This window comes from Aurantimonas manganoxydans SI85-9A1, from assembly GCF_000153465.1.
Lineage (GTDB): Bacteria > Pseudomonadota > Alphaproteobacteria > Rhizobiales > Rhizobiaceae > Aurantimonas > Aurantimonas manganoxydans.
Window position 1 is genome coordinate 262205 of record NZ_CH672387.1, and the last position, 56966, is coordinate 319170.

The following is a 56966-nucleotide window of genomic DNA, read 5'->3' on the forward strand; positions in this document are numbered from 1 at the left end:
TCGGCGCCATGGCGACGGTTCAGCGGGCCCGCGACGGCGCCCTGGCCGACGCGCTGGTCGATGCGGCGAGAGAGAGCGGCAGCGCCGTCTTGATCGCTGGCTCCGGTCATGTCCGCAAGGATCGCGGCGTGCCGAACATCCTCGCGGAACGCGATCCCGACGCGGCCACGGTCGCGGTGCAGATGGTCGAAGTCAGCGACGGCGAGGCCGAGGCTGCCGATTACGGCCTGACAAGCGATGCGCCGGCGCCCTACGACTACACGATCTTCACGCCGCGCAACGACATTGCCGACCCCTGCGACGGTCTCCGCGCACAGATGGGGCAGGCGGACCAGTAGGTCCGCCCATCGCAGGTTCCGCCTGCGCCGGGGCTTCGAGCCCAACCTTAGCGGAAGAGCCACTCCATCGAACAAGCCTGAGGATGACGGGCCTCAAGGGGGCGGTGCTGTGATGTCGGACGTCCCGCCGATGCATTCTCAGAAGTCGTAGAATTTCCGGATCGCTGCCCAGCCGTCCTCGGCCGTGTCCACATAGGTCACGAGATCGAGGTCTTCCGGCGCGATCGTGCCTTCCTCCGCGAGGGCCTCCAAGTCGATCACGCGGCGCCAGAAGCTCTCCCCGAACAGAAGCACCGGAATGCGCTGCATTCGCCGGGTCTGGATCAGCGTCAGCGCCTCGAACAATTCGTCCATGGTGCCGAAGCCGCCGGGGAAGATCGCCATCGCCTTCGCCCGCAGCAGGAAGTGCATCTTGCGGACGGCGAAATAGTGGAAGTTGAAGCAGAGCTCCGGCGTAGCGAACCGGTTCGGCGCCTGCTCGTGGGGCAGGGTGATGTTGAGCGAGATCGACAACGCGTCGACATCGGCCGCGCCGCGATTGCCGGCTTCCATCACGCCGGGGCCACCGCCGGTGACGATGACGTATTCCTTGCCGCCATGGCTGTCGGCCGAATGCTGCGAGGCGATGGTGGCGAAGCGGCGGGCCTCCTCGTAGAATTTCGAATTGGCCTCCAGGTTGCGGCGTTGGGTCTCGTTGCGCGCCGCCCAGGCCTCGGTGCCCGGCTCGGGAATGCGAGCGCCGCCGAACAGCACGACGGTGGACAGGATGCCCGCCTCGTTCAGCGCCAGTTCGGGCTTCATCAGTTCCAGCTGAAGCCGGATGCCGCGGGTCTCCTCCCGGGTCAGGAAGTCGTCGTCGGCATAGGCCAGCTCATAGGTGGGGGAGCGGGTCTGCGGGGTATCGAGCTGTACTGCCGTCTCTTCCTTGTCCCGCCGCGAGCTCGGAAAGGGATCCCAGCCGTTCTGGTTGCGGGGTGTGTCTGTCATCGTGTCTGCCTCGTCGCCTGCATGGCCGTCGATTGACCGCCTCGGGGCCTTCAACTAGGGTCCGCGCCGACTTGGTCAGGGTGCGCAGCGCCCGCATTTTCCCCATTCTGCAGGAGTTCGCCGATGACCGCGCCGGATCGCGCCGCCCTCGAAACCACCATCGAACGGGCCTTCGAGGACCGCGATTCGATCTCGGCATCGACGACCGGCGAAGTCCGCGATGCCGTCGAGGCGTCGCTCGACATGCTCGACCGTGGCGAGGCGCGCGTCGCCAGCCGCGAGGCCGACGGCAGCTGGACCGTGCACCAGTGGCTGAAGAAGGCGGTGCTGCTCTCCTTCCGCCTCAACGACATGACCGTCATCGAGGGCGGCCCGGGCGGCGCGACCTGGTGGGACAAGGTCCCGTCGAAGTTCGAGGGCTGGAACGCCGACCGCTTCCGCGAGATGGGCTTCCGCGCCGTGCCGAACGCAGTGGTGCGCCGCTCGGCCCATATCGGCAAGGGCGTCGTCCTGATGCCGTCCTTCGTCAATCTCGGCGCCTTCGTCGACGAGGGCACGATGGTCGACACCTGGGCGACGGTCGGCTCCTGCGCGCAGATCGGCAAGAACGTGCATCTGTCGGGCGGCGTCGGCATCGGCGGCGTGCTGGAGCCGATGCAGGCCGGCCCGACGATCATCGAGGACGGCTGCTTCATCGGCGCCCGTTCCGAGGTCGTCGAGGGCTGCATCGTGCGCGAAGGCTCGGTGCTCGGCATGGGCGTCTTCCTCGGCCAGTCGACCAAGATCGTCGACCGGACCACGGGCACGATCTCCTATGGCGAAGTGCCGCCCTATTCGGTGGTCGTCGCAGGCTCGATGCAGGGCAAGCCGATGGGCAATGGCGAGCCGGGGCCGAGCCTCTACTGCGCCGTCATCGTCAAGCGCGTCGACGAGCGCACCCGCTCCAAGACCTCGATCAACGAGCTCCTGCGCAACTGAGCCGGCGTTGCGGCCCCTAGGTCGCGATCCTTGCCCCAAGGCCGATCCGCGATGGCGCGACTGCGAACCTTCTGGCCTCTCTCGCTGATCGCGGCGAGCGGTCTGTTCGGCTGGCTGCAAAGCGTGCCGTCGCTACCGGCCGGCCATGACGGCCTCTGCCGCAGCGAAGTTGCGGCAGGGGTGGAGTATCTGGTTTGCGACGTACCGCTGGATCGCACCGATCTGGCGCTGCGCGCCGTCGACGGACACAACGCGCCGTACCAAACCTTCGAGCGTGCAGCAGAGAGCGTCGACGGCCGCGTCCGCCTGATCATGAATGCCGGCATGTATCACGAGGACCGCCGCCCGGTCGGCCTTGCGGTGCAGGACGGCGTGGAGGTCAGCCCGCTGGTGCGCGGCACCGGCAGCGGCAATTATTCGATGCAGCCCAACGGCGTGTTCTTCGTCGAGAATGGCCGGGCCGCGGTGCTGACCACCGACGCTTACCTCGCCGCACCCCGCCAGCCGACGCTTGCGACCCAGTCGGGTCCGATGCTGCTGATCGACGGCAAGCTGCATCCCCGCTTCATCGACGGTTCCGACAGCCGGCACGTGCGCAACGGCGTCTGCACGAGTGCGGACGGCCGGACCGTGCGCCTCGTCCTGTCGCGCAGCCCGGTCAATTTCTGGGATTTTGCCGTGTTCTTCCGCGACCGGCTCGGCTGCCGCGACGCGCTGTTCTTCGACGGCAAGGTGTCGAGCCTGGCCTATCCGGACGGCGGCATCGCCTATCGCCGCGACCGGCTGGGGCCGATGCTGGTCGTCTCCGACAAGACGAAATAGCGGTCCGCCGACCGGCTCACGCTGAAGCCGACGCTCAGTCCGCTGCGCTGCCGCGCAGTTCCGTCGCCGGTTCGTCCATGCCGGCCATGCGGGCGGCGAGGGAATCGGCATCGGCGGATGCGCTGGCCGGACGCGAGGCAATGCGGCCGCCCTTGCCTTTTTCAGGAGCCGCGGCCGTCGCAGGCGGGGGCGCTGACGCGGCCGTCTCGCCTGCTTCGGTGCGCGCAACCGGCCGCGGGATCGCCGCAGACTTCGGTGCGGCAACATAGGCGGCTGCGACGACGGGGGTGTCGCCGCGTCGCGCCACGGCCGGTTCGCTGGCGGGTGTGGCAGTCGCGGTTTCGTTGGCCCTCGCCGGCTCGGCAGCGGCATGCCGTGCGGCCTTGGCCGGCGTCGCGGCGGGCTTGTCGGGGGCAGGTGTCACGGCAGCGACGAGCGTGCCCATCAGGCCCGGTTCGGGTTCGGGCTCGGCGACGGTTCCCGGCGCGCGGCGGCGCTTCGACACTTCGGCCATGTGCGCCTTGACGGCGGAGCAATAGCGCTGGGCCGAGGCGCTCATGCGGGTGGCTCGGTGGCCGCCCTTGTATTTCATCGAGGCCTGGCAGACGTCGTGGCCGCCCTTTTCCCAGGCGCCCTTCAGATATTTCATGCCGTAGGTGAGGTTGGTGTCGGCATCGAGCAGCGCGCTGGCCGGGCCGGAAAACCCGAGCGACCGGGCCGTGGCCGGCTTGATCTGGCTGAGGCCGTAGACCCCGTTGCCGCGCGCCTTGGGATTGTAGCGGCTTTCCACCCGCACGACCGCATAGGCGAGGGGGGCGGGAACGCCCGCCTCGGCGGCGTGGCGTTCGATCAGCCTGTCGAGCGAGGCGCTGCCGGAGATGGTGCCGGTTTCGGCCGCGGCCCTCGCTTCCCTGGTGGCGACGGCAACGTCCGCTTCCGCCGGCGACTCGGCATCGTCCGCCACATCCGCCGTTTCCTTGCCGGCAACGGCGATCCCCATGGGCGATCCGCCCGGGCCGTCGGCGATGCAGCCGGCAAGGGCCGCCAGCGACGCGATCAGGCCGAACAATGCGGCCCGAGTGACGCACGCAGAGCCGTCGATGGCGATCCTCGGCAATGTCATGCAGTCCCCTCGCGAAAATTCCCCTGTCCTGCCTGTCCGTGCCGAACGCGGCGGAAACGTGGCACGTGCTCTCGACAGGCGAAGTCCGTGCCGGCTGGTGGCGTTGCGGCATCATCTGATCTATCCCGGTCGGTCATGACCGACACTGTTTCCTCGCCCGTTTCCACCGCCCGCAGCGATGATGCGACCGACCCGGTCGCGATCCTCACGCGGTTGATCCGCTGCCCGTCCGTGACGCCCGCCGAAGGCGGTGCGCTCGCCGCGCTGCAGGAGATACTGGCGCCGCTGGGCTTTGCCGTCGAACGCCCGGTGTTTTCCGACATCGACACGCCCGACGTCGAGAATCTGTTCGCCCGCGCCGGAGCGGCCGGGCCGCATCTGGTCTTCGCCGGACACACGGACGTTGTGCCGCCGGGCGACCAGAGCGACTGGCGCGAGGGGCCGTTCTCCGCTGCGATCGTCGATGGCGAGCTCTATGGCCGGGGCGCCGTCGACATGAAGGGCGGCATTGCCGCCTTCGTCGCGGCCTATGCCCGCCAAGTGGAGCGGGCGGGGCATCCGGCCGGCCAGGTCTCGCTGCTGATCACCGGCGACGAGGAAGGTCCGGCGGTCAACGGCACGGTGAAGCTCCTCGACTGGGCGAGCGCGCGCGGCGAACGCTTCGACGCCTGCGTCGTCGGCGAGCCGACCAATCCGGCGGCGATGGGCGACATGATCAAGATCGGCCGGCGCGGTTCGCTGTCGGCCGAGCTGCGCATCACGGGCGTTCAGGGCCACGTCGCCTATCCGCATCTGGCCGACAATCCGCTGCGCACCCTCACGGCGATCGCCGAGGCGCTGATGGACGAACCGCTTGACGCGGGATCGGCGGAATTTCCCGCCTCCAACCTGGAGATCACCTCGATCGACACGGGCAACGGGTCGGTCAATGTCATTCCGGCGCGGGCCCGCCTGTTCTTCAACGTGCGGTTCAGCGATCGCTGGACGCCGGACAGCCTCAAGGTCGAGCTGACCCGGCGCATCGAGGCGGCGGCCGCTTCGGGACGGTTCCGGGAGGGCCGCGACGCCGCCAATGTCGAGATCGTCTGGCGGGCACGGCCCTCGGAATCCTTCCTGACGCGGGACGATGCGTTGACGCAGGCGCTGGCCGGCGCGGTGAAGGCGGTCACCGGTCGCCAGCCGCAATTGTCGACCTCCGGCGGCACGTCGGATGCCCGGTTCATCAAGGACTTTTGCCCGGTTGTGGAATTCGGGCTTGTCGGCAAGACCATGCACATGTCCAATGAACGGGTGCCTGTCGAGGATCTCGAGACGCTGACGAGGATCTATGAAACCTTCATCGCCCGCTGGTTTGCCGCCCACGCCTGATCTGGTGCCGAATCTCGACCACGTCCTGAATTTCTTTTCCGGCGTCGCCCTGTTGATGGCCGGGCGCGCCGAAGGGCTGAAGCGCCTCGACCTGTCGGCGGACGGCTTCTGGCAGTCGTTTTCGGCCATGCTCGTGGCGCTGCCGCCCGTGGCCCTGTCCTGGATCGAGTTCGAGACGTCGGCGCCGCGTACCGGCACGGCGGCTGGCTACGGCGCGGTGCCGGTCTATGGCGCCCATGCGCTGGCCGACTTCCTCGCCTGGACGCTGCCGATCCTGATCCTGATGCTGGTTGCCAAACGCGTCGGCTATTCGCGCAAGATCGTGCCGCTGGTGGTGGCGACGAACTGGGGCGGGGCGCTGCTGGCCTGGGTGTTCGCGCCCTACTGGCTGCTGATGCTCGCCCTCGGGCCCGGCAACGGCCTGTCGGCGCTCGGCCTCCTTGTGACCATCGCCTCCATCGCGCTGACCGTGCGGCTGATCTACATGGCCACCGGCAAGGACATGGCCGGGGCGGCGATCATCACCATCGGCATGATCGTCATCTCGCTGATCAGCTATGGCGCGGTGATGGATTTGACCGGCATCCGGCTGATCTGACGCGCGTTCAGCCCGGATAGGGCGGCAGGGTGCGCTTGGGCGCGGTGCCGTATTCCACCCGGGTCAGATACAGCCCGTCCGGCGGGGCCACCGGGCCGCAGCGCTTGCGGTCGCGGGCTTCCAGCGCGGCGACGAGGTCCGCCGCGCTCCAGTGGCCTTCGCCGACCAGCTTCAGCGATCCGGCGAAGGAGCGGATCTGATTGTGCAGGAAGGACTGCGCCATGGCGTGGATGTGGATTTCCTCGCCCGGGCCGCGGACGACATCCAGCTGCTCCAGCGTGCGGATCGGGTTCTTCGCCTGGCAATGGGCGGAGCGGAAGGTGTCGAAATCGTGGGTGCCGACGAGGCGCTGGGCCGCCGCGTGCATGGCATCGACATCCAGCGGCTTCGACACCCACCAGACCCGCCCGATCAGCAGCGCCGTCGGCGCCCGGCGGTTGAAGATGCGGTAGAGATAGAAGCGCTTGCGGGCCGAGAAGCGGGCGTCGAAATCGTCGGCCACCCGCTCGGCCGACAGGATCGCGACGGGCGCGTCACGCAGGTGCGCGTTGAGCGCGTCGCGCACCGTGTCCGGCTCCCAGTCCCGCCGCAGATCGACATGGGCGACCTGGCCGCTCGCATGGACGCCGGCATCGGTGCGTCCGGCGGCGAAGAGGGTCGCCGCTTCACCGGTGAAGCCTTCGACCGCGGTCTCGATTACCTCCTGCGCCGACAAATCGGTCTTCTGACGCTGCCAGCCGCAATAGGGCGTGCCGTCATATTCGATGGTCAGCTTGAAACGGGGCATCAGGCCGCGCCGGCGCGGCCGCCCGCCGGAACCGGCGTTCCCTTGAGGAGCTCTTCGGCGCTCATGCGGCGTCCGCCGGCCCGCTGCAGTTCGAGGATGCGGACCGCGCCCGTGCCGCAGGCGATCAGCAGCCGGTCGTCGAGAAGCGTGCCGGGTGCGCCGTCGCCGGTCTCGGCCGCCGCGCGCAGCAACTTCACCCGTTCGGGCGCGCCGCCGAAGCTCATCATCGTCCAGGCGCCAGGGAAGGGCGAAAAGGCATTGATCCTGCGGGCAATGCCGGACGCGTCGCCGGTGAAGTCGAGCGCCGCCTCGGCCTTGTCGATCTTGGCGGCATAGATTGGCGCGCGGCCGGTGCGGGCGGCGATCGAATCCTGATCCTCGAAGGCCAGCGTGCCGGCTTCGAGCTTGTCCAGCGCCTCCACCATCAGCGTCGCGCAGATCTCCGCCAGCCGGTCGTGCAGGTCGGCGGTCGTGTCGGTCGCGGCGATCGGGGTCTCGGTGGTCAGCGCAACCGGGCCGGTGTCGAGGCCGGCTTCCATCCGCATGACCATCATGCCGGTTTCGGCATCGCCCGCCTCGATGGCGCGCTGGATCGGCGCCGCACCGCGCCAGCGCGGCAGCAGCGAGCCGTGGCCGTTGAGACAGCCCCGGCGGGGCATGTCGAGCACCGCCTGGGGCAGCAGCAGCCCGTAGGCGACCACCACGGCGACGTCGCAGTCGAGGGCGGCGAAGGCCTCGCGGTCGGCCGCATCCTTGAAGTTCAGCGGCGCGCGCACCGGCAGGCCGAGCCGCTCGGCCTCGAGCTGAACCGGCGAGGGCGTCAGCGTCAGGCCACGGCGACCCGCCTTGCGCGGCGGCTGGGTGTAGACGGCGACGATGTCGTGACCGGCCGCCGCCAGGGCAGCGAGCGTCGGCACGGAAAAGGCCGGCGTTCCCATGAAGACGACGCGCAGCGCCATGGTCCCCTCCGCGTCGCTCAGGCGGTTCTGCGGGCGGCCTTGGTGAACTTCTTGACCACCATGTCGCGCTTCAGCTTGGAAATGTGATCGATGAACAGGACGCCGTTCAGATGGTCCAGCTCGTGCTGAACGCAGGTCGCCAGGATGCCGTCGGCAGTCTCCTCGTGCATCTTCCCGTCGAGGCCGAGATAGCGCACCGTGACCTCGGCCGGCCGTTCGACCTCGGCGTAATAGTCCGGGATCGACAGGCAGCCTTCCTCATAGACGCTGACCGCGTCGGAGATCGTCAGGATTTCCGGATTGAGGAAGATGCGCGGAGCGTTCTCCTCCTCTTCCTTGGAGACGTCGATCACCATCATGCGCAGCGGCTCGCCGATCTGGATGGCGGCAAGGCCGATGCCGGGGGCGTCGTACATCGTCTCCAGCATGTCGTCGGCGAGGCGACGCACCTGGTCGTCGACCGTTTCGACTGGCTTGGAGGTCTGGCGCAGAACCGGGTCTGGCAGGATGATGAGGGGCTTGATCGTCATGGCGTTCAGGTAATGGCTGGCACGAAGCCGGTCAATCTCGGATGAAGGCCCCCGGCCGGCTTTCCGCCGGTCTGGATCATGGCCCGCCGTCGTCAGGCGGGGCGGGATGGTCTATGTTCGCGTTTTGGTCCCGATTCGTTAAGGGTCGCCCGCTAGAGTTCGGTCATGGACAGCGCCGCCTTCGCCGCAGCCTTCTCGGCTCCCGTCATCTTTCTCGGCGATCATCCGCTGACGCTGGCCGAAGCGTTGCTGGCAGGGCTGGCGGCCCTGTTCTTCGTCCTGTGGCGGCGGGCCAGCCGCGCCGCGCGAGACGCGGGCGACCATGCCGACCGCAGCGACAGCGAGGCGTCGGAGCGGCTTGACGCGGTGCTGCGCTCCCAGGCCGAGATCACCGGCCGCATGCAGACTATGGCGGAGATCATCGGCTCGCGGCAGGCGGACCTGACCCGGACACTGGCCGAACGCTTCGACGGACTCTCCACCCGCGTCGGCCAGTCGATCCGCGAGACCGGCACGGCGACCAGCGCCTCGCTCTCGGCGCTGACGGAACGGCTGGCGGTGATCGACAGGGCGCAGGGTGAGATCCGCGGGCTTGCCGGCGAGGTCGTCCGGTTGCAGGACATCCTGTCCAACAAGCAGAGCCGCGGCGCCTTCGGCGAGGGGCGGATGCAGGCGATTGTCGCCGACGCGCTGCCGTCGGCCGCCTATTCCTTCCAGGCGACGCTGTCGAACGGCAAGCGACCGGACTGCCTGATCCGCATGCCGAATGGTGCGCCGTCGCTGGCGATCGACGCGAAATTCCCGCTGGAGGCCTTCACCGCCCTGCGCGAGGCCGAGAGCGACGAGGCGCGGACCTTCGCCGCCAGCCGGATGCGCCGCGACATGGACGTGCATGTGCGCGCCATCGCCGACAAATATCTGATCCCCGGCGAGACCCAGGACACGGCCTTCCTGTTCGTGCCGTCCGAGGCGGTCTTCGCCGAACTGCACGAGCGTTTCGAGGACATCGTCCAGAAGGCCTACCGGGCGCGCGTGGTCATTGTCTCGCCATCGCTGCTGCTCCTGTCGATCCAGGTGGTGCAGGCAATCCTTAAGGATGCCCGGATGCGGGCCGAGGCGGGGCGCATCCAGAAGGAAGTCCGGCTTCTGGGCGAGGATCTCGTCCGGCTCGACGCGCGGGTGTCGGCGCTGCGCACGCATTTCGGACAGGCGGGCCGCGACATCGACCAGATCCTGGTGTCGACCGACAAGCTGATGCGCCGCGGCGAGCGGATCGAGGCGGCCGAACTCGGCGATGACGGAACTGCCGCCGGGCCTGTGGCACGCACGGCGCCCGGCGCCGTCTGACCGCGATCTGACGCGGACAGCAACAGGCCGGATTTCTACTGGCGGAACTTTCGTCAGTCGCAGGAAGAATTGCATTCGCAACCATATTAAGAAAAAGTAAAGGCCTCGTGGATCGATTTCGCGCATCCTACGTTGCTTGTCTGTCACCGGTTGATGATGGGGGATGACATGCGGCGCTCGGCGCGGGTTTTGATGACGGTACTGGCTCTGGGCGCAATGCCCATGGCGACGCCGTCTTTCGGCGCGCAGGGCTCGCAACTGGCCGTCGCCTACAACGATCAGACCGATCTCGATTTCCGCAAGGGCCTGCAGATCCGCCTGTCCTGGACCGGCGACTACGCGGGTGCCTACGATGGTCAGATCGCGGCGTCATCGCTGCGCGCCATCCGCGATTTCCAGGCCCGGCACGGCATGGTCGCGGACGGCGTCATCGACGAGGCGATGCTGCGTCTCTTGATCCAGAAGTCCGACGGCGCCGAAGCGGCGACCGGCATGGCGCTGATCGACGATGCGGTGACCGGCCAGCGCGTGCCGCTGCCGATGCGACTGGTCGAGGATCTGGGCCCGACGGATGTCGGCCATCTGTGGCGCGCCGCCGACAAGACGGTCGAGATCGAGACGGTCCGCATCGCCGGTACCGGCCAGACCCTGCGCGGCCTGTTCGATGTGCTCAGCACGCCGACCCCCGACCGCAGCGTCGCCAATGCCGAGTTCGGTGGCGAATGGTTCACCCTCGACGGCAATGCCGGTGACCACGACTATGTCATGCGCTTCTCGGCAAAGGGCGGCGATCTTCGCGGCTTCTCGGTGTCCTACGCCAAGGACCGGGCCAAGGTGATGCGGCCCTACGTGGCTGTGGCCGGCAACCTGTTCGAGCCCTTCGCCGGCGAGCCGCAGGCGCCGCTGGTCGCCTCACGCGAGCCGAATGCCTTCTCGGCGCTGCTGGCTCGCAGCCACACCAACGGCGCCTTTGAATCGCGCTACGCGATGGCTTCGGTCGACCCGAAGCAGCCGAACCTCTTCGAGATGCCGTCCCCGGCTCCGGCCAAGGCCGCACCGGCCCCGGTCGCCCAGAAGCCGGAATTCGACATGGCAGGCAGCGGCTTCGTCGTCTCGGACGATGGCTGGCTCCTGACCAACGCCCATGTCGTGCGGGCCTGCACCAGCGTGCTCGTCGGCGAGCAGCAGGTCGCCACGAAGACGATTCTCGATACCGACAACGATCTGGCGCTGGTCAAGGTCGACGGTGCGGTCGGCGAACCGCTGGCAATGTCCGTGACGAAGCCGCGTCTGGGCGAGGACGTCCTGGCGCTCGGCTACCCGCTACGTTCGATCCTGGCCGATTCCCTCAACGTGACCCGCGGCAACGTCTCGTCGCTGCTGGGTCTGGCCAATGACGAGCGCTATCTGCAGATTTCGGCGCCGGTGCAGCCGGGCAATTCCGGCGGCCCCCTCGTCGATCTGGCGGGACGTGTCGTCGGCGTGGTCACCGCCAAGCTGAACGCGGTGGCGGTTGCCGATGCGACGGGCGACATCCCCCAGTCGATCAATTTCGCCGTGCGCCCCGATGCGGCTGTGGCGTTCCTCGACCGCAACGCCGTTGCCTACGAGACCGCCGACGCCTCGCTGCCGCTGGAAAGCGTCCCCGACGCTACCGCGGCGGTGAAGGATTCGGTCCTGCCGATCATCTGCGTCGGTCGCTGAATTCGCGGCCTTTCCCGCGCAATCCATGAAGAAATGCCGTCGCCGGTCCTCTGCCGGCGACGGCATTTTGCGTCGGTGCCCGCTGTGCGGCCGTTCCGGAACCCGCGTCCCCGACGCGGCGTTGCTTTCGCAAGATCACTGGCGCATTGCGCCGTGACCCTGGACAGGAGATTGCAATGACGAAGACCGACACCGACTCGGAGATGATGCGCGACCAGCAGGATCGCGACACGCCCCAGCACATGGCCAGGGACGGCGAGAAGCACCCGGCGGAGCGCAGCGATCTCGATGCGCAGAGCAAGGCCGAGCGCGAGCAGGCGAAGGACGGCACGGCTCCCAACGGCACCGAGCAGATGGAAGCGATCTTCGAGGCCAACCAGAAGGGCCCCAAGAGCGAGAAAGCTGAATCCGACCTGATGGCGGATGCGGCGACCGACGGGCAGGCGGGGCTGGCGCGCCCGAACCGGTCGCTTCTCGGCGACTGATACCCATGACACGCGACGAGCAGGCAGGGCGATCGGAACGCATCCGGTCGCCCTTCTTGCATCAAGCCTGGCGGATGGAGCGCAGGAATGTCGTCAGGTCGTCGGTGACGAAGTCGATGTGATCGCCGTCGCGGCCTTCGTGCTCCCAGACGTCGCCGAAGCTCTCTTCCAGATTGCGCGGCACGATCAGCACCGTGCGCATGCCCAGTGCCTTGGGCACTTCCAGATTGCGCGCAAGATCCTCGAACATCACGGCGCGCTCCGCATCGACCCGATGCAGGCCGAGGAACTTGTCGTAGGTCTGCGAGGCCGGCTTGGGCACCAGCCCTGCCGCGACGAGATCGAAGATGTCCTCGAAATGGTCGAGAATGCCGAGCTGACGCGCGGCGCGTTCGGCATGGCCGCGATCGCCATTGGTGAAGATGAACTTGCGACCCGGCAGGGCGCGGATCTCGTCGCCAAGGGCGGTGTCGGGGGCGAGCCAGGAATAGTCGATGTCGTGGACATATTGCAGGAAGGCGTCGGGATTGACGTCATGCTCCTGCATCAGCCCGCGCAGGGTCGTGCCGTAGCGCCGGTAGAAATCCTTCTGTACCACCCGGGCCTCGTCCTTCGGCAGAGTCAGGAAATCCGAGACGAAGGCCGTCATCCGCTGGTCGATCTGCGAGAACAGGTTCGTGTGGCGTGGATACAGGGTGTTGTCGAGATCGAAGACCCACTCCGTTACATGGGCGAAATCCTGCGGGCGGGCATCGGCGGTCTGGCGGATCGGCGAGTGAGCGGTCATGGGGTCCGGAAGGTTCGAGCGTCGGGCGCCTTGCCAAGCGTCGCCGAATAGGGGAGCGAGGGCGGTAAGACAAACTGACGGATCGCCCGTGCCGCTCTGGATTCCGATTACCATCACCGCCGCCTTCCTGCAAAACCTCCGCTCGTCGCTGCAGCGACAGCTGAAGGGCCGGATGGGCTCGACCGGCGCGACCTTCGCGCGCTTCGGCTTCGGCTTTCCCTTCGCCGTGCTCTACATCGTGGCGCTCGACATCGTCGGCGGCGCCACCCTGCCCGGGGTGAACGCGACCTTTCTCGTCGCCGTGGCGGCAGGCGGCATTGCCCAGATCCTCGCGACCTTCCTGCTGGTCTATCTGTTCGGCTTCCGCAATTTCATGGTCGGCACGGCCTATTCCAAGACCGAGCCGGTGCAGGCGGCGATCTTCGGCCTGATCATCCTCGGCGAGACGATCTCCTGGCTCGCCTTCGGCGCGATCCTGGCGGGCGCCTTCGGCGTCGGGCTGATCTCGATCGCCGGCCGCAAGGGCGGCGCCAGCCTGCGACGGGCGCTCTTTTCGCGCGAGGCGGGGATCGGCATCGCCTCGGGTGCCTTCTTCGGCATCTCGGCCGTCTGCTTTCGTGGCGCGTCGCTGTCGCTGGAGGAGGGCGGCGTGCTCGCCCGGGCCGCCACGACGCTGGTCTGGGCCACCGGCATCCAGACCGCCGTGATGCTTGTCTGGATGGGGCTGAAGGACCGGGCCGAACTCGTCACCGTCGCGAGGGCCTGGCGGCCGGCGCTGCTGGTCGGCCTCGTCGGCGTTTCGGCCTCGGCCTGCTGGTTCACAGCCATGACGCTGGAAAAGGTCGCCTATGTCCGCGCGCTCGGCCAGATCGAACTGATCTTCACCTTCGCCTCGTCGGTGTTCTGGTTCCGCGAGAAGATCGCCCGGCTGGAGCTGGCGGGTTGCCTGCTGATCGTCGCCGGCATCCTGACATTGCTGGGCACGGCGACGTAGTCAGGAGAACAGATTGTGCGGAGGAGGCGCGCCTGCTCGATCGGCCTACCTGACGATCAGCGTGCCGGCGCCGTGCTCGGTGAGGAGCTCCAGAAGCACCGCGTGGCGCTTCTTGCCGTTGAGGATCACGACGCCCTCGACGCCATTCTCGATCGCCTCGATGCAGGTCTCGACCTTGGGGATCATCCCGCCTGAGATCGTGCCGTCGCGGATCAGGGTGCGGGCCTCGGCGACGGAGAGCTCCTTGATCAGCTCGCCGGACTTGTCGAGGACACCCGGCACGTCGGTCAGGAACAGAAGACGCGAGGCTTCCAGCGCACCGGCGATGGCGCCGGCGAAGGTGTCGGCATTGATGTTGTAGGTGGCGCCGTCGCGGCCCGGCGCGACCGGGGCGATGACCGGGATCATCTCGGAGCGGGCCAGAAGGTCGAGCAGGGTACGGTCGACCTCGACCGGTTCGCCGACGAAGCCGAGATCGAGCACCCGCTCGATGTTGGAATCGGGATCGACGACCGTCTTCCGGGCCTTCTCGGCGAAGACCATGTTGCCGTCCTTGCCGCACAGGCCGATGGCCCATTCGCCCTCGGCATTGATCAGCGCGACGATCTCCTTGTTGATCGAACCGGCAAGAACCATCTCGACGATCTTAACCGTCTCCTCGTCGGTGACCCGAAGCCCGCCTTCGAAGCGCGATTCGATGCCCATCTGGGACAGCATGCGGCCGATCTGCGGGCCACCGCCATGGACGACGATCGGATTGACGCCGGACTGCTTGAGCAGGGCGATGTCGCGGGCGAAGGCCTGGCCAAGTTCGGCATTGCCCATGGCGTGGCCGCCATATTTCACCACGACGGTCTTGTTCTCGTAGGCCTGCATGAACGGCAGCGCCTCGGCAAGGAGGCGGGCCTGGGTCTCGCCGGTGTCCGGCTGCGGATCGGAATGGTTCATGGGCGGTCTCCGGACCCCGTGCTGATGCGTCGCGGGCGGCTTCTAGCCGGAATTGGCGACAAGAGAAACTGCCGGGCGGCACAGAAATGGCGGTGGGTCGTGCATGTCCGGCGCTGCGTCATGTCGTCCGCCTCACGCGATCGTGGGGCGCCGGCCCTGTCGAATCCGGCCCGATGCCCGAAATTCCGCGCGTTCGCCAACCGACCGGAGTGCCGCCCGCCATGCGAAGTGCAGTGACCGCCTGCGTCGTCTCCCTGCCGCTGCTTATGGGCGCTGCAGGGAGTGCGTCGGCACAGGAGAGCTTCGATGCGGCGCGGGCCGCGGACACCCACATCCTCATGCGCCATGCCATCGCGCCGGGTACGGGCGACCCGGCCGCCTTCACGCTCGGCGACTGTTCGACCCAGCGCAATTTGTCAGACGAGGGGCGGGCGCAGGCGCGGCGCATCGGCGACCGGCTGCGCGAGGCCGGCGTCGCGATCGACATGGTTCTGGCGAGCCAATGGTGCCGGTCCAGCGAAACCGCCGAGCTTCTGGAGTTCGGTCCGGTCATGGCCGCGCCGGAGCTCAATTCCTTCTTCGCCGACCGCAGCAATGGCGCGGCGCAGACCGATGCGCTGAAAGCGCGGCTCGCGGAGCTCGACGCGGGCGGCCGGAAGGCGACGCTGGTCAGCCATCAGGTCAACATCACCGCTCTGACCGGCATCTATCCGGCCTCCGGAGAGATCGTGGTGATCGACCTTGGCGAAGACGGCGACGTCACCGTTGAGGGGCGCATCCGCACCGACTGACCGGCAGTTCAGTCGCCGGAGACGGCGCGGCGGATGTCGTCGAGGGCGGTCGCGTCCTCGATGGTTGCGGGGGGCTCGTAATCGTCCTTGTCGACGATCGCCTTCATGGTGCGCCGCAGGACCTTGCCGGAGCGGGTCTTGGGCAGCTTGTCCACCACCAAGACGCGCTTGAAGGCGGCGACCGGACCGATGCGTTCGCGCACCAGCGTGATCAACTCCGCCTCGATCTGCCCGCGATCCAGCTGGCTGGTGTTCTTCAGGACGACGAAACCGCAGGGCAGTTCGCCCTTCAGCGCATCGCGCATGCCGATGACCGCGCATTCGGCCACCGCCGGGTGCCCGGCCACGGCCTCCTCCATCTCGCCCGTCGACAGTCGGTGGCCGGCGACGTTGATGACGTCGTCGGTGCGGCCCATGACGTAGACATAGCCCTCCTCGTCGATGAACCCGGCGTCGGAGGTGGAATAGTAGCCGGGGAAGGCCGTCAGATAGGCGTCCCGAAAACGGTCGTCGGCGTTCCAGAGCGTCGGCAGGGCGCCCGGCGGCAGCGGCAGCTTGATGGCGATGGCGCCCATCTCGTTGGGCGGCGCCTGTTCGCCCATGGCATTCAGCACCTGGACGTCGAAGCCGGGCATGGCGACGCCGGGGCTGCCGCGCTTGATCGGCAGGAGGCCGAGCCCGAGCGGATTGGCGGCGATCGGCCAGCCGGATTCGGTCTGCCACCAATGGTCGATGACGGGCCGCTGCAAGGCCTTCTCGGCCCAGATCAGGGTTTCGGGATCGGCGCGCTCGCCGGCCAGGAACAGCGCCTCGAATTGCGACAGGTCGTAACCGCCCGGCAGCTGGCCGTCGGGGTCCTCCTTGCGAATGCCACGGATTGCCGTGGGGGCGGTGAACAGCACCTTGACCCCATGTTCGGCAGCGACGCGCCAGAAGGTGCCGGCATCGGGCGTGCCGATGGGCTTGCCTTCGAACAGGACGGTGGTGCAGCCCCGCAGCAGCGGCGCGTAGACGATGTAGGAATGGCCGACGACCCAGCCGACGTCGGAGGCGCAGAAGAACACTTCGCCCTGGTCTGTGCCGAAGATCGCCTGCATCGACCAGTGCAGCACAACCATGTGGCCACCGGTGTCGCGCACGACGCCCTTCGGCTTGCCGGTCGTGCCCGAGGTATAGAGGATGTAGAGCGGGTCGGTGGCCTTCATGGACGCGCAGGGCACCTCGCGCCCGGCGGCGATGGCGGCCATCGCCTCGTGGCGCAGCGCGTCCCAGTCGTGGTCGCGGCCTTCGATCAGCTCGCAGGCGAGTTCGGGCCGGCGCAGAACGATGGTGGCCGCCGGCTTGTGGGTGGCCAGTTCGATCGCCTTGTCGAGCAGCGGCTTGTATTCGACCTTGCGGGTCGGCTCGATGCCGCAGGAGGCCGAGAGGATCAGCTTCGGCGCCGCGTCGTCGATGCGCGCGGCCAGCTCGCGGGCGGCAAAGCCGCCGAACACCACCGAATGGATCGCGCCGATGCGGGCGCAGGCCAGCATGCCGATCATGGTTTCGGGCACCATCGGCATGTAGATGATGACCCGGTCGCCGCGGCCGACGCCAAGGTCGGTGAGATTGGCAGCCAGCGCCTTCACCTCGACCAGCAATTCGCCATAGGTCAGCCGGCGCTTGCCACCGGTGACGGGGGAATCGTGGATGATCGCGACTTGGTCGCCGCGTCCGGCCTCGACATGACGGTCGATGGCGTTGAAGCAGGTGTTGCATTCGCCGTCGGGAAACCAGCGGCCATAGACGCCGGCCTCGGGATCGAGGGCGCGGGTCGGCTTCTTCGTCCAGACCAGCTTGCCGGCCGCGTCGAGCCAGAATTTTTCAGGATCGATCCGACTGGCGTCGTAGATCTCGTGATAGCGGCTGGCCATCGTCGTTCCTCCCCGTTTTGCCTCGTGGCGATCCGGCGCGCTGCCGCCGCGCCGCATCCGGCAGTCTCGCACCGTCCGCTTCTTCGACGAACTGGCGAACCCGAGCGTAGCCTATCGACCGCCGAGGGAAAGGGACATTCGCCTTTCGGCGAGGGCGGCGGTTCTGGCCGTCATGGGTTGGCCGTCAACGGCCCGACCAGACGATCAGAAAGCACTCGCGGCGAATTTTTGAGGTGCGTACTTCAAAATGCGGCGGGCCTGCGCGATACTATGCGGGAAGACGCGGCGTGTGGGCTCGCTCGACTGCCCCCGCGCCGATCCGGGAGGGTGCCATGATGACGGGAGAAGCCGCGTGCGCGGCGCGCGATGCGTTCGGCGAAAGCCGGGCGTTCGGGCAATTGTCGCCGCGTTCCTCCGGGCCGTCGCCATCCCTTCGCACCTGACACCGCCGCCATTCCCGTGGGCGCAAAGCCCGACCTTCAGGAAGCTGTCCATGACCAACACCTCCTTCTTCGATCTCTCGACGCCGGTCGCCTTTGCCGGCGAACAATCGACTGACCCGCTCGCCTTCCGCTTCTACGACAAGGACCGGCAGGTGATGGGCAAGCGGATGGAGGACCATCTGCGCTTTGCCGCCTGCTACTGGCATTCCTTCACCTGGCCTGGCGGCGACCCGTTCGGTGGCGAGACCTTCCTGCGGCCCTGGATGCATGGCGACGATCCGCTGGCGCTGGCCCGCCAGAAGGCCGATGTCGCCTTCGAGATGTTCCGGCTGCTTGACGTGCCGTTCTTCACCTTCCACGACGTGGACGTGGCGCCGGAAGGCGCGTCGCTGCAGGAATCCAACGACAATCTGAAGGCGATCACCGACATCTTCGCCCAGAAGATGGAGAGCCAGAAGGTGCGCCTGCTCTGGGGCACGGCCAATCTCTTCTCCAACCGGCGCTACATGGCCGGCGCGGCGACCAATCCCGATCCCGACGTGTTCGCCTATGCGGCCGGGCAGGTGAAGGCGGCGCTCGACGCCACCCATCGCCTCGGCGGTGCGAACTATGTCTGCTGGGGCGGGCGCGAAGGCTACGAGACCCTGCTCAACACCGACATGAAGCGCGAACTCGACCAACTCGGCCGGTTCTTCGCCATGCTCGTCGACTACAAGCACAAGATCGGCTTCGAGGGTCCGATCCTGATCGAGCCGAAGCCGAAGGAGCCGACCAAGCACCAGTACGATTTCGACGCGGCGGCGGTCTTCGCCTTCCTGCAGAAATACGATCTTATGGGCGAGGTGAAGCTCAACATCGAGCAGAACCACGCCATCCTCGCCGGTCACTCCTTCGACCACGAGGTGCGCTACGCCTATGCCAACGACCTGTTCGGCTCGCTCGACGTCAATCGCGGCGACGACCTTCTGGGCTGGGACACCGACCAGTTCGCCATGGACGTGAAGGAACTGGCGCTGGTCTTCCACGAGATGCTGCAGCATGGCGGCTTCACCACGGGCGGGCTCAATTTCGACGCCAAGATCCGGCGCCAGTCGATCGACCCGGACGACCTGCTGATCGCTCATGTCGCGTCGATGGACGCCTGCGCCCGTGGTCTGCTCGCGGCTGAGAAGATGCTGGCCGACGGCGCGCTGACCAAGCCTGTCGGCGACCGCTATGCCGGCTGGGACGGCAGCGAGGGCAAGGCGATGCTTGCCGGCGAACGCGACCTGGAACAGGTCGCCGCGCGGGCGCTCGACCTCGACCCGCAGCCCCGCTCAGGCCGACAGGAATATCTCGAGGGTGTGGTCAACCGCTACGTCTGACGACTTGAGGATGTCGGGCAATGATGTGTATTCATACACATGGATAGTCGCGACATCCTCGCTGCCCTTCTTGCCGACGGATGGCGCGAGGTCCGTCGGCGGGGCAGCCATATGCAAATGAAGCACCCGACAAAGTCTTGTCACGCTGCCTCACCCGAAGCGGGACCTGCCGAACGGCACCCTGCGAAGTATCGAGAAGCAGGCCGGACTTGTGCTGAGGAAAACCAGATGACCGACTACATCGCGATCATCCACAAGGAGGGGGACAGCGATTTCGGCGTGTCCTTCCCCGACTTTCCGGGCTGCGTGACGGCGGGCCGGACGCTCGACGACGCCCGCGCGATGGCGCAGGACGCCCTGGCGCTGCATATCGAAGGGTTGCTGGAGGACGGAGGCGCGCTGCCCGCGCCCTCGTCGCTGGAAATCATCATGACGGATCGCGGCAACCGCGACGGCGTCGCCATCCTCGTGTCGGGCCCGAGGCGCGCGCCGCGCTCGGTCCGGGTCAATGTGACCATCGCTGCCGACGAACTGGCGGAAATCGATGCCTATGCCGCGCGGCACGGTCTGACCCGGTCGGGCTTCCTCGCTGCGGCGGCCCGGCGCAAACTCGACGAATCCGCATGAACACGCGGCCAGTGAAGGACGTGACATGAGCAATTATCTCGGCCTTGATCTCGGCACCTCCTCGCTGAAGGCGCTGCTGATCGGCGACGACCAGCGCGTCATCGCGTCCGCGTCAGTGCCGCTCACCGTCGAGCGGCCACATTTCGGCTGGTCGGAGCAGGACCCCCAGAGCTGGATCGCGGCCTGCGAGACCGCCCTGGGCGAGTTGTCAGATACCCATGGTGCCGAGCTCGCGGCGGTGGCGGGCATCGGCCTGTCGGGCCACATGCACGGGGCGACGCTGCTGGGCGCGGACGACGCGGTCCTGCGGCCCTGCATTCTGTGGAACGATACCCGCAGCCACGAAGAGGCCGCCGAACTCGACGACGAGGAGGCGCGGGCGATCACCGGCAACATCGTGTTTCCAGGCTTCACCGCGCCGAAGATCGTCTGGGTCGCGCGCAACGAGCCGGACGTATTCGCCGGGCTGCGCCGGGTGCTGCTGCCGAAGGATTATCTGCGCCTCTGGCTGACCGGCGAGGCGGTGTCGGAGATGTCGGATGCCGCCGGCACCGCATGGCTCGATACCGGTGCACGCGACTGGTCGGCGCGGATGCTGGAGAAGACCGGGCTGACGCGGGGCCACATGCCCCGCCTGGTTGAAGGCACGGCGGTTTCCGGTGGCCTGCGCCCCGAACTTGCCGCGCGCTTCGGCATGCAGGAGGGCACGGTCGTGGCTGGCGGTGGTGGCGACAATGCCGCCTCGGCCTGTGGCGTGGGCGTTGCCGAGCCCGGCACCGGCTTCCTGTCGCTGGGCACCTCGGGCGTGCTGTTCACTGCCTCGGCTGGCTACGAGCCCGCGCCGGAGACGGCGCTGCACACCTTCTGCCACGCCATTCCCGGCCTCTGGCACCAGATGGGCGTGACCTTGTCTGCGGCGGGCTCGGTGGAGTGGCTGTCGAAGCTTCTGAAGGAGGAGCCGGCGGCGCTGACAGGCGCTTTGGGCGAGACGGTGCAGGCGCCGGGTCGGCTGACCTTCCTGCCGTATCTGTCGGGAGAGCGCACGCCGCACAATGATTCCGAAATCCGTGGTGTGTTCGCCGGGCTGGAGGCCGATACCGACCGCGAGGCGATGACCCGCGCCGTGCTGGAGGGTGTCGCCTTTTCCATGCGCGACTGCCTGGAGGCCGGCGGCGAAGCGGCGCGTCCGCAGCGGTTGATTGCCGTGGGCGCCGGTTCGCGCTCGGCCTACTGGCTGCAATTGCTGGCGAATGTTCTGGACACGGAGATCGCACTGCCCGAGGCGGGCGATTTCGGCGCCGCCTTCGGGGCGGCCAGGCTCGGCCTCTGCGCGGCGACCGGCGACGATCCGAAAGCGGTGATGACCGAGCCGCCGATCGCCCGGCGCTTTCGCCCGGACAACGCCCACGGCCGGGCCTTCGACGATGCCTATCTGTTCTATCGCCGGCTCTACCCGGCGCTGCGCGCCGCCATGGCGGACTGACGCGGAACGCATTCGGGCGCGAGAACCTCCCGCGCCCGATCAAACGATCTGCTATTCGCGCATCGCGCCGGGGCCGGGCGTCGCGCCGGGCGGGCACTTGCCGAGGATGATCATGCCGAGGACCTCGTCCTTGGTGACGTCCTCGGTCCGTGCGCCGCCGACAATCTGGCCGTTTTTCATCACCACCACCCGGTCGGCGAGGTCGAAGACGTCGTGGATGTCGTGGCTGATCAGGAAGATGCCGATGCCGTCCTTCTTCAACTCCTTGATCAGTTCGCCGACCTGCGCGGTCTCCTGCGGCCCTAGCGCTGCGGTGGGCTCGTCCATGATCAGGATCTTGGCGTTGAACAGGATCGCCCGCGCGATGGCGACGGACTGGCGCTGACCGCCGGAGAGCGCCTTCACCGGTTCCTTGAAGCGCTGGAAGTTCGGGTTCAGCCGACCCATCACCTTGCGGGCCTCGGCCTCCATGGCGCCGTCGTCGAGCGTGCCCCAGGGGGTCAGGATCTCGCGGCCGAGAAACAGGTTCGCGGCGGCGTCGACATTGTCGGCCAGAGCCAGCGTCTGGTAGATCGTCTCGATGCCATAGGCCTTGGCGTCGCGGGGATTGGCGATGTTCGCCGGTTCGCCGCGCACGTGGATCTCCCCGGAATCGCGCTTGTAGGCGCCCGACAGGATCTTGATCAGCGTCGACTTGCCGGCGCCGTTATGGCCGAGCACCGCAACCACTTCGCCGGGATAGAGATCGATGGTCGCGCCGTCGACGGCGTGGATGCCGCCGAAGGCGATCGAGATGTCGCGCATGTCGACCAGCGGCGGACCGCTGCGGTCGACGGGGTCGCTGTGACCGGCGCCGTGGTCGTGGATGGACTGCTTGGTGGCGCTCATGCGGCCCTCCTGCGATAGACGGTGTCGATCCACACGGCGATGATCAGGACCACGCCGACGACGATCGACTGCAGCGGCGAATCCACGCCCAGAAGCACCATGCCCGACTGCAGCGACTGCATGACCAGCGCGCCGAGCATGGCGCCGATGATGGTGCCGGCACCACCGGCGAGCGAGGTGCCGCCGATGACCGCCGCGGCGATGACGTAGAGCTCGTCCAGCGTGCCCAGCGCATTGGTGGCGGCGTTGAGGCGGGCGGTGGAGATCGCCGCGCCGAGAGCGGCAAGGCCGCCCATCAGCATGAACACCTTCATCACCACCCAGCGGGTGTTGATGCCGGCAAGCTCGGCGGCTTCCGGGTTGCCACCGATGGCGAAGACGTAGCGGCCGAAGCGGGTGCGCTGGGTCACGAAGGTCATGACGATGCCGACGACGATGGCGATCAGCACCGGCACGGCGACGCCGTAGCCGATGTGCAGGCCGCCCTCCGGCACCTCGATGCCGGCGGCCTCGGCGTAGCGCCGGGCGATGGCGGACGGCCATTCATAGGCGTTGAGGACCAGCGCGGCGCCCAGGATGATGATGGTGGTGACGGCGGCGATCGTCACCTCCGCCCAGACCGGTCGCTGCGGGAAGCCGAAGCGCACCCGGCGCTTGCGGGCGAAGACCAGCGAGGCGATGACGGCGAGACAGGCGAGGATGGCGAGGATCCAAGTCCAGGTCTCGCCGAGCGAGCCGGTGGCGCCGCCACCCATCAGCCGGAAGGTGTCGTCGAGCGGGGCGACGGTGCGACCCGAGGTCAGCCACCAGGCGCCGCCGCGCCAGATCAGCAGGCCGCCCAGCGTGACGATGAAGGCCGGCACGCCCATGAAGGCGATGATGTAGCCCTGCAGGCCGCCAATCGCGACGCCGACCAGGATGCCGGCGGCGAGGGTGAGAAGCCAGGTGAAAGGGCTGTCGAAGCCGAGCATGCCGGGTAGGATGTTGGCCTGCAGCGCGGCCATGGCCATGCCGGTGAAGCCGAGGATCGAGCCGACCGAGAGGTCGATGTTGCGGGTGACGATGACCAGCACCATGCCGGTCGCCATGACCGCGATGGACGAGGTCTGGACGGTCAGGTTCCACAGGTTGCGCGGGGTCAGGAAGATGCCGCCGGACAGGACGTGGAAGACCAGCCAGATCACGAGGAGCGCGCCGACCATGCCCAGCATGCGGGTGTCGACCTCGGTGGCCCGGACAAATCGGGACAGGCCGCCTCCCGTCGACGCGCGGGCGCCGACGCTGGGTTCGGATGCCGACTGGCTCATGCTCGCCTCCCTGGCGCAATCACGCTGGTGCGGCGCCGGGCGGACAAATGGCCCGGGGCAAGGCGTTCAGCGCTGTCCTGTTGGAATGTTGCACCCGATCCGGCCGTGGGGGAAGCGCCGGGCCGATGACCGGGCGTTCGAGCAGGCCGTGCGGGTGAAGGGCCGCCCCCTGTTCGGGAGCGGCCGTTCTGTCGTCTGGCTTAGTCGCAGGCCGGAACCGAACCAGCGTCGACACCCTGGCAGACCACGTCCTTCGACACCCAGCCGGCGTCGATGATGGTGTCCAGATTGTCCTTGGTGATCGCCACCGGCTTCAGGAAGATCGCCTGCATCTCGGTGCCGTTCGGGCCACCGGAGAAGGCTTCCACACCCTCGACCTCGTTCATGGCCGTGCCGTCGGCAAGGTTCAGGGCGATCTCCGCGGCGCGCTTGCCGAGCTCGCGGGAATCCTTCCAGACCGAAACGGTCTGCGTGCCACGGGCGATGCGGTTGAGCGCCGCGAAGTCGGCATCCTGGCCGGAGACCGGCACGGAGCCGGCCAGACCCTGGGACTCCAGAGCCGCCACGGCGCCGCCGGCAGTGCCGTCGTTCGAGGCGACGACCGCGTCGACCTCGTTGTTGTTGGCGGTCAGGATCTGTTCCATGTTCTGCTGGGCGTTGGCGGGCAGCCAGCCGTCCGTATAGGCCTCGCCGACATTCTTGATCTTGCCGGAATCGATGGCTTCCTGGAGCACTTCCATCTGGCCCGAGAACAGGAAGTCGGCGTTCGGATCGGCCGAGGAGCCCTTGATGAAGGCGTAATTGCCTTCCGGCTGGGCCTTCTGGACTTCGCGCGCCTGGATGCGACCGACTTCCTTGTTGTCGAAGGTCAGGTAGAAGGCGTCCGGGTTCTCGATCAGGCGGTCATAGCCGACGACCGGGATGCCGTTGTTGACGGCGGCCTGCACGGCCGGGCCGATGGCGGCAGAATCCTGCGCCAGGATGATCAGCGCGTCGGCGCCCTGCGAGATCAGCGACTCCACGTCGGTGAGCTGCTTGGAGGCCGACGACTGGGCATCCGCCGAAATGTAGGTGGCGCCGGCTGCTTCCAGCGCGGACTTGATGGCTGCCTCGTCGGTCTTCCAGCGCTCTTCCTGGAAGTTGGACCAGGACACGCCGACGGTCTTGCCGTCCTGCGCGGCGGCCGATCCGGCGGCAGCCATCGAGAACACCGCGCCAGCCAGCGCGAGCTTCAGAAACTTCATGATTTTCCTCCCGGCGCCACGGCGCCCGCTTTCCGGTCCCCGGCCCACATCCCGGCCGTCGAGACTTTTTCCAAGCCTCGGAAAAAATCGTGACAGCAATTTTCAGGCGTGTCAACATGACAATAGGGCTATGGCTATCCGCCGAGGAGGGCGGCCGTCCTAGGCCGGGGGAGGAACCAGGGATCATGCTCGCCAAGACCGATGCGGATGCCGTGCGCGTACACAATCGCCGCGCGGTCATCGATCATCTCAGACGCACCGGGATCGCCACCCGCAAGGCGATCAGCGCGGCCACCGGCCTGTCGGTGTCGGCGGCGTCCGCAATCACCACCGGCATGTTGCGTGCCGACCTCATCGTCGAGGTCGACGAGGACGAACGCGCCTCGCGCCGCGGCCGGCCCGGCAAGAGCCTCGGCCTGCAGGGGGCGGCGGCCACCGTCGCCACCGCCAAGATCGCGGTCGGCGAATTGTCCGTGCGCCTGTGCGACTATCGCGGTGCGACCCTCGGTGCGGCCTCCTGCGAACGCGACATCGCCGATCTCGACCAGGACGGCCTGGTGACGCTGCTGGTGGAACTGCTGCGCGAAGCGGAGACGGCGAGCCCCGGTGCGCCGCCGGCCCGGCAGATCGTCCTGGCGGTGCAGGGCAAGACCGACAGCAATGCCCGGCGCATCCTGTGGTCGCCGACGCTGAAGGCGCGCAATCTGGAGATCGCCGGCCCGCTGTCGGCGCTGACCGGTGCCGAGGTCGGTGTCTTCAACGACTGCTCGCTGATGCCCGAGGCGTTCCGCTGGAAACCCGACTTCGTCGGTCGCGACTTTGCCACCCTGTTCATCGGCTTCGGTGTCGGCATGGGCCTGCGGCTCGGGGGCAGCACCTTTCAGGGCCAACGCTCCTCGGCGGTGGAGTTCGGCCATATCAACCACATTCCCGGCGGCGCGCTCTGCCGCTGCGGCAATCGTGGCTGCGTGGAAGCCTATGCCGGCGACTATGCGATCTGGCGCCGGGCCTACGGGCGGACCGACGAAATCCCGACCCGGCGGATTTCCGACGAGGACATGCACCGGCTGGCGGCGCTCGCCCGCTCCGGCGATACCGCCGCGCTGGCGGCCTTCGAGGAGGCGGGCACGGCGATCGGCTACAGTCTCGGGCGCATGTTCACGCTGATCGACCCGCTGCCGATCGTGGTCACCGGCGCCGGGGCCCATGCCATGGACCTTCTGGAGCCGACGATCCGTGCCGGCATCGGCGACAGCGCCATCGACGGCGTCGGCGTCGACACGCCCTTCTCGCGGGTCGAGGACGTGGACGAACTGGTGTTCGAGGCGGCCGCGGCCAAGGCGCTGGCGGCGGTGGACGGCGAGTTCGCCGGAGCCGGCGGCGCCGAGACGAGGGAGGCGGCCTGTTGCGACATCGTCCTGCGATCCTCGCGATGATCCTCCTCGGCTCGCTGGGCGGACCGCTCGCACCGGCGATGGCGCAGGAGCCGACCTGGAGCGAGCGCGCGATCCGCCAGCGGATCGACCCTGCGACCCTGGCCGGGCCCCTGTCCGCCGAGGCCCTCGCAGAGCTGACCGAACAGGGCCGCGCACTGTTCGAAGCGCGCTTCACCATTCTCGACGGGGCGGGGCGGCCGAATGCGACCCAGGCGATCGTGCCGACCCGCAGCCGGCGCCCGGCCGAGCACGCCTTCCAGCGCCTCGCCGGACCCGACGCCAATGCCTGCTCCTCCTGCCACAACGAACCGGTCGCCGGAGGCGCCGGTGGCTTCGTCGCCAATGCCTTCGTGTCGGAAGGCTTCGAGAGCGCCGAGTTCGACACGCTCGATCCGCAATTTTCCAACGAGCGCGGCACAAATCATCTGTTCGGCGCCGGGCTGATCGAGCTTCTGGCGCGGGAAATGACCGTCGATCTGACGGCGGCGCGGGCCGAGGCGCTGAAGGAAGCCCGCGCGAGCGGCACGGAAGTCCGCCGGAACCTGACGTCGAAGGGCGTCGACTTCGGACGTATCACCGCGCTGCCCGACGGATCGGTGGACCTCGGCGAACTCGACGGCGTCGACGACGACCTCGTGGTGCGCCCCTTCACCCAGAAGGGGGTGATGACCTCGCTGCGCCAGTTCACCGTCAATGCGCTCAACCAGCATCACGGCATGCAACCGGACGAGCGCTGGGGTACGCGCTGGACCGGCACCGCGGATTTCGATGGCGACGGGCACGATGACGAGATCGGTGCCGGCGAGGTCTCGGCCCTGGTCGCCTGGCAGGCGACATTGCCTGCGCCGCGCGAGATCGCGCCGCAGGATGCCGCGTGGCGTAAGGCCGCCGCTCGGGGACGCGACGTCTTCTCCGAACTCAGGTGCACGAGCTGCCATCGCCCGTCACTACCGCTGGACAGCCTCGATTTCGCCGATCCCGGTCCGGTCGATACCGCCGGGACCCTGCGCACCGGCGATGTCGAGACGCCGGCCGTCTACGACCTTGCCCTGACCGAGTGGGCCGGGCACCTGCCGCGCGACGCCGAGGGGCGGGTGCTGGTGCCGCTGTTCGGCGATCTGAAGCGCCACCGCATCGCCGACACCCGCACCGCCGATCTCGGCAACGAGACGCTGGCCCAGCGCTTCGTCGAGCGTGACGTCTTCATGACCGCCGAGCTCTGGGGGCTGGCCGACACGGCGCCCTACGGCCATCGCGGCGACATGACCACGCTGGACGAGGTGATCCGCGCCCATGGCGGCGCGGCAAGCGAAAGCGCGGCGGGCTATAAGGACGTGACCGAGGCCGACCGCTCGGCGCTGATTGCCTGGCTGAAGACCTTGAGGATCACGCCATGACCGCGCTCCAAAACCCGGCTCGCAGCGGCGATCTCCGCGTGATCGGCGCGGCCCTTGTGCTGCTGGCTTCGGCGGGCCTTGCCCATGCGGAGGTGCCATTGCCGTTTGCCGGCGACACGCCGCTCTTTCAGGAGGAAGCCGTGGCGGCGGGCATTGCGCACAGCTATGGCGGGCCGTGGGAGTTCTTCGTCGGCGGCGGCGGCGCGGCCTTCGACTGCAATGGCGACCGCTTTCCCGACCTGTTTCTGGCGGGCGGCAAGGGCGAGGCGGGTTTCTACGCCAACCGTTCGCAGGCGGGCGGGCCGCTGGCCTTCGAGAAACTGGCGCAGGACATCGACCCGAAGGATCTCGCCAATGTGACCGGCGCCTATCCGCTGGATATCGATCAGGACGGCCACGAGGATCTGGTGCTGTTGCGGGTCGGTGCGAACCTGCTTCTGAAAGGCGGGCCGGAATGCCGCTTCGAGAAGGCGAATTTCGACTGGAAGTTCGATGGCGGACGGGCCTGGACCACGGCCTTCTCGGCCATCGTCGAGCCGGGCGCGACCTATCCGACACTGGCCTTCGGCAATTACGTCGACCGCGCCGCGCCGGGCTCGCCCTGGGGCACCTGCGCCGACAACGTGCTGCTGCGTCCCCGCGAGGGAGCCGACGGACGGCCGGACTATTCCGAGCCGACGGCGCTCGCTCCCGGTTTCTGCGCCCTGTCGATGCTGTTCACCGACTGGAACCGCTCCGGCCAGCCGTCGCTGCGGATCACCAATGACCGGCAATATTACCGCGGCGGCGAGGAGCAGCTGTGGCGGGTCGAGCCGGGCCGGGCGCCGCGTCCCTATCGCAAGGCCGACGGCTGGCAGCATCTGACCATCTGGGGCATGGGCATCGCCGAGGGCGACGTGGATGGCGACGGCTATCCCGAATATGCCCTGACCTCGATGGGGGACACCAAGCTGCAATTTCTCGACCGGGAGTTCGAGGACGCGCCGACCTATCGCGACGAGGCCTTCGAGCGGCGGGCGACGGCGCACCGGCCCTATACCGGCGATCAGGGCCGGCCTTCGACCGGCTGGCATGCGGGTTTCGCCGATTTCAACAACGATACGGCGCTCGATCTCTTCATCGCCAAGGGCAATGTCGAGGCGATGCAGGATTTCGCCGCCTACGATCCGGACAATCTCCTGATGGGCGGTTTCGACGGCCGCTTCACCGAGCGCGGCGAGGCGGCGGGCCTGGCCCTGCCGACCAAGGGGCGCGGCGCCTTGCTCACCGACTTCAATCTCGACGGCGCCGAGGACATTCTGGTGATCAATCGCGGCGGGCCGGCCAGCCTCTTCCGCAATCTCGGCGGAAAGAGCGATTTCGGCACGCGGCCGCTGGGCAATTTTCTGGAGGTCGCACTCAGCCAGAAAGGGGGCAACCGTGCGGCGCTCGGGGCCAAGCTGTCGGTCAAGATCGGCACGGTCTCCCTCAACCGGACGATCCAGGTCGGCGGGGGCCACGCCTCGGGCACCTCCGGCTTCGTCCATCTGGGGCTCGGCACGGCCGAACGGGCGGAGATCCGCGTGCAATGGCCGGATGGCGAATGGAGCCATCCCTACCGGGTCTTCGCCAACAATTTCGTGCTGATCGAGCGCGACAAGCCGGCGGCGCGATACTGGTATCCGGATGCCGACCGGCCGGCCTTCTCGCCGGCGACCACCGCGGCAGCGCAGCGTTAGCCGCCTGGATCGCCGCGCCTGAGGCGATCGGACGCGGTTTCGTGATGCAACGGTCATCGAACGGTCGCGTTTTCCGCCCCTCATGCGGACGCTCTTGTGCGGCGCGTGGTCCGCAAGGTTGGCCGAGACATTCATCGTCATTCGAGGTGCGAGACGTGCTGCGCGAACCCCAAGGCGGCGGCGACATCCGCGAGATGGTCGAGACAGGCCGCGTGGCGGCGCCGGAAGCCGCGCCGCCGGTCATCGAGACGGCAGGCTGGCCGATTGCCCTGCGTCGCTGGTTCGTCGCCGCGCTGAATCTGGCGACAATTGTCGGGCTCGCCGCGGGCGTGACACTGATCCTGTCCGGCGACGGGATCGATGCCCTCGAAGCCGTCATCCTCGCCGGTTTCGCGCTGGCGACGCCCTGGACGGTGCTGGGCTTCTGGAACGCGGTGATCGGTCTCGTCCTGCTGCATGGACCCGCGGATCCGGCGGCCAGCGTCTATCCGTTCTTCGAGGCCGGACCCGCAGGGCGCCCGGCGCGGCTGGCCAGCCGCACCGCCATCGTCATGACCTTGCGCAACGAGGCGCCGGAGCCGAGCTTCGAGCGGCTGGAGGCCATGCGCCGCAGCCTCGCCAAGACGGGGCTTGCCGATCATTTCCGCTTCTTCATCCTCAGCGACACCGACGACGCCGAGATCGGGCAGCGTGAAGAGGCGGCATTCGAGGGCTTTACGGCCATCTTCGCGCCGGGCCACGAGCCGGTCTATCGCCGCCGTCGCGACAATGCCGGCTACAAGGCGGGCAACATCGCCGCGTTCCTCGCCGACGAGGGAGCGGCGTATGATTATTTCCTGCCGCTCGATTCGGACAGCGTCATGGCCGGCGACGTCATCGTGCGCATGGTGGCGGCGATGGAGCGGCATCCGCGGCTCGGCATCCTGCAGAGCCTCGTCGTCGGCATGCCGGCGAACAGCGGTTTTGCGCGGATCTTCCAGTTCGGCATGCGTCACGGCATGCGCTCCTTCACCATGGGGGCGGCCTGGTGGAACGCCGATTGCGGACCCTATTGGGGGCATAATGCCGTCATCCGGACGGCGGCGTTCCGGGCTCATTGCAAGTTGCCGAACCTGCCGGGACGGCCGCCGCTCGGCGGTCCGGTGCTCAGCCACGACCAGCTCGAGGCGGCCTACATGCGGCGCGCCGGCTACGAGGTCCGGGTGATCCCGGTCGAGACCCGCAGCTACGAGACCAATCCGCCGACCCTGCCGGACTTCGCCAAGCGGGACCTGCGCTGGTGCCAGGGCAACATGCAGTACTGGCGGTTCCTGTTCACGCCCGGCCTCGCGCCCCTCAGCCGCTTCCAGATCCTGCAGGCGATCCTGATGTACATGGCGCCGCCGGCCTGGCTGGCGATGACGATCGCGGCCTGTGCCAAGGCCGTGACCGGGACCTTCGACGCCCGCTATGTCGAGCTCGGCCTAGGGCTGTTTGCGGTGATCTTCTTCCTGAGCATCTCGCCCAAGCTTGCCGGCGCGCTGGACGTGGTACTGACCCGCGGCGCCGTGCGCTCCTATGGCGGGCCGCTGCGCTTCGCCGTCTCGACCCTCGTCGAGATCCTGATGTCCATGCTGATGGCGCCGGTCGTCGCGGTCTATGTGACGATCTTCCTGGCGGGGCTGCCCTTTGGGCGCTCGGTGACCTGGAGCGGCCAGAACCGCGACGTGCTGGGCGTCGGTTGGGGATCGGCGATCCGGGCAATGTGGCCGCAGACCCTGTTCGGCGGCGTGATGGCGGTCACGCTGTTCGCCGCCGCGCCTCTGGCGCTGGTCTGGTCGCTGCCCTTCGTTGCCGGCCTCCTCGTGGCGATCCCCTTCACCGTCGTCACCGCCATGCCGGTCCTCGGCCGCGTCCTGTCGCGTGCCGGCCTGTTTGCCGTGCCGGAGGAATCCGCGCTGCCGATGGTGCTGAAGGATCTGGTGCCGGCGACCGCGCGGCGCTGGCGGCGTCCCGTCGCCGGTGAGGCCGTCCGCAACGCCTATGCCGCGCCGGTACCAATCCGGATCGACGCGGACATCGGCAGCCGCTGATGGGCGGACGCGGCGTCGGCAGCTTCCGGGGCTGGTCGGGCATTCTGCGCAGCCTCGCCATCTATCACGGCGACCGCCGGCATCTGTGCAGTCTTGCAGCCTTCTACGGCGATTTGATCAGGCCGGGCGATCTGGTCTTCGACATCGGTGCCCATGTCGGCGACCGGACCCGGGTCCTGCACGGTCTGGGCGCGCGGGTGGTGGCTGTCGAGCCCCAGCCGAGGCTGGCCGCGCTGCTGCGGCTGGCCTTCGGCTGGCGCCGTCGCATCGACATCGTGCAGGCGGCCGTTTCCGATGCGCCGGGCGAGATACAGCTGCATGTGAACAGCGCCAATCCGACCGTCACGACCGGGTCGGACGCGCTGGTCGCGGCCGCTGCAAGCGGGACCGGCTGGCGCGATCAGGTCTGGGACGGGGCGGTCACCGTGCCGGCAATGACGCTCGACGATCTGATTGCCGCCCATGGCCGGCCGGCCTTCATCAAGATCGACGTGGAGGGACTGGAGGACCGGGTGCTTGCCGGGCTGAGCGCCCCGGTGCCGATCCTCTCCTTCGAGTTCACGACCTTGCAGCGGGACGTCGCGCTGGCCGCGCTGTCCCGGGCGCGGGCCCTCGGCTATTGCCGGTTTCGCCTGTCGATCGGAGAAAGCCATGCCTGGGAAACGCCGGCGGGCGACACCGCCGCGGCGATGGCCGCGCATCTGTCACGCCTGCCGGAGGCGGCGAATTCCGGCGACGTCTATTGCTTCCTCGATCCCGGCTGACGTGGCGCAATCGACCTGCGGTCAGCCGCCGAACAGGCGATCGACGGCCAGGAGATGGCCGCCGCGTTCGGCCTTGGTGCGCAGGTAGCGGCGGTTTTCGACCGTCACGGTGCCGGTGACCGGGGTGCGGTCCGCCACGTCGATGCCGCAGGCCCTCAGATAGGCCACTTTGAGCGGGTTGTTGGTGAGAAGGTCGATGCGCTTGATGTCGAGGCCGTCGAGCATGGCGGCGGCGGTCTCGTAGCGGCGTTCGTCGGCCCCGAAGCCCAGCTCCGCATCGGCGTCGATCGTGTCGAGGCCTTCGGCCTGCAGGCCGTAAGCGCGCATCTTGGATGCGATGCCGGTGCCGCGCCCTTCCTGGTCGAGATACAGCAGCACGCCGCCGCCGCGCGCTTCCAGCGTCTTCAGGCCGTTGCGCAGCTGGTCGCCGCAATCGCATTTCAGCGAACCGAAGAGGTCGCCGGTGATGCAGGACGAGTGGACCCGCACCGGCACCGGAAAGGCGCGGTCCGGCTGGCCGACCACGATGGCGATCTGGTCGCGCTGGGCAAAGCCGCCGCGGAACACGACGAAGCGCGCCTCCTTGATCCCCGCCAGCGGCACGGCCGTCTCGGCCACCACCTCGAAGCGACGCGAGGTCGCGGCGAGCGCCACGGCGATGTCGCCAACCCCGATGGTCGCGCAGTCGGCGAAGATCGGATCGTCCGCGGCGATCGACGCGCAGACGATGGCCGGCAGCAGCAGCGCCAGGCGGGCGACGCCGGCAGCCTCGCCGGCCAGGGAGCTGGCCGGTTGCCAACCGTCGGGCGGAACGGCGCCGCGCAAATAGCCCAGGTGACAGGCGGTGTCGAAGTCCAAGCCGTCAATGCCGATCATGGCGCCATCCGGCGCATCGATGGCAAGGACGCTGGCGCGCTGCGGCGTCAGATAGAGCTGCAGACGGTCGCCCAGCAAATCTGACAGGTCGCGGAAGCCGGCGGGCGTCGCGGTGTCGAGCGTCAGCGCGACCAGTGCCGCACCGTCGTCGCCGACAATCCGGATCGGCCGTCCGAAGCGCAGTTCCGCCGCCGCGCGCTCGCAGCGGATCGCCGCATCGGGACCGAAGGACGCCAGCGACACATGTGCCGGGTCCGCCGCTGACGCGTTGGTGTGGATGGTCATCCTACCCGCTCGTTCTGGCCCCTTCGCGGACCGTTCGCGTTGCTTCGACCGGAACCCGATCGCTGGCACCCTATGTCGGGTCGATGGGGAAAATCCCCAGCGCCCGATATGGGATAGATCGTCACCCCTTGCGAAACGGCCGCGCCGCCACAGTCCTGTTGACCGGGCCACACGGGGATTTAGTTCCTCTCTCCAGATTCACCAGTCCCGCCGGCGCTGCGCGGCCTTGGCTGCAAATTCAGCCACTTGTGCCACATCCCGGCCCGTCGTTGTCGGTGTGCGCAGCGCGGGGGACGCCGACATCGCTGCCGCCGGCCAGCGACGATCGATCGAAAGGCGACTGTTACCATGACGACCATATGTCGCGCTCTCTGGCTCGAGGGGCCGGATCGACCGAGGCTGCGCGTGGAAGACCTCGGTGCGCTCGCTGCGGGATCGGTCGAGATCGCCAGCCGGTTCGGGGCGATCAGTCGCGGCACCGAGGCGCTGGTGGCGGCGGGGCGCGTGCCGGACAGCGAGCATGAGCGGATGCGCGCGCCTCTCCAGGCGGGTGATTTTCCGTTTCCGGTGAAATACGGCTATTCGACCGTCGGCGAGATCGTTGCCGGTCCGCCCGAACGGCTCGGCCAGACGGTGTTCTGCCTGCATCCGCACCAGGACCGGTTCCAGGCGCCCGCCGCGATGGCCGTTCCGGTTCCCGACGATGTGCCGGCGGAACGGGTGGTGCTCGCGGCCAACATGGAAACTGCGCTCAACGTGGTCTGGGACGCGCGGATCGCGCCCGGCGACCGGGTTGCCGTCGTCGGCGGCGGCCTCGTCGGCCTGCTGGTCGCCTGGCTGGCCGCCCGCATTCCCGGCACCGACACCTGCCTCGTCGATATGAACCCCGAGCGAGCCACCATCGCGCAGACGCTCGGCTGTCGCTTCGCCTCCCCGGAGGAGGCGCCGGCCGATTGCGACGTGGTCGTCCACGCCTCCGCCAGCGAAGCAGGGCTTGCGACCGCCATCGAAGCGGCTGGCTTCGAGGCGCGGATCGTCGAGCTGAGCTGGTATGGCGACCGCCCGGTCAGCGTGCCTCTGGGCGGGACATTCCACAGTCGCCGTCTGCAGATCGTCGCCTCGCAGGTCGGCCATGTGCCGCCCGAGCGCCGGGCCCGGTGGAGCCTCGGCCGCCGGCTGGCCACGGCCCTGGCGATGCTCGCCGATCCACGCCTCGACGGTCTCGTCTCCGGCGAGACCCGTTTCGCCGACCTGCCCGGGCGCTATGGCGGCATCCTCGCCGACCCGGCGACACTGTGCCATCGCATCCGCTACGACTGAATTCCCATCCGACCGCTTCCCGAAAGGATCTGCCCATGTTCGCCGTCGAAGTCCGCGACCACATGATGATCGCCCACAGCCTGCCGCGTCCGGTCTTCGGGCCGGCGCAGGGCATGCACGGCGCGACCTTCGTCGTCGACGCGGCATTCTTCACCGACAGTCTCGACGAGGATGGCCTTGCCATCGATATCGGCCTGGCAACCGAGATCCTCGCCGGCGTCGTCAAGCCGTTGAACTACCAGAACCTCGACGAACTCGAGATCTTCGCCGGCAAGGTGACGACCACGGAATTCCTCGCCAAGCATCTCTTCGACGCGATCGCCGAGAAGATCGCCGCCGGGGAGCTCGGCGACGGCGGGGCCCGGGTGAAGCGCCTGAAGATCCAGCTGCACGAATCCCACGTGGCGCGCGCCTGGTACGAGGCCGATCTTTGATCGGAACGCTGTATTTCGCGATTCCCGGCAATCTGGCGACCCGCAGCGGCGGCTATGGCTATGACCGCCGGATGATCGCCGAACTCGGTGCCCTCGGCTGGCAGGTCGAACATCTGCCGCTGCCGGACGGCTTTCCGCAGCCGGACGCAGCGGCCCTTGCCGAGACGGCGCACCTCTTGGCCGGATTGCCGGACGGGGCACTGGTGCTGGTCGACGGGCTGGCCTTCGGGGCAATGCCGGAGATTGCCGCGGCCGAGGCCGAACGCCTGCGTCTCGTGGCGCTGGTCCATCATCCGCTGGCGCTGGAAACCGGGCTCGATCCCGCGACGGCCGCCTGGCTGGCGGCAAGCGAGCGGCGCGCCTTGGGCTTCGCGCGGAAGTTGGTGACGACCAGTCCGAACACGGCGCGGGAGCTCGTCGCCAACTTCGCCGTCGCCGACGACCGGCTGGCCGTCGTGGTGCCCGGCACCGAGGCGGCCGTGCGGGCGCAAGGCAGCGGTGACGTTCCAACGATCCTGGCGGTTGGCAGCCTGATTGCCCGCAAGGATCATGCGACCCTGGTGGATGCGCTGGCCCGCATCCGAGACCTTTTCTGGCACTGCCGGGTCATCGGCGACGAGACTGCTGATCCGGCAACGGCCGAGGCCTTGAGGTTCCGGATCGCCGAGCTGGAGCTTGGCGACCGGATCACCCTGTGCGGCGCGAGCGACGCGATCGACCGTGAGTATGCCGCGGCCGACATCTTCGCTCTGGCGAGCCGCTACGAGGGTTATGGCATGGTGTTCGCCGAGGCGCTGGCGCACGGCCTGCCGATCGTCGGCTGTGCGGGCGGGGCGGTGCCCGAGGTCGTGCCGGAGACGGCCGGCATGCTGGTTCCGCCGGGCGATGTCGGCGGCATCGCCGAGGCGCTGCGCCTGCTCTTGAGCCAGCCCGAGCGACGCCGTGCGATGGGCGACGCGGCCTGTGCGGCCGGACGGGCGCTGCCGTCATGGCGCCAGAGCGCTGGGACACTTTCACGGATTCTGACAAAGGCCATGGCATGAGCGACTTCGACACGAATTGGCTCGATCTTCGCGAACCCGCCGACGGGGCCGCGCGGGACGCGGAGTTGCTTGAGGGCGCTGTCGCCTGGCTTGAAGCGGCCGGCGACGCTCCGCTCGCCGTCGATCTCGGCTGTGGTACCGGCTCGACCCTGCGCGCAATGTCACCCCACGCGCCGCACCTGCGCTGGCGGCTGGTGGACAACGATGCCGCGCTCCTGGCCGAAGCCGGGCGACGGCTTGCGGCCACTGAGAATGTCGAGACCGTGCAGGCCGATCTGACAGATCTCGATGCTCTTGATCTGTCCGGCGTCCGGCTGGTCACGGCGTCCGCGTTGTTCGATCTCGCCTCGCGCGGTTTCGTCGAGCGGCTGGCCGACCGGCTCGTCGCCGAACGAGCCGGGCTTTATGCCGCGCTCAGCTATGACGGCAGCGTCGCCTGGAGCGAGGAACATCGGCTCGACGCGGCGGTGGTGGCGGCCTTCAACGGCCATCAGCGCGGCGACAAGGGGCTGGGCGCGGCGCTCGGACCGGATGCGGGACCGGCCCTTGCCGATGCCTTTGCGGCGCGCGGCTACGCCGTGCGCACAGCGCCCTCGCCATGGCGTCTCGGCGCGGATGAGGCGCCACTGCGGCGGCTCTTCGATGCCGGCATGGCGGATGCGGTGGCGGAAACCGGCGCGATCGCGACGCCGGACCTTGCCGGATGGCGACAGATGCGGATGGAGAATGCCGGACGCGGCACCTGCCGCGTCGGCCATCTCGATGTGCTGGCGCTGCCGCGCTAGCCGGCGGCGTCAGATCATCCGGTGGAGCGTCGCGTCGCGGCGCAGGATGTGGTGGTGCAGGACGCCGCCCATATGCAGCACGAACAAGGCGAGGATCGACCAGGCCAGGATTTCGTGCACCTGCATCAGGATCGGCGCGAGATCGTCGGATTTGCCGACCGGACTCCAGACCGTGCCGAGGCCGAACCAGTCGAGCGGAAAGCCGAAGGCGTTGGTGGCGAGGAAGCCGACGATCGGCTGGACGATCAGGACGACATAGAGAAGCCCGTGGACGAGATTGGCGATGCGCGCCTGCCAGACCGGCATCGGTGGATGCGGCGGCGGCGGGTAGAGCAGCCGCAGGGCCATGCGCGCCAGCATCAGCCAGAGGATCAGGAAGCCGAGCGATTCGTGGAAGAAGTAGAAGCCGGTCTTGGCGTCGTCCTTGACCACGCTGATCACCGCGCCGAGTGGCCACACCGCCAGGACGAGAACCGCGACGGCCCAGTGCATCAGCCGCGAGGCGACCGGGTAGGCGAGGGGGTGGGATGCGATCCTGTCCTGCATTGTCATTCTGGCTCGACCTCCGGCTCGGGACCCTACCCTAGGTCAGGTCGGTGACTTCCAGAAGTCCGACCGGCCGGCGCGCCGTCAGTCGCCGATCGCCCTGGCAGTGGCGAGAGAGACGGACTTGATCTGGGCAAAGACGCTGTCGCCGGGCGCCAGCGACAGGCGGCGCGCCGAGCGGCGGGTGACCTTGGCGACGAAGCTGAGCTGTTCGGCCCCCTCCAGCGCCAGAAATACCGAGTAATCGGCGGCACTGGCCGGCTCGATCGCAAGGATGCGCACCTTCAGCGTGTTGGAGATGGTCGACAGGGTCGGGATCTCGCGCGACAGGCTGACGTCGCGGGCCTCGATGCGCAGGCGCCGCGCCGCGCCGACATCGTGCGGGCCGCTGCCGTCGACGAAGACCGGCTGGCCGCCGAGGTCGAGTTCGGTGAGGGCGTCTTCGGTGTGGTAGGCGACCACCCGGGCCGGTAGCACCGCCGCGGCATGGGGATCGCGCACGAAGCCGAGGCCGGAATCGGTGAGCGCCGCATTGAGCCCGCCGGCGGCCTGGACCCGGCCTTTTTCGATCACCACGATCCGGTCGGCCAGCCGTTCCACCTCGGCGATGTCGTGGCTGACATAGAGGACGGGGATGGCGAGTTCGGCCTGCAGCGCCTCGAAATAGGGGAGGATCTCGTCCTTGGCGAAGCGGTCGAGGGCCGACAGCGGCTCGTCCATCAGCAGCAGCTTCGGCCGGGACAGGATGGCGCGGCCGAGCGCGACCCGCTGGCGTTCGCCGCCCGACAGGCCGGCCGGCGCGCGGGCGAGCAGCGGTCCTAGCCCGAGGAGCTCGACGATCTCGGCGTGATGGGCGGCATCGACGCCGCCGGGGCTGCGGCGAGCGCCATAGACGAGGTTCTTCGCCACGGTCAGATGCGCAAACAGGCTGGCTTCCTGGAAGACATAGCCGACGGCCCGCCGGTGGGGCGGGCGAAAGCTCGCGGCGTCCTGCCAGATCTCGTCGCCGACGGTGATGCGGCCGTCGAAGGCGGCCAGCCCGGCGACGCCGCGCAGCACGGAGGTCTTGCCGGAGCCGGACGGGCCGAACAGCGCCGTCACGCCGGTCGCCGGCGCCGCGAAGGCGATGTCGAGCGCGAAGGCGCCGAGACGGCCCGCCAGAGCGACGGAGAGGCCGGCCGGCCCGGTTTCGGCCTCGGCGTTCACGGCTGGGGCTGGCCGATGCGGCGGCCGAACAGGGTCATCGCAAGGATGACGAGGAAGGAGAAGACAAGCATGCCGCCGGCCAGGACATGGGCTTCGGCCCAGTGCAGGGTCTCGACATAGTCGTAGATCGCCACCGATAGCACCTTGGTCTCGCCCGGAATGCTGCCGCCGATCATCAGGACGACGCCGAACTCGCCGACCGTATGGGCAAAACCCAGCACCGCGCCGGTAAGAAAGCCGGGCAGCGCCAGGGGCAGGGCGATGGTCCTGAAACGATCGAGGGGCGAGGCCCTGAGGGTGGCCGCGACCTCCAGCGGCCGGTCGCCGATCGCCTCGAAGGCGTTGCGGATCGGCTGGACGACGAAGGGCATGGAATAGATCACCGACCCGATCACCAGCCCCTCGAAACTGAAGGCGAGTGTGCGCAGGCCGAGGAGGCCGCCGAGCCCCTCCGGCCCCAGCGCGATCAGCAGATAGAAGCCGAGGACGGTCGGTGGCAGCACCAGCGGCAGGGCGACGAGGGTGCCGACGATCTCCTTCCAACGCGCCGTCGAGCGCGCCAGCCACCAGGCCAGCGGCGTGCCGAGGATGAGCAGGATCAGCGTCGTCGCCGCGGCGAGCCGGATGGTCAGGAGGATCGGGGTCCAGATGTCGCCGCCATCGAACATCGGCCGTCAGGCTCCGGTCTCGTAGCCATAGCGGCGGATGATGGCGGCCGCTTCCTGGCTCTTCAGGAAATCCAGAAAGGCCTTGGCCGCGGCGCTGTTTCGGCCTGCTTCGAGGAGCACGGCGTCCTGGTCGATCGGGGCGTGCAGCTCTGCCGGAACCGTCCAGTGCGAACCGCCCGGCTTGCCGGCCACTTGCGACAGCGCGACGAGCCCGAGCTCGGCATTGCCGGTCGCGACGAACTGGTAGGCCTGGGCGATGCTGGTGCCCTGCACGAGCTTTGGCCGAACCGCCTCGTAGAGCCCGAGCGCCTGCAGCACGGCCACGGCCGCTGCGCCATAGGGGGCGGTGGCGGGGTTGGCGATGGCCAGCCGGTCGAAGGCGCCCTCGGTCAGTGTGGCCTTGCCCGTCACGCGGGACGGCTCGGCGCTGTAAAGGACCAGGCGGCCGGTGGCGTAGGTGAAGCGGCTGCCGGCGACGGCGAGGCCCTCGGCGATGGCTTTCGCCGGTCGCTCGGCATCGGCGGCGAGGAACACCTCATAGGGCGCGCCCTGGGAGATCTGGGTGTAGAGCGTGCCGGTCGAGCCGAAGCTGAGTTCGGCAGTGTCGCCGGTCGCGGCCGTAAAGGCGGCGGCGATCTCCTGCGCGGCCTCGGTGAAGTTCGCGGCCACGGCCACCCGCGTCGAGGCCGCCAAGGAGGGGGACACCGCGATGGTCAGCGCGGTCAGCAGTACCGCGCTCTGGGCAAGCCAACGCGATGCGATACGACGGGTCGCGCCGCCGGCACGTGGGGCGTCGGTCAGCCCGAAACTGCCGTGACGGGGCATCTGGCGTGGCCGGTGCGGTCTTATGGCTTGAGCTCCGCCATTGCGCGCTCGACTTCCGCCGCTGTCGGCATGGCCGACTGGGCGCCGAGCTTGCGGCAGGCGAGGGAGGCGGCGACCGCGGCGCGTTCGGCAGCGTCGTCCGGCGCACGCCCTTCGGACAGGCCCACGGCGAAGACGCCGACGAAGGTGTCGCCTGCGCCGGTGGTGTCGACGATCTCGACGCTCATTGCCGGGATGGAGCGCACCGGACGGTTCCTGTCGGCGATGATCAGGCCGCGCGATCCGCGCGTCGCGATGACGGCGAGGTCCAGACGTTCGGACAGGGTACGCGCCCGCTCGGAGGCGTTGCCGCTCTCTATGGCGCAGATGGCGGCGGCGGCGCGCAATTCGCTTTCGTTGACGACCAGCACGTCGGCCAGTTCCATCAGCTGCAGCATGCCCGCCTCGTCGAGATCCGGCGGCACGGGCGCGAGATTGACCACGGTGCGGGCGCCGGCATCCCGCGCGGCTCTTGCGGCCGCGACGCATTCGGCCAGCGGAATCTCCATCTGCAGGACGAGGATGCTCTGCGGGCCGAGCCGTCCGGGCGCCAGCGCGCCGGCGGTCACGCAGCCATTGGCGCCGCTGGCGACGGTGATGGCGTTCTCGCCCGCCGCGTCGATCGAGATGAAGGCGCAGCCGGTGCGCTCGGCTGCGGTCTGCAGCCCGCCGACATCGATGCCCTCGCCGCGCAGATTGTCGGCCACCGCCTGGCCGAGAACGTCGTCGCCGACCGCGCCGACCATGGCGACCCTGTTGCCGCCGCCGCTCATGCGCGCCGCCGCGACCGCCTGGTTGGCGCCCTTGCCGCCGAACAGCTGCTCGTAGCGCGGCGCGAGCACGGTCTCGCCGGGCCGGGCGATGCTCGCCACCCGGCAGACGAGATCGACATTCAGCGAGCCGAAGACGAGAACGTCGGCCGGCGTCGTCTCGTCAGTGTCGGCCATCAATGGGGTCTCCTCTGGGGGGCGTGGGCTGCCGGTCTGCGGCCAAGCCAGCCGTCATCTGATCGCGCTTGTCGCCGATCCGCGTCAGCGGCTCAAGACACGTCCCTATCCGCGTCGGGATGGCTGTGGATCGGATCGACCCAATAGATTTCCTCGGGGCGCTCGACCGGCTCGACATCGGCGATGTTGACCACCACCGCCTCGTTGTCGGAGCGCACCAGGACGCATTCGAGCGGCGCGTCGGGATCGGCGTTGATCTCCTGATGCGGCACATAGGGCGGCACGAAGATGAAGTCGCCCGCCTCGGCCTCGGCGACATATTCCAGGCGCTCGCCCCAGCGCATCCGGGCCTTGCCGCGCAGGACGAAGATGACGCTTTCCAGCGCGCCGTGATGATGCACGCCGGTCTTGGCGTCGGGCTCGATGGTCACCGTGCCGGCCCAGATCTTCTGCGCGCCGACGCGGGCATGGTTGATCGCCGCCTGGCGGAACATGCCCGGGGTCTGTGCCGTGTTGGAATCCAGCTGGTCGCTCTTGATGACGCGTACGCCGTCGTGCTTCCAGCGCGGCTCGTCGGTCGGTGCGTCACTCATGCGGCGGTCTCCCTCATCCCTGTCCGCGCGACGTTATCGCCACTTCGGCCAGGGCTGCAATCGCCATTGCGTGAACGCGAGCGCGCGGATCAGGCGGAGACCGGCGCACCGCCGGCGCGGATCTGCGGGCGGCGCCACCCGGCTGGGCCCGTGGTGTGGATCGAGGTGCCGGTCGCGTCGACCGCGACGGTGACCGGCATGTCCTCGACGGTGAATTCGCGGATCGCCTCCATGCCGAGATCCTCTAAGGCCAGGACGCGGGACGAGCGGATCGCCTTCGACACCAGATAGGCCGCGCCGCCGACGGCGATGAGATAGGCGGCGCCGTGCCGACGGATGGCATCGATGGCGGCCGGTCCGCGCTCGGCCTTGCCGATCATCACCAGAAGCCCCGTCGCGGCGAGGATCTGGTCGGTGAACGGGTCCATGCGGGTGGAGGTGGTGGGACCGGCCGGGCCGACCACCTCGTCGCCGATCGGATCGACCGGGCCGACATAATAGATGGCCCGCCCCTTCAGATCGACGGGCAGCGGTTCGCCGCGATCGAGCATGGCCGCCATGCGCTTGTGGGCGGCGTCGCGGCCGGTCAGGAGCCGGCCCGACAGGAGCAGCGTCTCGCCGGCCTTCCAGCCCGCCACCTCTTCCGGGGTGATCCGGTCGAGATCGACGCGGCGGGTCTCGCCGGCGCCGGCCAGCGCGATCTGCGGCCACAGATCGATCGACGGCGGAACGAAGGTCGCGGGGCCCGAGCCGTCGAGGACGAAGCTCATGTGCCGGTCGGCGACGCATTGCGGGATCAGCCCGACCGGCTTGGAGGCGGCATGGGTCGGATGGGTGGCGATCTTGACGTCGAGCACCGTGGTCAGGCCGCCGAGGCCCTGCGCGCCGATGCCGAGGGCGTTCACCGCCTCGTAGATCTCGATCCGCAGCTCCTCGAGCTTCGAGGCGGGGCCGCGGGCGAGAAGGTCGGTCATGTCGATCGGGGCGAGCAGCGATTCCTTGGCGAGGATCATCGCCTTTTCGGCCGTGCCGCCGACACCGATGCCGAGAAGGCCGGGCGGGCACCAGCCGGCCCCGAGGCCCTCGACCGTTTCCAGCACCCAGTCGACGATCGAGGCGCCGGGATTGAGCGCGGCAAAGCGTGCCTTGTTCTCCGAGCCGCCGCCCTTGGCCGCGACGGTCACCTTCAATCTGTCCCCGGAGACCATCTCGACATGGGTGACGGCCGGCGCGTTGTTGCCGGTGTTGCGGCGCTCGAAGATCGGGTCCGCGACGATCGAGGCGCGCAGCGGATTGGCCGGGTCGGTGTAAGCGTGGGCGACGGCCTCGTCGACGAGCTCGGCCAGCGAGCGGCGGCTGTCGATGCGCGCCTGCATGCCGATCTTGACGAAGACGTTGACGGTGCCGGTGTCCTGGCACATCGGCCGCTTGCCGAGCGCCGACATGCGGGAATTGACCAGGATCTGCGCCATGGCGCTGCGCGCGGTCGGGCTTTCCTCGCGCTCATAGGCCCGGGTGAGATGGGCGACGAAGTCCGGCGGATGATAGACCGAGATGTATTGCAGCGCGTCGGCGACGGACCGGATGAAGTCGGCTTCGGCAATCGGCGCTGCGCCCATGTCGGTTTCCTCCTGGCCGGTCCCCGCCCATACCCGGCCCCTATGGCCGCGTCGTGTCGCGTCGATGGCGGGGCGGCCGGTTATTGCATTTCCTGCCTTACGATGTCACCGCCGTGGGAACGGTCGCTCAGGGCGGTCACGGTCCTGATCCGAGCGCATCCTGTCTGCTGCTCGAAACCTGCGGAGAGCCCCATGAACGATGATCTCGCCGGCATCCTGGTCGTCTCCGTCGAGCAGGCGGTTGCCGCCCCCTACGTCTCGGGGCGGCTGGCCGATGCCGGGGCGCGGGTTTTGAAGATCGAGCGGCCGCAGGGCGACTTCGCCCGCGGCTACGACAGTCTCGTCCATGGCGAGAGCGCCTATTTCGTCTGGCTCAACCGCGGCAAGGAATCGGTCCGGCTGGACCTGAAGGACCCGACCGACCGGGAGCGCCTGGCGGTGCTGATCGGCGAGGCCGACGTGTTCATCCAGAACCTCGCCCCCGGCGTCATCTCGCGGCTGGGCTTCGACATGGCGGAACTGCGGGAACGCTTTCCCCGGCTGATCACCTGCGCGATTTCCGGCTATGGCGACGACGGCCCCTTCGCGCATCTGAAGGCCTACGACCTCCTGGTGCAGGCCGAGACCGGTCTGTCCTCGGTCACCGGTAATGCGGAAGGGCCGGCCCGCGTCGGCGTCTCGGTCTGCGACATTGCTGCCGGCATGACGGCGCTGTCGTCGATCATGCAGGCGCTGTTCGTGCGCGAGCGCAGCGGCAAGGGGCGGCACATCTCGCTGTCGCTGTTCCACGCCTTGTCGGACTGGATGAACGTGCCGTATCTTCAGTATGTCTATGGCGGCAAGACACCGCCGCGCAACGGCCTCTCGCATCCGACCATCGCGCCCTACGGCGTCTTCGAATGCGCCGACAAGCGGGCGATCCTGTTCTCGATCCAGAACGAGCGGGAATGGGCCAATCTCTGCGCCAGGGCGCTGGAGCTGCCGGATCTGGCCTCCGACGAACGCTTCGCCTCGAACAATGCGCGGGTCGCCAATCGGCCGGCGCTGGAGGCGATCATCCAGGAGGTGTTCTCGCGCTTCGATCGCGATGCCATGGCCGAGAAGCTGGAAGCGGCGAAGATCGCCTATGGACGCCTGTCGACCATGGAAGACGTGAAGCACCACGCCCAGAACCGCACGGTGACGGTGGAGACGCCGACCGGGCCGGTAACGATGCTGGCGCCGGGCTTCCTCGTCGACGGAAAGCTGCCGGAATTCGGCCGCGTGCCGGCGCTGGGCGAGGACACCGACGCGGTCTTTGCCGAATTCAGCCTCACCGGCTCGGACGGCGCGGCCGGCTGACACCGCGGTTGCCGGCCGCCGCCGGGACTATTCGGCGGCGGGCTGCATCTTGGGCGCCGGCAGTTCGTCCTTGGCGCGCTGGGGGAATTCCGTCACCCGGCGCCAGGACGGTACGTCGGGTTGATCCTCCGCCGCGTCCGTTTCGGCCGCATGCACGGGGGTGGCCGGATGCTCGCCAGTCGCGTCGCCGTCGTCGCTGGCGTTCGGCCGCACGAGCCAGCGGAACAGCCGGCCGACCATGTGGCTGAGATCGTCCATCAACGTATAGACCGACGGGATGAAGATCAGCGACAGGACGGTGGAGACCAGAAGGCCGCCGATCACCGCGATCGCCATGGGCGCGCGGAACTCGCCGCCTTCGCCCGTCGCCATGGCCGCCGGCACCATGCCGGCCGCCATGGCCAGCGTGGTCATGATGATCGGCCGGGCGCGCTTGCGGCCGGCGTCGATGATCGCCTCGGTCTGGGGCATGCCGTGCTTTTCCTGCTCGACGGCGAAATCCACCAGCATGATCGAGTTCTTGGTGACGATGCCCATCAGCATCAGGATGCCGATGACCACCGGCATGGAGATCGCCGTGTGGGTGATGAGCAGGGCGCCGACCACGCCGCCGACCGACAACGGCAGTGAGGCGAGGATGGTCAGCGGCAGGAAGACACTGCCGAACAGCAGGATCAGCACGACCAGCACCATCATGATGCCGGCGCTCATGGCCGAGGCGAAGCCGGCGAAGACCTCTCCCTGGATTTCGGCGTCGCCGACTTCCTGGATGCGCACGCCGGGCGGCAGATCCTTCACCGCGGGCAGCGACATGATCTTCTCGCTGCCCTGGCCGATCTCGAAACCCGGCGCCATCGAGGTGCCGACCTTCACCAGCCGCTCGCGGTCGTAGCGGTCGATGGTCGAGGGGCCTTGGCCGAAGCCGATATCGGCGACGCTGTCCAACGGCACGGAGGCGCCGGTGCCGGTCGTCACCCGCAGATTGCGGATGGTCGACAGGTCCTGGCGGGCGCTTTCGCGCAGTTCCACCCGGATCGGCACCTGCCGCGTGCCGACATTGAACTTGGCGAGATTTGCGCCGACGTCGCCGATGGTGGCGACGCGCACCGTCTCGGAGATGGCGTCGGGCGCGATCGCGAGATCGGCGGCCTTGTCGAGCCGCGGCACGATGCGGATTTCGGGCCGGGCGAAGGACGCCATGGCCGAAGGGTTGGCGAAAATCGGATCGCGCCGCATCTGAGCTTCGAGGTCGGCCGCGGCGGCGGACACCTTCGCGCCGTCGTCGCCGAGGATGCCGACGGAGAGTTCGCGCTCGCCGCGGTCGTTGACGTAATAGGAGCGGATGTCCGGGATCGCCGCCAGCCTGGCGTCGATGATCGGCTCGAGCTGGGCCTGGCTGCGGGTGCGCTCGAACTTGCGCGTCAGATTGATGGTCAGCGCGGCGCGCCGGACCTCCAGCGTGCCGGTCGGACTGGCGCCGCCGATCACCAGGACGCTGCGCACCTCCGGCAGTTCGCGGATCGAGGCGACGGCGTCGTCGGTGACGGCGCGGGTGGTTTCCAGCGTCGAGCCGGGCGGCAGTTCCAGCGACACGACGATGCGCGAGGCGTCTTCCTTGGGAATGAAGCCGGTCGGCAGATATTTCACCGCATCGATCGACAGGGCGAAGAGGCCGATGCCGACCGCCAGCGTGATCCAGCGCCAGCGCACGGTCAGGCGCAGGAAGCTGGTATAGGCCCGCATCAACAGGCCGTCGCTCTGCTCGGTCGGGTGCGGCATGCCCAGATAGGCGAGGAGGATCGCCAGCCCCACGGCGCCGGCCATGACGAAGAGCGACAGCTCCGTCGCCTGATCGAAGCTCAGTGCGGGTACCATGGCGGCATAGGGGCCGAGGGCTCCGGCCACCGGATTGTCCGGTCCGGCAGAGGGCAGGAAGGCGATGGCGAAGAGCACGCCGATGGCGAGGCCCGCCAGCGGTGCCAGCAGCATCAGCCGGCGGCGCAGCAGCCGCCCGAAGCTCGGCCCGCCCACCGCATGGGCGTGGAAGAAATAGGCCGCCAGCATCGGGGTGATCAGCCGGGCGACGAGCAGCGAGAAGAACACCGCCATGGCGACCGTCAGGCCGAACTGCTTGAAGTACTGGCCGGCAATGCCGCCCATGAAGCTCACCGGCGAAAACACGGCAATGATCGTCATGGTAATGGCGATGACGGCGAGGCCGATCTCGTCGGCCGCTTCCATGGCGGCGCGGTAGGGCTTCTTGCCCATGCCGATATGGCGCTCGATGTTCTCGATCTCGACGATGGCGTCGTCGACGAGAATGCCGGTGACCAGCGTGATGGCGAGAAGGCTGACCAGATTGAGCGAGAAGCCCATCAGGTCCATCGCCCAGAAGGTGGGAATGGCAGCGAGCGGCAGGGTAATCGCCGCGACGGCCGTGGCGCGCCAGTCGCGCAGGAACAGCAGCACCACGATGACCGCCAGGAGCGCGCCCTCGGCGAGGGTCTCCATGGCGGATTCGAAATTGCCGTAGGTGTAGGTGACGCTGTCGTCGATCTTGGAGAAGGTGACGTCCGGGTTGGCCGCGGCGAGCTTGGCCACGGCCTCGGCAGCGCGGTCGGCGACCGTCGTGTCGCTGGCGCCCTTGGAGCGGTAGATCGAGAAGGCGACGACCGGCCGGCCATCGAGCCGGGCGAAGGAGCGGGGCTTCTCCCAATTGTCGACGACCTCGCCGAGTTCGGCGAGGCGCACCTGCCGGCCGCCGCGCAGATAGATGCGCGTCTCGGCGAGCCCCTGTACCGTGTCGGCGGAGGAGAGGGTGCGGATCGCCTGTTCCTGGCCGCCGAATTCGCCGCGACCGCCCGACAGGTCGACATTGGTCGAGCGCAGCTGCCGGTTGACCTCGCCGGCGGTCACGCCGAGCGCGGCCAGCCGGTCGGGATCGAGCCGCACCTGGATCTCGCGCTCGACGCCGCCCATGCGCTCGACCCGGCCGACGCCGTTGAGCCCCTGCAAGGCGCGGATGACCACGTCGTCGACGAACCAGGACAATTGCTCCGGCGTCTTGCCGGGCGAGGCCGCCGCATAGGTGACGATCGACTGGTTCTCGACCTCGATGCGCTGGATGACCGGTTCGTCGATCGTCAGCGGCAGATCGGAGCGGATCTTGGCCACCGCGTCCTTGACGTCGTTGGTGGCGCGGTCCGTGTCGATCTCCAGCCGGAATTCGGCCGCCGTCACCGAGGAGCCGTCGGTGATGGTGGAGGTGACGTGCTTGACGCCGGAAATGCCGGCGATGGCATCCTCGACCTTCTTGGTGACCTGCGTCTCCAGCTCCGACGGTGCAGCACCGGATTCGGTGATCGTGACGGCGACGACCGGCACGTCGATATTGGGAAAGCGCGTGATCGGCAGGCTGATGAAGCTGGAGATGCCCAGCGCCACCAGCACGAAGAACAGGAGGATCGGCGGGACCGGGTTACGGATCGCCCAGGCGGAGAAGTTCCAGTTCATCCTTCGCCCTCCGCGCTCTTGAGGGCGACGGCCGTCACTGCGTCGCCGTCACGCACGAAGGTGCCGGCCAGCGCCACGACCTGGTCGCCGGCCTCGAGCCCTTCGAGGATCTCGGCGTCGCTGCCGGTGGTGATGCCGAGGGTGACCTCGCGGGTCTCGATGGTGCCGTCGCGCACCACCTGCACCACGGCCGTGTCGGCATCCGCAATGATCGCGGTGCGCGGAACGACGACGCCGGTGGAGCGGTCCGTCTCGACCACGCCGCGGGCAAAGCTGCCGGTGCGAAGCTCGGACGAGGCGGTCAGGGCGACGCGGATACGGCCGAGCCGTGTCGTCGCATCCACCATGGGCGAAACGAGGCGGATCTCGCCGGTGACCGGTTCGCCGCCGCCGGCCAGGGTGACCGACACCGCCTGCCCTTCGGCCAGGCGACGCAGCACGGTTTCGCCGACCTCGGCGTCCAGCTCGATCTGACCGTCGCGGGCGATCTCGAACAGGCCGCCGCTGCTGCCAGAGACGACGCTGCCGAGGCGGGCGGCTCGCGACAGGATCAGACCATCCGTGGGGGCCTTGATCTCGGCCTTTGCCTTGCGCAGTTCCAGTTCGCGCCGCTCGGCAAGGGTCAGCGCCCGGTCGGCTTCGGCGACGGCGACACCTTGGCGGGCGCTGGCGAGCGCGGCGTCGGCGGAGGCGGCGGCCGACACGCGCTGGTCGAGGACGTCCTGGCCAACGATGCCCTTCTTCGCCAGCGGCCTTGTGCGGGCAAGGGCGGACTGGGCTTCGGTCGCGATCGACTCGGCTTCGGCAATGCGGCTCTTCGCCTGGGCGATCGCGGCATCGGCGCGCGCGGTCTGGGACTGGCTGCGGGCGAGGCCGATCTCGATCATGTCGGTGTCGAGCCGGGCGAGGATTTCGCCTGCGGCCACCATGTCGCCCTCGTCCGCCAGCAGGGCCTTGATCCGCAAGCCTTCGACATCGCTGCCGACGACGACGGTCTCGCGCGGCCGCAACGTGCCCGTGACGGTGACGGTGGAGACGATCTCGCGACGCTTCGCCTCGACGACGGACACGCTGGGTGCCTGCAGCGCGGCGGTCGCGGCCGGCGCATCCTGCGCCATGGCGCCGACCGGCAAGGCCGCGACGGTGGCTGCCAGAAGAAGGGCGAGGGGACGCAGGGACATGGGAGGCCTCGATCTCTTGCGGGCCGGGCCCGCCTGATGGAACGTCCGTCGCCGACCATGTCGGGTCAGGTGATCGCCGCAGGGCGGCGCGGAATTCAAGCGGCGGCGGGTGGCCGGGGAGCCAGGAGGCCCTCCACGATGCGCCGCAGATACGGCTCGATGGTTTCGATGTCGAAGTCCTGTTCGATCTGCAGGCGCATCACCAGACCGTCGCCGACCGACAGGAGCACGGTGAGGACGACGCCCAGATCGATGTCGGCGGCGATCTCGCCGCGGCCATGGGCCTGCTGCAGGGCTTCGCGAAAGGCCCGGCGCACTTCCAGCTCGATCTCGTGGAAACGCTTGCCGATGGTGGTGTTGCGGATGCTTTCCGAGCAGATCTCGACCATCAGCCCGCCGGTATCGGGATCCAGCGTCTGGCGCAGATACTCCATCGCCACGGCGACGATGCGGTCGAAGATGCTGCCGGGGCCGCCGAGCAGGGCCATGCAATTGGCGGCGTTGCCCCGCTCTTCCTCGGCGATCGCCTCGATGATCGCGTCCTTGGACGGAAAATACCGGTAGAGCGCCCCGGGGCTCATCTTCGCCTCGGCGCAGATCTGTTGCATCGACGCGCCATGAAAGCCGGCCCTGGCGAAACAGGCCCGCGCGGCGGCCAGCACCTGAACGCGGCGCTGGTCCTGGGCCGTCATCGCAGGGCCGTCGGGCAGGGGCGTGGTCGCAGGCAAGGGCAGCATCCGGGTCTGAGAGCGAACGATCGTTCTCATAGCTTCTGCTGCACTGCACGTAAAGTCGTTTGCCGGCGATGAATCGTCTGAATTCATCGCCGGCGTTTGTTACGCAAGGCTTATGATGGAAGGATTTCGCGCCGCCGGCCTCGGCCGGGCGCGGATCAGTCGCGGCCCGCAGGTTCCGGTCGCGCCGATCCCTTTTTGCGTCGCATGAGCATCATCATGATCAGCGGCAGGAACCAGATGGCGATGGTGAACAGGCCGAGCCCGGCGGCGATCGGCCGCTCGAAGAAGGCCAGGAAGCTGCCATCGGCCTTGATCATCGAGGTGATGAAGTTCTGCTCCAGCATGGGCCCGAGCACGAGACCGAGGATCGCCGGGGCGATCGGGATGTCGTTCTCGTCCATCAGGAAGCCGAGAATGCCGAAGATCAGCATCAGGATGACGCCGAAGATCGAGTTGTTGATGGCGAAGGAACCGACGATGCAGAACATCAGGATAATCGGCATCAGGACCCGCTCGGGGATCGACAGAATGGTGCCGGCCGACTTGATCGCCACCCAGCCCAGCGGCAGCATGATGATGTTGGCGAGGAAGAAGACGATGAACACCGCGTAGATGAGCTGCGGGTCGTTGATGAACACCGTCGGCCCCGGATTGATGCCCTTGATGTAGAGCACGCCGATGACGATCGCGGTGATGGAATCGCCGGGAATGCCGAAGACCAGCGCCGGAATCCAGGCGCCGCTGACCGCGCCGTTGTTGGACGCGCCGGCCTCGACGAGGCCCTCGACATGGCCGGTCCCGAATTTCTGCGGCGTCTTGGAAAAGCGCTTGCTGACCGCATAGGAAATCCACGCGGCAATGTCGGCGCCAGCGCCGGGAAGCGCGCCGATCGCGGTGCCCAGCGCGCTGCCGCGAAACACCTGGACCGGGTAGCGCTTGAAGTTCTTCCACTGGCTGACGAAGATGCCGTCGCCGCCGGACCGGGCGATGGCCGGCCGGTCGACGCGCGCCACGACCGAGCGCAGCACTTCGGAGACGGCGAAGAGGCCGATCATCGCGGGAATGAACTGGACGCCGGCCAGAAGCTCGACATTGCCGAAGGTGTAGCGCGGCTCGCCGGCCGGATTGTCGATGCCGACGGTGGCGGCGAACAGGCCGATCAGCAGCGAGATGATGCCGCGGGTCACCGAGCCCGGCGACACGAAGATCGCGCAGGAGAGGCCGAGCACGACCAGCCAGAAATACTCGAAGGAGGAGAATTTCAGCGCCACTTCGGCCAGCGCCGGCGAAGCGGTGACGAGGACGATGGTGCCGAAGATGCCGCCGATCGAGGAGAACACCAGGGCCGCACCGAGGGCTTCCTCGGACCGGCCGGACCGCGTCATGCGGTAGGCATCCTCCACATAGGCGGCGCTGGCGGGCGTGCCGGGCATGCGCAGCATGGCGCCGGGAATGTCACCGGCGAAGATCGCCATGGCCGTGGCGGTGACGATCGCCGCGATGGCCGGCACCGGATCCATGAAGAAGGTGATCGGCACCAGCAGCGCCGTCGCCATGGTCGCGGTCAGGCCGGGAATGGCGCCGACGAACATGCCGAAGCAGGCGGACCCCAGGATGACCAGCAGGACGTAAGGCTGGAAGACGAGCCCGAAGGCTTCCACGATAACGGACATGATCGACTACCAGAGAAATCCGAGGGCGCTGCGCGGAAGCGGAACGAGCAGCAGGCGGCCGAAGGCCTGCTGAATGACGATGGTCGCCAGGAGCGACACGACGATCGCGGTCACCGGCCGGGTGCGCAGGGTGAGCATCAGGGTGAGGATCACCACGAAGGCGGTGGGCACGAAGCCGAGCGCCTTGGAAAACAGGATGTAGAAGAGGATGAGGCCCAGCGCGACCGACAGGCCGATCAGCGCCACCGGCGAGCGGGCCCATTCGGCCAGCGCCAAAGCGGGCTGGTCGGTCCCGGCGATCACCGCCTTGCCGATCATGAACAGGCCCAGGCCCATCGCGACGAGGGCGATGGTGGTGGGCATGGTCTCGGCCCCGTAGGCCTGCCCCGGAATGGGCGAGAACTGCAGCGCGGAGAGGTAGATTCCGCCGCCGCACAGAAGCGCGAGAACGCCAAGGGAAAGATCGTTCAGTTTCATGGACGCGGTGACATCCTCGCCTCGGGGCCGTTCGGGGGATCGGACGGCGCCTGGCGCCGGTTCGAAGAGCATCCCCTGCCGGAAGGGGCAGGGCAGAGGGGCAGCATGCGAAACGGCGCGGTGGTGACGGCCGCGGTGCGTGGCCGGCCCATGAGGCCGACGCGGCTGACGGTCGCGGGAGCCCGAAAAGGCAGCGGCGACGCCTGATGGCGCCGCCGCTGTCGTTCCGTCACTTGGCCAGACCGGCTTTCTTCATGACTTCGCCCAGGCTGGCGTCGTCGTCGGCGACGATCTTCGTCGCATCCTCGCCGGCGGCCCAGCGCATGCCGAAGCCGCGGTCATTCATGAAGGTCTGGTACTCGTCGCTGTTGTAGGCCTTCTCGATGGCCGCCGTCAGCTTGGACTTGACGTCGTCGGGCATGCCGTCGGGACCGACGACCGTGCGCCAGACCGCGAGGGTCCAGTCCGAGCCGGTGGCTTCCTTCAGGGTCGGCACGTCCGGGAAGGCTTCCTGGCGCTCGGCCGACATGGTGGCCAGCGGACGCACGCGCTCGGCGTCGATCATCGAGCGACCTTCGGCCAGCGACGACGGCACGATGTCCACGCCGCCGGCGACCATGTCGGTGATGCCCGGCGCCGCGCCCTGGCTCGGAACCCAGGTCACCTGATCCGGTGCGAGATCTTCCGACAGGAGCCAGCCGGCGAGGCCGAGATGCCAGATGCCGCCCTGGCCGGTTCCGGAGCCCTTGAAGGTACCCTTCGGCTCCGACTTGAGCGCCTCGAGCAGCTTCTCGAGCGAATCATATTCGGAATCGGCCGAGACCATGACGCCGCCCGGATCGGCGTTGACCAGAGCGAGGATGTCGAAGTCCTCGTAGGTCAGCTCGGTCAGGCCCTGCCAGTGCATCATGTCGATCTCGATCGTCATGATGCCCAGCGTGTAGCCATCGGGTTCCGCATTGGCGATGGCGCTGTGGCCGACGACGCCCGAACCGCCGGTGCGGTTCACGACATTGACCGGAACGCCCAGCTCTTCCTGCAGCAGCGAGGCGAAGATGCGGCCCACCGCATCGGTGCCGCCGCCGGCGCCCCAGGGCACGATCATCTGGATCGGCCGTTCCGGGTATTCCTGTGCGGTCGCTGCGCCGGCGCCGAGCAGTGTCGTGCCCATCAGTGCCGCGGCGAGGGTCATCAAGGTGCGTCTGTACATGGATCCTCCCAGATCAGTTGCGCGGCAGTACCGGATGGCTGCCCGCCAGAGGCAGGATGTCTGCCCCGTCTCCCCTTCTCGAAGCGCCGCCTTGCGGCGACGCCTCAACTCCGGCTGCGACTATCGGTGCCGCAACGCGCCGTGTCAATGTATACGTTAGGCCCTTGTGCCGGCCGCTCCCGCGCTATTCGGCAGCTTCCTGATAGGCTTCCATCGGCGGGCAGGAGCAGACGAGGTTGCGGTCGCCATAGACATTGTCGACCCGGTTGACCGGCGCCCAGTACTTGTCGACCCGGAAGGCTCCGGGCGGGAAGCAGGCCTGCTCGCGGCTGTAGGGACGGTCCCAGTCGCCGACCAGATCCTCCACCGTATGCGGGGCGTTCTTCAGCGGGTTGTTGTCGCGGTCGATCCGGCCCTCCTCGATGGCCCGCGCCTCCTCGCGGATCGCCAGCATGGCGTCGCAGAAGCGGTCGAGCTCGGCCTTGGGCTCGGATTCGGTCGGCTCGATCATCAGCGTGCCGGACACCGGCCAGCTCATGGTCGGGGCGTGGAAGCCGCAATCGACCAGCCGCTTGGCGACGTCGTCGACGGTGACTCCGGCGCTGTCCTGCAGGATGCGGGTGTCGATGATGCATTCGTGCGCGACCCGGCCGTTCTTCGCCTTGTAGAGCACCGGATAGGCGTCCTGCAGGCGGCGGGCGATGTAGTTGGCGTTGAGGATCGCCACCTTGGTCGCCTGGGTGAGGCCGGCACCGCCCATCATCAGGCAGTAGCTCCAGGAGATCGGCAGGATCGAGGGCGAGCCGAAGGGCGCCGCCGAGACCGGGCCGGCCTCGCCGCCGGTCTGCGGATGGCCCGGCAGATGCGGGGCCAGATGCGACTTGACCGCGATCGGCCCCATGCCCGGACCGCCGCCGCCATGGGGGATGCAGAAGGTCTTGTGCAGGTTGAGATGGCAGACATCGGCGCCGATGTCGCCGGGGCGGGCAAGGCCGACCAGGGCGTTCATGTTGGCGCCGTCGAGATAGACCTGGCCGCCATGGGCGTGGACGATGTCGCACAGCTCGGCGACGCTCGCCTCGAACACGCCGTGGGTCGAGGGATAGGTGATCATGCAGGCGGCGAGATTGTCCGCATGCTTCTCCGCCTTGGCGCGGAAATCCTCGACGTCGATGTCGCCGTTCTCGGCCGAGCGCACCGGCACGACCTTCATGCCGGCCATCTGCGCCGAGGCCGGATTGGTGCCATGGGCCGAGGTCGGGATCAGGCAGATGTCGCGGTGGGTGTCGCCGCGCCCATGGTGATAGGCGCGGATGGTCAGGAGCCCGGCATATTCGCCCTGGGCGCCCGAATTGGGCTGCATCGACACGGCGTCGAAGCCGGTGATGACGCAGAGCTTGGCCGACAGATCGTCGATCAGCGCCTTGTAGCCCAGTGCCTGGTCCTGCGGCACGAAGGGATGCAGCTCGGCAAATTCCGGCCAGGTGATGGGCAGCATCTCCGCCGTGGCGTTGAGCTTCATCGTGCAGGAGCCAAGCGGGATCATCGAGCGGTCCAGCGCCAGATCCCGGTCGGAGAGCCGGCGCATGTAGCGGGTCATCTCGCTTTCGGCCCGGTTCATGTGGAAGACCGGATGGGTCATGTAGTCGCTGGTGCGCAGCATGCCGTCCGGCAGCCGGTAGCCCATTTCGAAATCATCGGCTGCGAAATCGCCGCCGAAGGCCCGCCAGACCGCCTCCAGATTCCCCGGGCGGGTGCGCTCGTCGATGCTGATGCCGATGCGGTCGTCGCCGATCTTGCGCAGGTTCACGCCGCCGGCCACCGCTACGTCGAGGATCACCCGCTGCAGCCGGCCGACCTCGACGGTCATCGTGTCGAAGAAGGCATCCGGCTCGATGGTGTAGCCGAGCTTCTCCAGGCCGGTGGCGAGCAGTGCGGCGCGCTGATGCACGCGCTGCGCGATCGCCTTGATGCCGGTCGGGCCGTGGAAGACGCCATACATGGAGGCCATGACGGCCAGCAGCACCTGGGCGGTGCAGATGTTGGACGTCGCCTTCTCGCGGCGGATGTGCTGCTCGCGGGTCTGCAGGGCCAGCCGGTAGGCGCGGTTGCCGCGCGAATCCACCGACACGCCGACGATGCGGCCGGGCATGGCGCGCTTGTGGGCGTCCTTGACCGCCATGTAGGCGGCATGCGGGCCGCCATAGCCCATCGGTACGCCGAAGCGCTGCATGGAGCCGACGGCGATGTCGGCGCCCATGTCGCCCGGCGTCTTGAGGAGAGCCAGCGCCAGCGGATCGGCGGCGACAATGGCAAGCGCGTTCTCGGCATGGAGCGCAGAGAAGGTCGCGGTGAAGTCGTGGACGTGGCCGTAGGTGCCGGGATACTGGACGATGGCGCCGAAGACGTCCGAGGCGACCAGATCGGTCATCGGGTCGCCGACCACCACCGACAGGCCGAGCGGCTCGGCCCGGGTGCGGATGACGCCGATGGTCTGCGGATGGCAGTCCGCATCGACGAAGAAGACGTCGCGCTTCGACTTGGAGACGCGATGGGCCATGGCCATCGCCTCGGCCGCCGCCGTCGCCTCGTCGAGCAGCGAGCTGCTGGCGATGTCGAGGCCAGTGAGGTCGCAGATCATCGTCTGGAAGTTCAACAGCGCCTCGAGCCGGCCCTGGCTGATCTCCGGCTGGTAGGGCGTGTAGGCTGTGTACCAGGCCGGGTTCTCCAGAATGTTGCGCTGGATGACCGGCGGCGTGATCGTGCCGTAATAGCCCTGCCCGATCAGCGAGACGAGCTTGACGTTCAGGTCGGCCGTCTCGCGCAGCGCGTCGAGGGCCTGGCGCTCGGTCATCGGCGTGCCCCAGTCCAGGGGCTCGGCCTGCCGGATCGAGGCAGGCACGGTCTGGTCGATCAGCGCATCGAGGCTGTCGACGCCAAGCAGAGCGAGCATGTCGTCCATCTCGGCGGGAGACGGACCGATATGGCGCCGATTGGCGAAATCATACGGATCGTAGTCGGTGAATTCGGTGCCCATGCTGTTCAGTCCTTACCCGACCATCGCCTTGTAGGCGGCCTCGTCCATCAGCGCGTCGGCGGAGGACGGATCGGACAGCTTCATCTTGAAGAACCAGCCGGCCTTCTGCGGGTCATTGTTGACGATGGAGGGGTCGTCGGCGATCGCCTGGTTGACCTCGGTGATCTCGCCGTCGAGCGGCGCGTAGATCTCGGACGCGGCCTTGACCGATTCCACCACGGCGGCGTCGTCACCCTTGGCGAAGCTGGTGCCGACCGCCGGCAGTTCGACGAAGACGAGGTCGCCGAGCTGGGTGGTAGCGTGTTCGGTGATGCCGACCGTCGCGGTGTCGCCGTCGATCTGCAGCCACTCGTGTTCCTCGGTGAACTTCAACATGTAAACGTCCTCTCGCTTCAGCGGCGCTTGTAGC

At 68.3% G+C, this 56966-nt stretch carries 51 protein-coding genes and 1 pseudogene (2 of these 52 running past the window's edge); 24 read left to right on the top strand and 28 right to left on the bottom strand.

Features of this window, described 5'->3' with window-relative positions; translation table 11 throughout:
- Positions 1-338, top strand: partial view of a ChaN family lipoprotein gene (locus SI859A1_RS01530; RefSeq protein WP_148233699.1) — the 3' end only. Its footprint begins 970 nt before the window's first position; only the last 338 of its 1308 coding nucleotides appear in the window; the start codon falls outside the window, past its left edge; it ends in the stop codon at positions 336-338.
- A gap of 138 nt (positions 339-476) precedes the next feature.
- On the opposite strand, the gene SI859A1_RS01535 is transcribed toward SI859A1_RS01530, so the two are convergent.
- Positions 477-1325 carry an LOG family protein gene (locus SI859A1_RS01535; protein WP_040324979.1) on the bottom strand — a complete coding sequence of 283 codons (849 nt, stop codon included), beginning with the start codon at positions 1323-1325 and terminating at the stop codon, positions 477-479.
- 123 nt (positions 1326-1448) lie between these two features.
- On the opposite strand from SI859A1_RS01535, the gene dapD reads away from it, so the two are divergent.
- Positions 1449-2303, top strand: a complete 855-nt coding sequence (gene dapD / locus SI859A1_RS01540; RefSeq protein WP_009208121.1) for a 2,3,4,5-tetrahydropyridine-2,6-dicarboxylate N-succinyltransferase — start codon at positions 1449-1451, stop codon at positions 2301-2303.
- A gap of 51 nt (positions 2304-2354) precedes the next feature.
- The gene (locus tag SI859A1_RS01545; RefSeq protein WP_148233700.1) at positions 2355-3125 is read left to right on the top strand and encodes a phosphodiester glycosidase family protein; all 771 of its coding nucleotides are present in this window, start codon (positions 2355-2357) and stop codon (positions 3123-3125) included.
- A gap of 34 nt (positions 3126-3159) precedes the next feature.
- Here the strand turns inward: SI859A1_RS01545 and SI859A1_RS20110 are convergent, their stop codons facing one another.
- Positions 3160-4248 carry a transglycosylase SLT domain-containing protein gene (locus SI859A1_RS20110; protein WP_009208123.1) on the bottom strand — a complete coding sequence of 363 codons (1089 nt, stop codon included), beginning with the start codon at positions 4246-4248 and terminating at the stop codon, positions 3160-3162.
- A gap of 135 nt (positions 4249-4383) precedes the next feature.
- On the opposite strand from SI859A1_RS20110, the gene dapE reads away from it, so the two are divergent.
- Both dapE and SI859A1_RS01560 read left to right on the top strand, forming a co-directional pair.
- Entirely contained in the window at positions 4384-5616 is a 1233-nt protein-coding gene (dapE, locus tag SI859A1_RS01555; protein WP_009208124.1) for a succinyl-diaminopimelate desuccinylase, read from the top strand.
- A 4-nt stretch (positions 5617-5620) separates the two neighbouring features.
- Entirely contained in the window at positions 5621-6214 is a 594-nt protein-coding gene (locus SI859A1_RS01560; RefSeq protein WP_009208125.1) for a hypothetical protein, read from the top strand.
- A gap of 7 nt (positions 6215-6221) precedes the next feature.
- Here SI859A1_RS01560 and truA read toward each other — a convergent pair whose 3' ends face one another.
- The 3 genes from truA to def are packed head-to-tail and all read right to left on the bottom strand — an operon-like array spanning position 6222 to position 8490.
- Positions 6222-7001, bottom strand: a complete 780-nt coding sequence (gene truA / locus SI859A1_RS01565; protein WP_009208126.1) for a tRNA pseudouridine(38-40) synthase TruA — start codon at positions 6999-7001, stop codon at positions 6222-6224.
- On the bottom strand, positions 7001-7960 hold the full coding sequence (fmt, locus tag SI859A1_RS01570; RefSeq protein ID WP_009208127.1) for a methionyl-tRNA formyltransferase: 960 nt from the start codon (positions 7958-7960) through the stop codon (positions 7001-7003). The genes truA and fmt overlap by 1 nt, the downstream gene beginning before the upstream one ends.
- Before the next feature lie 17 nt (positions 7961-7977).
- Positions 7978-8490, bottom strand: coding sequence for a peptide deformylase (gene def, locus SI859A1_RS01575; RefSeq protein WP_009208128.1), 513 nt, complete (start codon positions 8488-8490; stop codon positions 7978-7980).
- Positions 8491-8655: 165 nt separating this feature from the next.
- Here def and SI859A1_RS01580 point away from each other — a divergent pair, with 165 nt between their 5' ends.
- The 3 genes from SI859A1_RS01580 to SI859A1_RS01590 all read left to right on the top strand — a co-directional run bounded on the left by SI859A1_RS01580 (position 8656) and on the right by SI859A1_RS01590 (position 12026).
- Positions 8656-9837, top strand: coding sequence for a DNA recombination protein RmuC (locus tag SI859A1_RS01580; RefSeq protein WP_009208129.1), 1182 nt, complete (start codon positions 8656-8658; stop codon positions 9835-9837).
- 222 nt (positions 9838-10059) lie between these two features.
- Positions 10060-11541 carry a serine protease gene (locus SI859A1_RS01585; RefSeq protein WP_244400858.1) on the top strand — a complete coding sequence of 494 codons (1482 nt, stop codon included), beginning with the start codon at positions 10060-10062 and terminating at the stop codon, positions 11539-11541.
- Between the two features lie 176 nt (positions 11542-11717).
- Positions 11718-12026: a hypothetical protein gene (locus SI859A1_RS01590; RefSeq protein ID WP_040324981.1), complete on the top strand. Its 309-nt coding sequence runs from the start codon at positions 11718-11720 to the stop codon at positions 12024-12026.
- Positions 12027-12087: 61 nt separating this feature from the next.
- Here SI859A1_RS01590 and SI859A1_RS01595 read toward each other — a convergent pair whose 3' ends face one another.
- The gene (locus tag SI859A1_RS01595) at positions 12088-12813 is read right to left on the bottom strand and encodes a pyrimidine 5'-nucleotidase (RefSeq protein ID WP_040324983.1); all 726 of its coding nucleotides are present in this window, start codon (positions 12811-12813) and stop codon (positions 12088-12090) included.
- 88 nt (positions 12814-12901) lie between these two features.
- Here SI859A1_RS01595 and SI859A1_RS01600 point away from each other — a divergent pair, with 88 nt between their 5' ends.
- Positions 12902-13807 (top strand): EamA family transporter, encoded by a 906-nt coding sequence (locus tag SI859A1_RS01600; protein WP_009208132.1) that lies wholly within the window; start codon positions 12902-12904, stop codon positions 13805-13807.
- A 45-nt stretch (positions 13808-13852) separates the two neighbouring features.
- Here SI859A1_RS01600 and argB read toward each other — a convergent pair whose 3' ends face one another.
- Positions 13853-14755, bottom strand: coding sequence for an acetylglutamate kinase (gene argB / locus SI859A1_RS01605; protein ID WP_009208133.1), 903 nt, complete (start codon positions 14753-14755; stop codon positions 13853-13855).
- 221 nt (positions 14756-14976) lie between these two features.
- Between argB and SI859A1_RS01610 the strand changes: the two genes are divergently transcribed.
- Positions 14977-15546, top strand: a complete 570-nt coding sequence (locus SI859A1_RS01610; protein ID WP_009208135.1) for a histidine phosphatase family protein — start codon at positions 14977-14979, stop codon at positions 15544-15546.
- A gap of 8 nt (positions 15547-15554) precedes the next feature.
- Here SI859A1_RS01610 and SI859A1_RS01615 read toward each other — a convergent pair whose 3' ends face one another.
- Positions 15555-17459, bottom strand: coding sequence for a propionyl-CoA synthetase (locus SI859A1_RS01615; RefSeq protein ID WP_040324985.1), 1905 nt, complete (start codon positions 17457-17459; stop codon positions 15555-15557).
- Between the two features lie 493 nt (positions 17460-17952).
- Between SI859A1_RS01615 and xylA the strand changes: the two genes are divergently transcribed.
- The 4 genes and pseudogenes from xylA to xylB all read left to right on the top strand — a co-directional run bounded on the left by xylA (position 17953) and on the right by xylB (position 21376).
- Entirely contained in the window at positions 17953-19266 is a 1314-nt protein-coding gene (gene xylA / locus SI859A1_RS01620; protein ID WP_009208137.1) for a xylose isomerase, read from the top strand.
- Positions 19267-19305: 39 nt separating this feature from the next.
- A pseudogene (locus SI859A1_RS20660) lies at positions 19306-19498 on the top strand (type II toxin-antitoxin system HicA family toxin).
- Positions 19495-19893, top strand: a complete 399-nt coding sequence (locus SI859A1_RS01625; RefSeq protein ID WP_040324987.1) for a type II toxin-antitoxin system HicB family antitoxin — start codon at positions 19495-19497, stop codon at positions 19891-19893. Before SI859A1_RS20660 ends, SI859A1_RS01625 begins: the two are co-directional and overlap by 4 nt.
- A 25-nt stretch (positions 19894-19918) precedes the next feature.
- Complete coding sequence (gene xylB, locus SI859A1_RS01630; protein ID WP_009208139.1) at positions 19919-21376, top strand: xylulokinase; 1458 nt, start codon at positions 19919-19921, stop codon at positions 21374-21376.
- Between the two features lie 51 nt (positions 21377-21427).
- Here the strand turns inward: xylB and SI859A1_RS01635 are convergent, their stop codons facing one another.
- The 3 genes from SI859A1_RS01635 to xylF form a co-directional block, all read right to left on the bottom strand.
- Complete coding sequence (locus tag SI859A1_RS01635) at positions 21428-22180, bottom strand: ATP-binding cassette domain-containing protein (protein WP_040326147.1); 753 nt, start codon at positions 22178-22180, stop codon at positions 21428-21430.
- Between the two features lie 80 nt (positions 22181-22260).
- Positions 22261-23571 (bottom strand): sugar ABC transporter permease, encoded by a 1311-nt coding sequence (locus SI859A1_RS01640; protein ID WP_009208141.1) that lies wholly within the window; start codon positions 23569-23571, stop codon positions 22261-22263.
- Positions 23572-23771: 200 nt separating this feature from the next.
- The gene (gene xylF, locus SI859A1_RS01645) at positions 23772-24815 is read right to left on the bottom strand and encodes a D-xylose ABC transporter substrate-binding protein (RefSeq protein WP_009208142.1); all 1044 of its coding nucleotides are present in this window, start codon (positions 24813-24815) and stop codon (positions 23772-23774) included.
- Positions 24816-25000: 185 nt separating this feature from the next.
- On the opposite strand from xylF, the gene SI859A1_RS01650 reads away from it, so the two are divergent.
- The 5 genes from SI859A1_RS01650 (at position 25001) to SI859A1_RS01670 (ending at position 32202) form a co-directional block, all read left to right on the top strand.
- Positions 25001-26251 carry an ROK family protein gene (locus tag SI859A1_RS01650; RefSeq protein ID WP_148233702.1) on the top strand — a complete coding sequence of 417 codons (1251 nt, stop codon included), beginning with the start codon at positions 25001-25003 and terminating at the stop codon, positions 26249-26251.
- Positions 26221-27648, top strand: coding sequence for a di-heme oxidoredictase family protein (locus SI859A1_RS01655; RefSeq protein ID WP_244400860.1), 1428 nt, complete (start codon positions 26221-26223; stop codon positions 27646-27648). The genes SI859A1_RS01650 and SI859A1_RS01655 overlap by 31 nt, the downstream gene beginning before the upstream one ends.
- Positions 27645-29366, top strand: a complete 1722-nt coding sequence (locus SI859A1_RS01660; RefSeq protein ID WP_009208145.1) for an ASPIC/UnbV domain-containing protein — start codon at positions 27645-27647, stop codon at positions 29364-29366. The genes SI859A1_RS01655 and SI859A1_RS01660 overlap by 4 nt, the downstream gene beginning before the upstream one ends.
- Positions 29367-29521: 155 nt before the next feature.
- On the top strand, positions 29522-31438 hold the full coding sequence (gene mdoH / locus SI859A1_RS01665) for a glucans biosynthesis glucosyltransferase MdoH (RefSeq protein WP_161600099.1): 1917 nt from the start codon (positions 29522-29524) through the stop codon (positions 31436-31438).
- Entirely contained in the window at positions 31438-32202 is a 765-nt protein-coding gene (locus SI859A1_RS01670; RefSeq protein WP_009208147.1) for an FkbM family methyltransferase, read from the top strand. The genes mdoH and SI859A1_RS01670 overlap by 1 nt, the downstream gene beginning before the upstream one ends.
- A gap of 21 nt (positions 32203-32223) precedes the next feature.
- Here the strand turns inward: SI859A1_RS01670 and ribA are convergent, their stop codons facing one another.
- Complete coding sequence (gene ribA / locus SI859A1_RS01675; protein ID WP_009208148.1) at positions 32224-33363, bottom strand: GTP cyclohydrolase II RibA; 1140 nt, start codon at positions 33361-33363, stop codon at positions 32224-32226.
- A gap of 348 nt (positions 33364-33711) precedes the next feature.
- Between ribA and SI859A1_RS01680 the strand changes: the two genes are divergently transcribed.
- The 4 genes from SI859A1_RS01680 to SI859A1_RS01695 are packed head-to-tail and all read left to right on the top strand — an operon-like array spanning position 33712 to position 36945.
- Entirely contained in the window at positions 33712-34683 is a 972-nt protein-coding gene (locus SI859A1_RS01680; protein ID WP_040324990.1) for a zinc-dependent alcohol dehydrogenase, read from the top strand.
- Between the two features lie 35 nt (positions 34684-34718).
- Positions 34719-35117 (top strand): 6-pyruvoyl trahydropterin synthase family protein, encoded by a 399-nt coding sequence (locus SI859A1_RS01685; RefSeq protein ID WP_040324992.1) that lies wholly within the window; start codon positions 34719-34721, stop codon positions 35115-35117.
- Complete coding sequence (locus SI859A1_RS01690; protein ID WP_009208150.1) at positions 35114-36160, top strand: glycosyltransferase family 4 protein; 1047 nt, start codon at positions 35114-35116, stop codon at positions 36158-36160. The genes SI859A1_RS01685 and SI859A1_RS01690 overlap by 4 nt, the downstream gene beginning before the upstream one ends.
- Positions 36157-36945, top strand: coding sequence for a methyltransferase domain-containing protein (locus SI859A1_RS01695; protein WP_040324994.1), 789 nt, complete (start codon positions 36157-36159; stop codon positions 36943-36945). Before SI859A1_RS01690 ends, SI859A1_RS01695 begins: the two co-directional genes overlap by 4 nt.
- 9 nt (positions 36946-36954) lie before the next feature.
- Here the strand turns inward: SI859A1_RS01695 and SI859A1_RS01700 are convergent, their stop codons facing one another.
- The 7 genes from SI859A1_RS01700 to SI859A1_RS01730 form a co-directional block, all read right to left on the bottom strand.
- The gene (locus SI859A1_RS01700; RefSeq protein WP_148233911.1) at positions 36955-37491 is read right to left on the bottom strand and encodes a cytochrome b; all 537 of its coding nucleotides are present in this window, start codon (positions 37489-37491) and stop codon (positions 36955-36957) included.
- A gap of 84 nt (positions 37492-37575) precedes the next feature.
- Entirely contained in the window at positions 37576-38697 is a 1122-nt protein-coding gene (gene modC, locus SI859A1_RS01705; RefSeq protein ID WP_009208152.1) for a molybdenum ABC transporter ATP-binding protein, read from the bottom strand.
- Positions 38694-39365: a molybdate ABC transporter permease subunit gene (modB, locus tag SI859A1_RS01710; protein WP_009208153.1), complete on the bottom strand. Its 672-nt coding sequence runs from the start codon at positions 39363-39365 to the stop codon at positions 38694-38696. Before modB ends, modC begins: the two co-directional genes overlap by 4 nt.
- Before the next feature lie 6 nt (positions 39366-39371).
- The gene (modA, locus tag SI859A1_RS01715) at positions 39372-40190 is read right to left on the bottom strand and encodes a molybdate ABC transporter substrate-binding protein (RefSeq protein WP_009208154.1); all 819 of its coding nucleotides are present in this window, start codon (positions 40188-40190) and stop codon (positions 39372-39374) included.
- 20 nt (positions 40191-40210) lie between these two features.
- Positions 40211-41176: a ribokinase gene (locus tag SI859A1_RS01720; protein ID WP_009208155.1), complete on the bottom strand. Its 966-nt coding sequence runs from the start codon at positions 41174-41176 to the stop codon at positions 40211-40213.
- Between the two features lie 92 nt (positions 41177-41268).
- Positions 41269-41769 (bottom strand): cupin domain-containing protein, encoded by a 501-nt coding sequence (locus tag SI859A1_RS01725; protein WP_009208156.1) that lies wholly within the window; start codon positions 41767-41769, stop codon positions 41269-41271.
- Positions 41770-41858: 89 nt separating this feature from the next.
- Positions 41859-43388 (bottom strand): fumarate hydratase, encoded by a 1530-nt coding sequence (locus SI859A1_RS01730; protein WP_009208157.1) that lies wholly within the window; start codon positions 43386-43388, stop codon positions 41859-41861.
- 192 nt (positions 43389-43580) lie between these two features.
- Here SI859A1_RS01730 and SI859A1_RS01735 point away from each other — a divergent pair, with 192 nt between their 5' ends.
- Positions 43581-44729: a CaiB/BaiF CoA transferase family protein gene (locus tag SI859A1_RS01735; RefSeq protein ID WP_040324997.1), complete on the top strand. Its 1149-nt coding sequence runs from the start codon at positions 43581-43583 to the stop codon at positions 44727-44729.
- Between the two features lie 27 nt (positions 44730-44756).
- Here SI859A1_RS01735 and SI859A1_RS01740 read toward each other — a convergent pair whose 3' ends face one another.
- The 9 genes from SI859A1_RS01740 to gcvT form a co-directional block, all read right to left on the bottom strand.
- Positions 44757-48242, bottom strand: a complete 3486-nt coding sequence (locus SI859A1_RS01740) for an efflux RND transporter permease subunit (RefSeq protein ID WP_009208159.1) — start codon at positions 48240-48242, stop codon at positions 44757-44759.
- Positions 48239-49423, bottom strand: coding sequence for an efflux RND transporter periplasmic adaptor subunit (locus SI859A1_RS01745; RefSeq protein WP_040324999.1), 1185 nt, complete (start codon positions 49421-49423; stop codon positions 48239-48241). Before SI859A1_RS01745 ends, SI859A1_RS01740 begins: the two co-directional genes overlap by 4 nt.
- A gap of 95 nt (positions 49424-49518) precedes the next feature.
- On the bottom strand, positions 49519-50160 hold the full coding sequence (locus SI859A1_RS01750; RefSeq protein WP_420804758.1) for a TetR/AcrR family transcriptional regulator: 642 nt from the start codon (positions 50158-50160) through the stop codon (positions 49519-49521).
- 155 nt (positions 50161-50315) lie between these two features.
- Entirely contained in the window at positions 50316-51833 is a 1518-nt protein-coding gene (locus SI859A1_RS01755) for a tripartite tricarboxylate transporter permease (RefSeq protein WP_009208162.1), read from the bottom strand.
- A 6-nt stretch (positions 51834-51839) separates the two neighbouring features.
- Positions 51840-52310, bottom strand: coding sequence for a tripartite tricarboxylate transporter TctB family protein (locus SI859A1_RS01760; protein WP_040325001.1), 471 nt, complete (start codon positions 52308-52310; stop codon positions 51840-51842).
- Between the two features lie 229 nt (positions 52311-52539).
- Positions 52540-53520, bottom strand: a complete 981-nt coding sequence (locus SI859A1_RS01765; protein WP_040325003.1) for a Bug family tripartite tricarboxylate transporter substrate binding protein — start codon at positions 53518-53520, stop codon at positions 52540-52542.
- 184 nt (positions 53521-53704) lie between these two features.
- Entirely contained in the window at positions 53705-56557 is a 2853-nt protein-coding gene (gene gcvP / locus SI859A1_RS01770) for an aminomethyl-transferring glycine dehydrogenase (protein ID WP_009208164.1), read from the bottom strand.
- Positions 56558-56569: 12 nt separating this feature from the next.
- Complete coding sequence (gene gcvH / locus SI859A1_RS01775) at positions 56570-56932, bottom strand: glycine cleavage system protein GcvH (RefSeq protein ID WP_040325005.1); 363 nt, start codon at positions 56930-56932, stop codon at positions 56570-56572.
- A 17-nt stretch (positions 56933-56949) separates the two neighbouring features.
- Positions 56950-56966: the 3' end of a glycine cleavage system aminomethyltransferase GcvT gene (gene gcvT / locus SI859A1_RS01780; protein WP_009208165.1), read on the bottom strand. 1126 nt of this gene lie beyond the right edge of the window; the window shows 17 of its 1143 coding nt (coding positions 1127-1143); its start codon lies beyond the right edge, outside the window — the gene reads right to left on this strand; its stop codon occupies positions 56950-56952.

Bases quoted from the DNA above. Each gene is read 5' to 3' on its own strand.
- SI859A1_RS01720 (WP_009208155.1), bottom strand. From the start codon at position 41,176: ATGGCCGACACTGACGAGACGACGCCGGCCGACGTTCTCGTCTTCGGC.
- SI859A1_RS01730 (WP_009208157.1), bottom strand. From the start codon at position 43,388: ATGGGCGCAGCGCCGATTGCCGAAGCCGACTTCATCCGGTCCGTCGCC.
- xylA (WP_009208137.1), top strand. From the start codon at position 17,953: ATGACCAACACCTCCTTCTTCGATCTCTCGACGCCGGTCGCCTTTGCC.
- SI859A1_RS01580 (WP_009208129.1), top strand. From the start codon at position 8,656: ATGGACAGCGCCGCCTTCGCCGCAGCCTTCTCGGCTCCCGTCATCTTT.
- modA (WP_009208154.1), bottom strand. From the start codon at position 40,190: ATGCCCCGTCACGGCAGTTTCGGGCTGACCGACGCCCCACGTGCCGGC.
- SI859A1_RS01765 (WP_040325003.1), bottom strand. From the start codon at position 53,520: ATGTACAGACGCACCTTGATGACCCTCGCCGCGGCACTGATGGGCACG.
- SI859A1_RS01640 (WP_009208141.1), bottom strand. From the start codon at position 23,571: ATGAGCCAGTCGGCATCCGAACCCAGCGTCGGCGCCCGCGCGTCGACG.
- SI859A1_RS01650 (WP_148233702.1), top strand. From the start codon at position 25,001: ATGCTCGCCAAGACCGATGCGGATGCCGTGCGCGTACACAATCGCCGC.
- gcvH (WP_040325005.1), bottom strand. From the start codon at position 56,932: ATGTTGAAGTTCACCGAGGAACACGAGTGGCTGCAGATCGACGGCGAC.
- argB (WP_009208133.1), bottom strand. From the start codon at position 14,755: ATGAACCATTCCGATCCGCAGCCGGACACCGGCGAGACCCAGGCCCGC.
- SI859A1_RS01595 (WP_040324983.1), bottom strand. From the start codon at position 12,813: ATGACCGCTCACTCGCCGATCCGCCAGACCGCCGATGCCCGCCCGCAG.
- gcvP (WP_009208164.1), bottom strand. From the start codon at position 56,557: ATGGGCACCGAATTCACCGACTACGATCCGTATGATTTCGCCAATCGG.
- SI859A1_RS01615 (WP_040324985.1), bottom strand. From the start codon at position 17,459: ATGGCCAGCCGCTATCACGAGATCTACGACGCCAGTCGGATCGATCCT.
- SI859A1_RS01625 (WP_040324987.1), top strand. From the start codon at position 19,495: ATGACCGACTACATCGCGATCATCCACAAGGAGGGGGACAGCGATTTC.
- xylB (WP_009208139.1), top strand. From the start codon at position 19,919: ATGAGCAATTATCTCGGCCTTGATCTCGGCACCTCCTCGCTGAAGGCG.
- truA (WP_009208126.1), bottom strand. From the start codon at position 7,001: ATGCCCCGTTTCAAGCTGACCATCGAATATGACGGCACGCCCTATTGC.
- SI859A1_RS01635 (WP_040326147.1), bottom strand. From the start codon at position 22,180: ATGCGCGACATCTCGATCGCCTTCGGCGGCATCCACGCCGTCGACGGC.
- SI859A1_RS01670 (WP_009208147.1), top strand. From the start codon at position 31,438: ATGGGCGGACGCGGCGTCGGCAGCTTCCGGGGCTGGTCGGGCATTCTG.
- SI859A1_RS01585 (WP_244400858.1), top strand. From the start codon at position 10,060: ATGGCGACGCCGTCTTTCGGCGCGCAGGGCTCGCAACTGGCCGTCGCC.
- SI859A1_RS01700 (WP_148233911.1), bottom strand. From the start codon at position 37,491: ATGCAGGACAGGATCGCATCCCACCCCCTCGCCTACCCGGTCGCCTCG.
- dapD (WP_009208121.1), top strand. From the start codon at position 1,449: ATGACCGCGCCGGATCGCGCCGCCCTCGAAACCACCATCGAACGGGCC.
- SI859A1_RS01535 (WP_040324979.1), bottom strand. From the start codon at position 1,325: ATGACAGACACACCCCGCAACCAGAACGGCTGGGATCCCTTTCCGAGC.
- SI859A1_RS20110 (WP_009208123.1), bottom strand. From the start codon at position 4,248: ATGACATTGCCGAGGATCGCCATCGACGGCTCTGCGTGCGTCACTCGG.
- SI859A1_RS01755 (WP_009208162.1), bottom strand. From the start codon at position 51,833: ATGTCCGTTATCGTGGAAGCCTTCGGGCTCGTCTTCCAGCCTTACGTC.
- dapE (WP_009208124.1), top strand. From the start codon at position 4,384: ATGACCGACACTGTTTCCTCGCCCGTTTCCACCGCCCGCAGCGATGAT.
- SI859A1_RS01740 (WP_009208159.1), bottom strand. From the start codon at position 48,242: ATGAACTGGAACTTCTCCGCCTGGGCGATCCGTAACCCGGTCCCGCCG.
- fmt (WP_009208127.1), bottom strand. From the start codon at position 7,960: ATGGCGCTGCGCGTCGTCTTCATGGGAACGCCGGCCTTTTCCGTGCCG.
- ribA (WP_009208148.1), bottom strand. From the start codon at position 33,363: ATGACCATCCACACCAACGCGTCAGCGGCGGACCCGGCACATGTGTCG.
- SI859A1_RS01685 (WP_040324992.1), top strand. From the start codon at position 34,719: ATGTTCGCCGTCGAAGTCCGCGACCACATGATGATCGCCCACAGCCTG.
- SI859A1_RS01610 (WP_009208135.1), top strand. From the start codon at position 14,977: ATGCGAAGTGCAGTGACCGCCTGCGTCGTCTCCCTGCCGCTGCTTATG.
- SI859A1_RS01735 (WP_040324997.1), top strand. From the start codon at position 43,581: ATGAACGATGATCTCGCCGGCATCCTGGTCGTCTCCGTCGAGCAGGCG.
- SI859A1_RS01695 (WP_040324994.1), top strand. From the start codon at position 36,157: ATGAGCGACTTCGACACGAATTGGCTCGATCTTCGCGAACCCGCCGAC.
- SI859A1_RS01725 (WP_009208156.1), bottom strand. From the start codon at position 41,769: ATGAGTGACGCACCGACCGACGAGCCGCGCTGGAAGCACGACGGCGTA.
- SI859A1_RS01660 (WP_009208145.1), top strand. From the start codon at position 27,645: ATGACCGCGCTCCAAAACCCGGCTCGCAGCGGCGATCTCCGCGTGATC.
- xylF (WP_009208142.1), bottom strand. From the start codon at position 24,815: ATGAAGTTTCTGAAGCTCGCGCTGGCTGGCGCGGTGTTCTCGATGGCT.
- modB (WP_009208153.1), bottom strand. From the start codon at position 39,365: ATGTTCGATGGCGGCGACATCTGGACCCCGATCCTCCTGACCATCCGG.
- SI859A1_RS01545 (WP_148233700.1), top strand. From the start codon at position 2,355: ATGGCGCGACTGCGAACCTTCTGGCCTCTCTCGCTGATCGCGGCGAGC.
- SI859A1_RS01745 (WP_040324999.1), bottom strand. From the start codon at position 49,423: ATGTCCCTGCGTCCCCTCGCCCTTCTTCTGGCAGCCACCGTCGCGGCC.
- SI859A1_RS01680 (WP_040324990.1), top strand. From the start codon at position 33,712: ATGACGACCATATGTCGCGCTCTCTGGCTCGAGGGGCCGGATCGACCG.
- SI859A1_RS01750 (WP_420804758.1), bottom strand. From the start codon at position 50,160: ATGCTGCCCTTGCCTGCGACCACGCCCCTGCCCGACGGCCCTGCGATG.
- def (WP_009208128.1), bottom strand. From the start codon at position 8,490: ATGACGATCAAGCCCCTCATCATCCTGCCAGACCCGGTTCTGCGCCAG.
- SI859A1_RS01760 (WP_040325001.1), bottom strand. From the start codon at position 52,310: ATGAAACTGAACGATCTTTCCCTTGGCGTTCTCGCGCTTCTGTGCGGC.
- SI859A1_RS01590 (WP_040324981.1), top strand. From the start codon at position 11,718: ATGACGAAGACCGACACCGACTCGGAGATGATGCGCGACCAGCAGGAT.